This is a genomic window from Prescottella sp. GW823-FHT02E09, assembly GCF_058797375.1.
Window position 1 is genome coordinate 483,747 of the sequence record NZ_JBXAJP010000005.1, and the last position, 55,558, is coordinate 539,304.

57 protein-coding genes, 1 tRNA gene, 1 other RNA gene and 2 pseudogenes (1 of these 61 running past the window's edge) are annotated in these 55,558 nt (G+C 68.2%); 27 read left to right on the forward strand and 34 right to left on the reverse strand.

The window, feature by feature from the left end:
* Positions 1–59: 59 nt before the first annotated feature.
* The 3 genes from AC1RIF_RS15805 to ctaD form a co-directional block, all read right to left on the reverse strand.
* Positions 60–809: a peptidyl-tRNA hydrolase gene (locus AC1RIF_RS15805; protein WP_492602283.1), complete on the reverse strand. Its 750-nt coding sequence runs from the start codon at positions 807–809 to the stop codon at positions 60–62.
* On the reverse strand, positions 806–2,029 hold the full coding sequence (serB, locus tag AC1RIF_RS15810) for a phosphoserine phosphatase SerB (protein ID WP_492602284.1): 1,224 nt from the start codon (positions 2,027–2,029) through the stop codon (positions 806–808). The genes AC1RIF_RS15805 and serB overlap by 4 nt, the downstream gene beginning before the upstream one ends.
* 155 nt (positions 2,030–2,184) lie before the next feature.
* Positions 2,185–3,921, reverse strand: a complete 1,737-nt coding sequence (ctaD, locus tag AC1RIF_RS15815; protein WP_492602285.1) for an aa3-type cytochrome oxidase subunit I — start codon at positions 3,919–3,921, stop codon at positions 2,185–2,187.
* Between the two features lie 390 nt (positions 3,922–4,311).
* Between ctaD and AC1RIF_RS15820 the strand changes: the two genes are divergently transcribed.
* From AC1RIF_RS15820 to AC1RIF_RS15835, 4 genes are read left to right on the forward strand one after another with little or no spacing between them, the layout of a single operon-like run.
* Entirely contained in the window at positions 4,312–5,277 is a 966-nt protein-coding gene (locus AC1RIF_RS15820; RefSeq protein WP_492602381.1) for an ABC transporter substrate-binding protein, read from the forward strand.
* A 49-nt stretch (positions 5,278–5,326) separates the two neighbouring features.
* Positions 5,327–6,340: an ABC transporter substrate-binding protein gene (locus tag AC1RIF_RS15825; RefSeq protein WP_492602286.1), complete on the forward strand. Its 1,014-nt coding sequence runs from the start codon at positions 5,327–5,329 to the stop codon at positions 6,338–6,340.
* Positions 6,324–7,427: an HtaA domain-containing protein gene (locus AC1RIF_RS15830; RefSeq protein WP_492602287.1), complete on the forward strand. Its 1,104-nt coding sequence runs from the start codon at positions 6,324–6,326 to the stop codon at positions 7,425–7,427. The genes AC1RIF_RS15825 and AC1RIF_RS15830 overlap by 17 nt, the downstream gene beginning before the upstream one ends.
* Positions 7,427–7,903, forward strand: a complete 477-nt coding sequence (locus AC1RIF_RS15835; protein WP_492602288.1) for an NUDIX hydrolase — start codon at positions 7,427–7,429, stop codon at positions 7,901–7,903. The genes AC1RIF_RS15830 and AC1RIF_RS15835 overlap by 1 nt, the downstream gene beginning before the upstream one ends.
* A 13-nt stretch (positions 7,904–7,916) precedes the next feature.
* Here AC1RIF_RS15835 and AC1RIF_RS15840 read toward each other — a convergent pair whose 3' ends face one another.
* The 5 genes from AC1RIF_RS15840 to AC1RIF_RS15860 all read right to left on the reverse strand — a co-directional run bounded on the left by AC1RIF_RS15840 (position 7,917) and on the right by AC1RIF_RS15860 (position 12,784).
* Entirely contained in the window at positions 7,917–8,303 is a 387-nt protein-coding gene (locus AC1RIF_RS15840) for a VOC family protein (protein ID WP_492602289.1), read from the reverse strand.
* A 585-nt stretch (positions 8,304–8,888) separates the two neighbouring features.
* On the reverse strand, positions 8,889–9,863 hold the full coding sequence (gene nrdF / locus AC1RIF_RS15845) for a class 1b ribonucleoside-diphosphate reductase subunit beta (RefSeq protein WP_492602290.1): 975 nt from the start codon (positions 9,861–9,863) through the stop codon (positions 8,889–8,891).
* Positions 9,864–9,897: 34 nt separating this feature from the next.
* Positions 9,898–12,084 (reverse strand): class 1b ribonucleoside-diphosphate reductase subunit alpha, encoded by a 2,187-nt coding sequence (nrdE, locus tag AC1RIF_RS15850; protein ID WP_492602291.1) that lies wholly within the window; start codon positions 12,082–12,084, stop codon positions 9,898–9,900.
* Positions 12,042–12,500, reverse strand: a complete 459-nt coding sequence (gene nrdI / locus AC1RIF_RS15855; protein ID WP_492602292.1) for a class Ib ribonucleoside-diphosphate reductase assembly flavoprotein NrdI — start codon at positions 12,498–12,500, stop codon at positions 12,042–12,044. The genes nrdE and nrdI overlap by 43 nt, the downstream gene beginning before the upstream one ends.
* Positions 12,501–12,550: 50 nt before the next feature.
* Complete coding sequence (locus AC1RIF_RS15860; RefSeq protein WP_492602293.1) at positions 12,551–12,784, reverse strand: redoxin NrdH; 234 nt, start codon at positions 12,782–12,784, stop codon at positions 12,551–12,553.
* Positions 12,785–13,332: 548 nt separating this feature from the next.
* Here AC1RIF_RS15860 and AC1RIF_RS15865 point away from each other — a divergent pair.
* A complete protein-coding gene (locus AC1RIF_RS15865) occupies positions 13,333–14,250 on the forward strand; it encodes a siderophore-interacting protein (protein ID WP_492602294.1) in 918 nt (305 codons plus the stop codon).
* Positions 14,251–14,325: 75 nt separating this feature from the next.
* Here AC1RIF_RS15865 and AC1RIF_RS15870 read toward each other — a convergent pair whose 3' ends face one another.
* Complete coding sequence (locus AC1RIF_RS15870) at positions 14,326–14,889, reverse strand: NADPH-dependent FMN reductase (RefSeq protein WP_492602295.1); 564 nt, start codon at positions 14,887–14,889, stop codon at positions 14,326–14,328.
* Between the two features lie 102 nt (positions 14,890–14,991).
* Here AC1RIF_RS15870 and AC1RIF_RS15875 point away from each other — a divergent pair, with 102 nt between their 5' ends.
* On the forward strand, positions 14,992–15,606 hold the full coding sequence (locus AC1RIF_RS15875) for a TetR/AcrR family transcriptional regulator (RefSeq protein ID WP_492602296.1): 615 nt from the start codon (positions 14,992–14,994) through the stop codon (positions 15,604–15,606).
* A 9-nt stretch (positions 15,607–15,615) separates the two neighbouring features.
* On the forward strand, positions 15,616–16,437 hold the full coding sequence (locus tag AC1RIF_RS15880) for an META domain-containing protein (protein WP_492602297.1): 822 nt from the start codon (positions 15,616–15,618) through the stop codon (positions 16,435–16,437).
* 22 nt (positions 16,438–16,459) lie between these two features.
* Here AC1RIF_RS15880 and AC1RIF_RS15885 read toward each other — a convergent pair whose 3' ends face one another.
* Positions 16,460–17,023, reverse strand: a complete 564-nt coding sequence (locus tag AC1RIF_RS15885; protein WP_492602298.1) for a nucleosidase — start codon at positions 17,021–17,023, stop codon at positions 16,460–16,462.
* A 107-nt stretch (positions 17,024–17,130) separates the two neighbouring features.
* On the opposite strand from AC1RIF_RS15885, the gene nadE reads away from it, so the two are divergent.
* Together nadE and AC1RIF_RS15895 are read left to right on the forward strand one after the other, a co-directional pair.
* Positions 17,131–17,976, forward strand: a complete 846-nt coding sequence (nadE, locus tag AC1RIF_RS15890; protein WP_492602299.1) for an NAD(+) synthase — start codon at positions 17,131–17,133, stop codon at positions 17,974–17,976.
* Between the two features lie 21 nt (positions 17,977–17,997).
* A complete protein-coding gene (locus AC1RIF_RS15895) occupies positions 17,998–18,765 on the forward strand; it encodes an SDR family oxidoreductase (RefSeq protein WP_492602300.1) in 768 nt (255 codons plus the stop codon).
* Between the two features lie 9 nt (positions 18,766–18,774).
* On the opposite strand, the gene AC1RIF_RS15900 is transcribed toward AC1RIF_RS15895, so the two are convergent.
* Together AC1RIF_RS15900 and moaA are read right to left on the reverse strand one after the other, a co-directional pair.
* Positions 18,775–19,044, reverse strand: a complete 270-nt coding sequence (locus tag AC1RIF_RS15900) for a MoaD/ThiS family protein (RefSeq protein WP_492602301.1) — start codon at positions 19,042–19,044, stop codon at positions 18,775–18,777.
* Positions 19,037–20,110 carry a GTP 3',8-cyclase MoaA gene (moaA, locus tag AC1RIF_RS15905; RefSeq protein ID WP_492602302.1) on the reverse strand — a complete coding sequence of 358 codons (1,074 nt, stop codon included), beginning with the start codon at positions 20,108–20,110 and terminating at the stop codon, positions 19,037–19,039. The genes AC1RIF_RS15900 and moaA overlap by 8 nt, the downstream gene beginning before the upstream one ends.
* Positions 20,111–20,171: 61 nt before the next feature.
* Between moaA and AC1RIF_RS15910 the strand changes: the two genes are divergently transcribed.
* From AC1RIF_RS15910 to AC1RIF_RS15925, 4 genes are all read left to right on the forward strand, one after another.
* Positions 20,172–21,386: a molybdopterin molybdotransferase MoeA gene (locus AC1RIF_RS15910; RefSeq protein WP_492602303.1), complete on the forward strand. Its 1,215-nt coding sequence runs from the start codon at positions 20,172–20,174 to the stop codon at positions 21,384–21,386.
* Positions 21,387–21,400: 14 nt separating this feature from the next.
* Entirely contained in the window at positions 21,401–22,387 is a 987-nt protein-coding gene (moaCB, locus tag AC1RIF_RS15915) for a bifunctional molybdenum cofactor biosynthesis protein MoaC/MoaB (protein WP_492602382.1), read from the forward strand.
* Positions 22,380–22,793, forward strand: coding sequence for a molybdenum cofactor biosynthesis protein MoaE (locus tag AC1RIF_RS15920; protein WP_492602304.1), 414 nt, complete (start codon positions 22,380–22,382; stop codon positions 22,791–22,793). The genes moaCB and AC1RIF_RS15920 overlap by 8 nt, the downstream gene beginning before the upstream one ends.
* Positions 22,794–23,067: 274 nt before the next feature.
* Positions 23,068–24,597 carry a DEAD/DEAH box helicase gene (locus AC1RIF_RS15925; RefSeq protein ID WP_492602305.1) on the forward strand — a complete coding sequence of 510 codons (1,530 nt, stop codon included), beginning with the start codon at positions 23,068–23,070 and terminating at the stop codon, positions 24,595–24,597.
* 28 nt (positions 24,598–24,625) lie between these two features.
* On the opposite strand, the gene bluB is transcribed toward AC1RIF_RS15925, so the two are convergent.
* Complete coding sequence (gene bluB / locus AC1RIF_RS15930; RefSeq protein ID WP_492602383.1) at positions 24,626–25,240, reverse strand: 5,6-dimethylbenzimidazole synthase; 615 nt, start codon at positions 25,238–25,240, stop codon at positions 24,626–24,628.
* Positions 25,241–25,300: 60 nt separating this feature from the next.
* Positions 25,301–26,371 (reverse strand): CobW family GTP-binding protein, encoded by a 1,071-nt coding sequence (locus AC1RIF_RS15935; RefSeq protein ID WP_492602306.1) that lies wholly within the window; start codon positions 26,369–26,371, stop codon positions 25,301–25,303.
* A gap of 132 nt (positions 26,372–26,503) precedes the next feature.
* Here AC1RIF_RS15935 and AC1RIF_RS15940 point away from each other — a divergent pair, with 132 nt between their 5' ends.
* The 4 genes from AC1RIF_RS15940 to AC1RIF_RS15955 all read left to right on the forward strand — a co-directional run bounded on the left by AC1RIF_RS15940 (position 26,504) and on the right by AC1RIF_RS15955 (position 29,636).
* A complete protein-coding gene (locus AC1RIF_RS15940) occupies positions 26,504–27,070 on the forward strand; it encodes a TroA family protein (RefSeq protein ID WP_492602307.1) in 567 nt (188 codons plus the stop codon).
* Positions 27,067–28,842, forward strand: a complete 1,776-nt coding sequence (locus AC1RIF_RS15945; protein ID WP_492602308.1) for an ATP-binding cassette domain-containing protein — start codon at positions 27,067–27,069, stop codon at positions 28,840–28,842. Before AC1RIF_RS15940 ends, AC1RIF_RS15945 begins: the two co-directional genes overlap by 4 nt.
* Complete coding sequence (locus AC1RIF_RS15950) at positions 28,839–28,958, forward strand: DUF7676 family protein (RefSeq protein WP_492602309.1); 120 nt, start codon at positions 28,839–28,841, stop codon at positions 28,956–28,958. Before AC1RIF_RS15945 ends, AC1RIF_RS15950 begins: the two co-directional genes overlap by 4 nt.
* Before the next feature lie 381 nt (positions 28,959–29,339).
* Positions 29,340–29,636, forward strand: a complete 297-nt coding sequence (locus tag AC1RIF_RS15955; RefSeq protein WP_492602310.1) for an antibiotic biosynthesis monooxygenase family protein — start codon at positions 29,340–29,342, stop codon at positions 29,634–29,636.
* Positions 29,637–29,795: 159 nt separating this feature from the next.
* Here AC1RIF_RS15955 and AC1RIF_RS15960 read toward each other — a convergent pair.
* From AC1RIF_RS15960 to AC1RIF_RS15970, 3 genes are all read right to left on the reverse strand, one after another.
* Positions 29,796–29,868 (reverse strand) — tRNA-Ala (locus AC1RIF_RS15960).
* Between the two features lie 154 nt (positions 29,869–30,022).
* Positions 30,023–30,772: a DsbA family protein gene (locus AC1RIF_RS15965; RefSeq protein WP_492602311.1), complete on the reverse strand. Its 750-nt coding sequence runs from the start codon at positions 30,770–30,772 to the stop codon at positions 30,023–30,025.
* An 87-nt stretch (positions 30,773–30,859) separates the two neighbouring features.
* Entirely contained in the window at positions 30,860–31,348 is a 489-nt protein-coding gene (locus AC1RIF_RS15970) for a MauE/DoxX family redox-associated membrane protein (protein ID WP_492602312.1), read from the reverse strand.
* 73 nt (positions 31,349–31,421) lie between these two features.
* On the opposite strand from AC1RIF_RS15970, the gene AC1RIF_RS15975 reads away from it, so the two are divergent.
* Positions 31,422–32,177, forward strand: coding sequence for a VIT1/CCC1 transporter family protein (locus AC1RIF_RS15975; protein WP_492602313.1), 756 nt, complete (start codon positions 31,422–31,424; stop codon positions 32,175–32,177).
* 24 nt (positions 32,178–32,201) lie between these two features.
* Here the strand turns inward: AC1RIF_RS15975 and AC1RIF_RS15980 are convergent.
* The 5 genes and pseudogenes from AC1RIF_RS15980 to AC1RIF_RS16000 all read right to left on the reverse strand — a co-directional run.
* Positions 32,202–33,389: pseudogene (locus AC1RIF_RS15980) on the reverse strand (MFS transporter); the annotation flags it as partial.
* A 35-nt stretch (positions 33,390–33,424) separates the two neighbouring features.
* Positions 33,425–35,062, reverse strand: coding sequence for a phosphoglucomutase (alpha-D-glucose-1,6-bisphosphate-dependent) (pgm, locus tag AC1RIF_RS15985; protein ID WP_492602314.1), 1,638 nt, complete (start codon positions 35,060–35,062; stop codon positions 33,425–33,427).
* 68 nt (positions 35,063–35,130) lie between these two features.
* Complete coding sequence (gene crcB / locus AC1RIF_RS15990) at positions 35,131–35,475, reverse strand: fluoride efflux transporter CrcB (protein ID WP_492602315.1); 345 nt, start codon at positions 35,473–35,475, stop codon at positions 35,131–35,133.
* Positions 35,472–35,834, reverse strand: a complete 363-nt coding sequence (locus AC1RIF_RS15995; RefSeq protein ID WP_492602316.1) for a fluoride efflux transporter FluC — start codon at positions 35,832–35,834, stop codon at positions 35,472–35,474. The genes crcB and AC1RIF_RS15995 overlap by 4 nt, the downstream gene beginning before the upstream one ends.
* A gap of 22 nt (positions 35,835–35,856) precedes the next feature.
* The gene (locus AC1RIF_RS16000) at positions 35,857–36,468 is read right to left on the reverse strand and encodes a helix-turn-helix domain-containing protein (protein ID WP_492602317.1); all 612 of its coding nucleotides are present in this window, start codon (positions 36,466–36,468) and stop codon (positions 35,857–35,859) included.
* 52 nt (positions 36,469–36,520) lie between these two features.
* Between AC1RIF_RS16000 and AC1RIF_RS16005 the strand changes: the two genes are divergently transcribed.
* Positions 36,521–37,063: a GNAT family N-acetyltransferase gene (locus AC1RIF_RS16005; protein ID WP_492602318.1), complete on the forward strand. Its 543-nt coding sequence runs from the start codon at positions 36,521–36,523 to the stop codon at positions 37,061–37,063.
* Here AC1RIF_RS16005 and AC1RIF_RS16010 read toward each other — a convergent pair.
* From AC1RIF_RS16010 to AC1RIF_RS16030, 5 genes and pseudogenes are all read right to left on the reverse strand, one after another.
* Positions 37,033–37,824 carry a DUF1295 domain-containing protein gene (locus tag AC1RIF_RS16010; protein ID WP_492602319.1) on the reverse strand — a complete coding sequence of 264 codons (792 nt, stop codon included), beginning with the start codon at positions 37,822–37,824 and terminating at the stop codon, positions 37,033–37,035. The two genes, AC1RIF_RS16005 and AC1RIF_RS16010, sit on opposite strands and share 31 nt — an antisense overlap.
* A pseudogene (locus tag AC1RIF_RS16015) lies at positions 37,821–38,174 on the reverse strand (class I SAM-dependent methyltransferase); the annotation flags it as partial. The pseudogene AC1RIF_RS16015 and the gene AC1RIF_RS16010, both read right to left, overlap by 4 nt.
* Before the next feature lie 137 nt (positions 38,175–38,311).
* Positions 38,312–39,586, reverse strand: coding sequence for a class I SAM-dependent methyltransferase (locus AC1RIF_RS16020; RefSeq protein ID WP_492602320.1), 1,275 nt, complete (start codon positions 39,584–39,586; stop codon positions 38,312–38,314).
* Entirely contained in the window at positions 39,586–40,329 is a 744-nt protein-coding gene (locus AC1RIF_RS16025) for a DUF1365 domain-containing protein (protein ID WP_492602321.1), read from the reverse strand. The genes AC1RIF_RS16020 and AC1RIF_RS16025 overlap by 1 nt, the downstream gene beginning before the upstream one ends.
* Positions 40,326–41,579, reverse strand: coding sequence for an NAD(P)/FAD-dependent oxidoreductase (locus AC1RIF_RS16030; RefSeq protein WP_492602384.1), 1,254 nt, complete (start codon positions 41,577–41,579; stop codon positions 40,326–40,328). Before AC1RIF_RS16030 ends, AC1RIF_RS16025 begins: the two co-directional genes overlap by 4 nt.
* Before the next feature lie 415 nt (positions 41,580–41,994).
* On the opposite strand from AC1RIF_RS16030, the gene AC1RIF_RS16035 reads away from it, so the two are divergent.
* Entirely contained in the window at positions 41,995–42,483 is a 489-nt protein-coding gene (locus AC1RIF_RS16035; protein ID WP_492602322.1) for a DUF5994 family protein, read from the forward strand.
* Positions 42,484–42,543: 60 nt separating this feature from the next.
* Here AC1RIF_RS16035 and ssrA read toward each other — a convergent pair.
* Positions 42,544–42,915, reverse strand: a transfer-messenger RNA (tmRNA) gene (ssrA, locus tag AC1RIF_RS16040).
* Between the two features lie 226 nt (positions 42,916–43,141).
* On the opposite strand from ssrA, the gene AC1RIF_RS16045 reads away from it, so the two are divergent.
* Positions 43,142–44,350, forward strand: coding sequence for a lipase family protein (locus AC1RIF_RS16045; RefSeq protein ID WP_492602323.1), 1,209 nt, complete (start codon positions 43,142–43,144; stop codon positions 44,348–44,350).
* 205 nt (positions 44,351–44,555) lie between these two features.
* Complete coding sequence (locus AC1RIF_RS16050) at positions 44,556–46,571, forward strand: peptidase (RefSeq protein WP_492602324.1); 2,016 nt, start codon at positions 44,556–44,558, stop codon at positions 46,569–46,571.
* 73 nt (positions 46,572–46,644) lie between these two features.
* Here the strand turns inward: AC1RIF_RS16050 and smpB are convergent, their stop codons facing one another.
* The 6 genes from smpB to prfB form a co-directional block, all read right to left on the reverse strand.
* Entirely contained in the window at positions 46,645–47,118 is a 474-nt protein-coding gene (gene smpB / locus AC1RIF_RS16055) for an SsrA-binding protein SmpB (RefSeq protein ID WP_492602325.1), read from the reverse strand.
* An 83-nt stretch (positions 47,119–47,201) separates the two neighbouring features.
* The gene (gene ftsX / locus AC1RIF_RS16060) at positions 47,202–48,107 is read right to left on the reverse strand and encodes a permease-like cell division protein FtsX (RefSeq protein WP_492602326.1); all 906 of its coding nucleotides are present in this window, start codon (positions 48,105–48,107) and stop codon (positions 47,202–47,204) included.
* Between the two features lie 60 nt (positions 48,108–48,167).
* Positions 48,168–48,857, reverse strand: a complete 690-nt coding sequence (gene ftsE, locus AC1RIF_RS16065; RefSeq protein WP_492602327.1) for a cell division ATP-binding protein FtsE — start codon at positions 48,855–48,857, stop codon at positions 48,168–48,170.
* Positions 48,858–48,922: 65 nt separating this feature from the next.
* Positions 48,923–49,414, reverse strand: a complete 492-nt coding sequence (locus tag AC1RIF_RS16070; protein ID WP_492602328.1) for an Rv3103c transmembrane domain-containing protein — start codon at positions 49,412–49,414, stop codon at positions 48,923–48,925.
* Positions 49,411–50,316, reverse strand: coding sequence for a mechanosensitive ion channel family protein (locus AC1RIF_RS16075; protein ID WP_492602329.1), 906 nt, complete (start codon positions 50,314–50,316; stop codon positions 49,411–49,413). The genes AC1RIF_RS16070 and AC1RIF_RS16075 overlap by 4 nt, the downstream gene beginning before the upstream one ends.
* A gap of 5 nt (positions 50,317–50,321) precedes the next feature.
* On the reverse strand, positions 50,322–51,425 hold the full coding sequence (prfB, locus tag AC1RIF_RS16080; protein WP_492602330.1) for a peptide chain release factor 2: 1,104 nt from the start codon (positions 51,423–51,425) through the stop codon (positions 50,322–50,324).
* Between the two features lie 304 nt (positions 51,426–51,729).
* Between prfB and AC1RIF_RS16085 the strand changes: the two genes are divergently transcribed.
* From AC1RIF_RS16085 to AC1RIF_RS16105, 5 genes are all read left to right on the forward strand, one after another.
* The gene (locus tag AC1RIF_RS16085) at positions 51,730–52,779 is read left to right on the forward strand and encodes an ABC transporter substrate-binding protein (protein ID WP_492602331.1); all 1,050 of its coding nucleotides are present in this window, start codon (positions 51,730–51,732) and stop codon (positions 52,777–52,779) included.
* Positions 52,776–53,603 (forward strand): ABC transporter permease, encoded by an 828-nt coding sequence (locus AC1RIF_RS16090; RefSeq protein WP_492602332.1) that lies wholly within the window; start codon positions 52,776–52,778, stop codon positions 53,601–53,603. The genes AC1RIF_RS16085 and AC1RIF_RS16090 overlap by 4 nt, the downstream gene beginning before the upstream one ends.
* Positions 53,603–54,403, forward strand: a complete 801-nt coding sequence (locus tag AC1RIF_RS16095) for an ABC transporter permease (protein WP_492602333.1) — start codon at positions 53,603–53,605, stop codon at positions 54,401–54,403. The genes AC1RIF_RS16090 and AC1RIF_RS16095 overlap by 1 nt, the downstream gene beginning before the upstream one ends.
* The gene (locus AC1RIF_RS16100) at positions 54,403–55,443 is read left to right on the forward strand and encodes an ABC transporter ATP-binding protein (RefSeq protein ID WP_492602334.1); all 1,041 of its coding nucleotides are present in this window, start codon (positions 54,403–54,405) and stop codon (positions 55,441–55,443) included. Before AC1RIF_RS16095 ends, AC1RIF_RS16100 begins: the two co-directional genes overlap by 1 nt.
* 69 nt (positions 55,444–55,512) lie before the next feature.
* Positions 55,513–55,558, forward strand: the 5' end (the start) of a protein-coding gene (locus AC1RIF_RS16105; RefSeq protein ID WP_492602335.1) for an Lrp/AsnC family transcriptional regulator. 950 nt of this gene lie beyond the right edge of the window; only the first 46 of its 996 coding nucleotides appear in the window; it begins with the start codon at positions 55,513–55,515; the stop codon falls past the right edge of the window.

Genomic DNA, 55,558 nt, shown 5'->3' on the forward strand with positions numbered 1-55,558 from the left:
CTTCGCGCACGCGGTCGTGGCACCGCCGACTGGACCGGACCTGCGTGTCGCCCCGCGGATCAGGGAATCGGGGCGATCACCGTCATCGAACCGGGTGCCACCTCGGTGAAGCCCGCGTCGCGCACCGCCACCGCGGCGCCGCGGCCGACTTCGTCACACAGTGCGGCCCACGACTGCGGGTCGGCATCCCGGACGGCGCAACGGAATCCGTTCGCCGCCCACTGGTGCGCGAGGTCGACGGGCATGGCACCCGCCAGGATCATCGACGCGTGCCCCACCTGGGCGGCGGCCTTGCCGACCGTCATCTCGAGGGACGCGTCGATCCACAGCGTCGGCAGTGCCGGATCGACCGGCCCCGGCTCGTCGTGCTCGAGGTCGGTGCCGCCGATCTGCAGCTTCTTGATCCGCGGATCGAGGTCACCCACCCGCCCCGGGACGAGTGCGCGGGCCTGCGCACCGTCGACGTCGACGGTGATTCCGTCGACCTCCTGCGCCGCGAGCCACTGGGCCCCGCGGGCGCGTCGCGCCACCTTGCGGATGCGGGCGTCGGTCCACTCCCGGAACGCGTGCTGCCACGGCCCCGGCTCACCGTCCGCGCCCCGCCCGACCCGCCCGTCGAGGCACAACGCGACGGTCGCGGTAGCGGCGGCCGCGAGCAGCGCGCTGCGGGCGGGCGGCTCGGTCTTGGGGATGTGCAGCACGATCGGCATCGCCAGCACCTGCGCCGGATCGGCCGGATCCGGCCGACTGCCGTATCCGGCGGCCAACACGGCATGGCGTGCAGCGAAACCGTCCCCCGTCAGGGTCATGCGATCGGCACGCGCCGCACGACACCGTCCACCGCGTCGGCGGCCTCGACCTCGTCGCGGGTCACGCCGAGCACGAAGAGCACCGCATCGAGGAACGGATGCGACAGCGCGGTGTCCGCAACCTCGCGCAGCGCCGGCTTGGCATTGAACGCGACACCCAGACCGGCCGCGGTGAGCATGTCGATGTCGTTGGCGCCGTCACCGACCGCAACCGTCTGCTCCATCGGCACCCCGACCTCGGCGGCGAACTTGCGCAGCGCCACCGCCTTCGCGGCCCGGTCCACGATGTCGCCGACCACGCGACCGGTGAGCTTGCCGTCGACGATCTCGAGGGTGTTGGCCTGGACGAAGTCGAGCTCGAGCTCGTGCGCGAGGCCCTCGATCACCTGGCGGAAGCCACCGGACACGACACCGCAGTGGTAGCCGAGGCGGCGCAGCGTCCGGATCGTGGTCCGCGCACCGGGCGTCAACTGCAGGTCGGCGGCGACGTCGTCGATGACCGACGCGTCGAGCCCGGCGAGCGTCGCGACGCGCTGGTGCAGGGACTCCGTGAAGTCGATCTCGCCGCGCATCGCCGACTCGGTGACGGCCCGGACCTCGTCCTCGACGCCCGCGCGGGCCGCGAGCATCTCGATGACCTCACCCTGCACGAGCGTCGAGTCGACGTCGAACACGATGAGGCGCTTGGCGCGCCGGGCCAGTCCGCCGCGCTCGACGGCGACGTCGACGTTTTCGCCGGCCGCGACCTCGGCGAGGCCGGCACGCAGCTGCGCGTCCGCCTCGGCGCCGGTGCTCGACGCGGTGACCATCAGCTCGAGACCGGTGACCGGGTAGTCGGCGACACCGCGGATGGAGTCGATGTTGGCGCCCTGTCGCGCCAGCTCACGCGACAGCGAACGGAACGCCCGCGCGCTGACCGGGCTGCCGAGCACGACCACGGCGTGGGTGGACACCTGGCGGCCGGCCGCGTCGGCGCCGATCTCGACGTCGACGTTCATGCCGACCGTGTCCATCGCCTCCTCGAGCTCCTCCTGGAGGGCCTCCGGATCGGTGGGACACAGGACCAGCACGCCGAGCGTGAGGCGACCGCGGATCACGACCTGCTCGACGTCGAGCAGGCTCACATCGTGGCGGGACAGCGCCCCGAAGAGCACCGACGTGACGCCGGGCCTGTCCGGACCTGTAACCGTCACCAGAACAGTGGCGTCTGACGCACCCACCGAGAACTCCGTTCGTTTGGGCTCGAACTACGTACAAAAGAAATCCGGCCCCCATTCTGCCAAGCCAGGGGGACGGCACGGGAAAGGCCCCGCCAGCTCCCTCGACATCGGGGATCGGGCGGGGCCTTCCGGTAGTGCAGGGACCTTCCGGTCCGCTAGGACTTGCTGTCCTCCAGGACCGTGGTGGCGTGCTTGCCACCATGTCCGATTCCGACATGGGCCTCGTCGCGCATGCGCTCGACCATGTGCGGGTAGTGCAGCTCGAACGCCGGACGCTCCGAACGGATCCGGGGCAGCTCGGTGAAGTTGTGCCGCGGCGGCGGGCAGGTGGTGGCCCACTCGAGCGAGTTGCCGTAACCCCACGGGTCGTCGACCTTGACGACCTCGCCGTAGCGGTAGCTCTTGAAGACGTTCCACAGGAACGGCAGCGTCGAGGCACCGAGGATGAACGAGCCGATCGTGGAGATCGTGTTCAGCGTGGTGAAACCGTCGCTGGGCAGGTAGTCGGCGTAGCGACGCGGCATGCCCTCGGCACCGAGCCAGTGCTGGACGAGGAAGGTGGCGTGGAAGCCGACGAACGTGGTCCAGAAGTGCCACTTCGCGAGACGCTCGTCCATCATGCGGCCGGTCATCTTCGGGAACCAGAAGTAGATACCCGCGTAGGTCGCGAACACGATGGTGCCGAACAGCACGTAGTGGAAGTGCGCGATCACGAAGTACGAGTCGGTGACGTGGAAGTCGATCGGCGGGCTCGCGAGCAGGACGCCCGACAGACCACCGAAGAGGAAGGTCACGAGGAAGCCGACCGAGAACAGCATCGGCGACTCGAACGTCAATTGCCCCTTCCACATCGTGCCGATCCAGTTGAAGAACTTCACGCCGGTGGGGACCGCGATGAGGAACGTCATGAAGGAGAAGAACGGCAGCAGGACTGCACCGGTGGCGTACATGTGGTGCGCCCACACCGCGATGGACAGTGCGGCGATAGCCATGGTCGCGTACACCAGGCCGCTGTAGCCGAAGATCGGCTTACGTGAGAAGACCGGGAAGATCTCCGAGACGATGCCGAAGAACGGCAGCGCGATGATGTACACCTCGGGGTGGCCGAAGAACCAGAACAGATGCTGCCACAGCAGAACGCCACCGGTTGCCGGGTCGAAGATGTGGCCACCGAGGTGACGGTCGACGAACAGGCCCATGAAAGCGGCGGTGAGCAGCGGGAAGGCCAGCAGGATCAGGATCGCGGTGATGAGGATGTTCCACGTGAAGATCGGCATCCGGAACATGGTCATGCCCGGTGCACGCAGGCACACGATGGTGGTGATGAAGTTGACGCCACCGAGGATGGTGCCGAGACCAGCGACCGCGAGGCCCAGAATCCACAGGTCCGCGCCGACGCCGGGCGAGTGCAGCTCGCTCGTCAGCGGGGTGTAGGCGGTCCAACCGAAGTCGGCCGCGCCACCCGGGGTGATGAAGCCGGCGGTGGTGATGAGGGCGCCGAAGAGGTACAGCCAGTAGCTGAACGAGTTCAGACGCGGGAACGCCACGTCGGGCGCGCCGATCTGCAGCGGGACGATGTAGTTCGCGAAACCGAACACGACCGGGGTCGCGTACAGCAGCAGCATGATCGTGCCGTGCATCGTGAACAGCTGGTTGAACTGCTCGTTCGACAGGAACTGCAGGCCCGGAACAGCGAGTTCGGTTCGCATCAGCAGGGCCATGAGGCCACCGATGAGGAAGAACGCGAACGACGTCACCAGGTACATGATCCCGAGCACCTTGGGATCGGTGGTCGTGATCATCTTGTAAATGAACGAGCCCTTGGGTCCCTGCCGTGGCGGGTAAGGCCTCGCTGCTATCTCTGGGACTGGCTGGGGCGCTACGGCAGTCACTAATCCTCCTGAATGTGCCCTTGATCGCTCCGCAGGCTCCGCTCTGAGCGCCGATCCCGGGCTGGCGAGATAGGCGTTCGCTGGCTTGCGCTCATCGAATCGTAGACGGTGCCTTCGGCGGCCGCGGACCGGGTCCTACTCCCTGTCGTACTCGGGCCCTACTTCCCTCCGGCCGCAGGGCCGCGAGCAGGACTTTAGTCCCCGATCGGACGATCCGCCGGACACGTCACGGCGTGTCGATGCGGGTCGGCCGCGACCCGAGCGCCGCACCTCCGACACCGACCGCCCGGCGGTCCACATTCCGAGTTGTTAAGGTTTCGCTTACCTTACCGCCTTCTCTGGGAGTCTCGACCAGTGCACACACAGACCCGACGCCGCACCCTCACGTCCCTGGCCGCTGTCGGCGTGGCCGTCAGCCTCGCCCTCACCGGCTGCTCGTCCAGCGACAGCAATGCCGATACAACGGCGGCCGCGACCGACGAGTTCCCGCGGACCGTCCAGCACTTCCGTGGTGCGACCAACATCGACTCGCAGCCGCAGCGGATCGTCACGCTCGACAACAGCTACGCCGACGCGGTCCTCCTGCTCGAGTCCCCGCTCGTCGGCTTCGTCGACTACCGCGAGCAGGGCCTGCCCGACTACCTCGGCGACGCGCGGGACAAGTACGCCGCCGACGCCGTCTCGGTCGGCAAGGTGTCCAACGCGAGCCTCGAGAAGGTCGCGGAGCTGCAGCCGGACCTGATCCTCTCCGCCGAGGTCCGCGACGGAAAGAACTACGAGGCACTCTCCGCCCTCGCCCCGACGGTGTTCTCCCAGTCGACCGGCCCTACGTGGAAGGACAACATCCGCCTCGTCGCACAGGCCCTCGGCAAGGAGGACCTGGCCGAGCAGAAGATCGGCGAGTACGAGGCCCGCGCGAAGGCGATCGGCGACGAGATCAACACCAAGGCGAACAACCCGAAGGTCTCCGTCGTGCGCTTCGCCGGCGAGCCGACCGCCCGCCTGTACCGGACGACGTCCTTCAGCGGCATCGTCCTCGCCGACGCCGGACTGGCCCGGCCGGACAGCCAGGGACCCGATCCGGCGGACGCCGGCAGCATCATGAATTCGATCAGTCCCGAGCTGATCAACGAGGCCGACGCCGACGTCATCTTCGTCGCGACGTACGAGGATCCCGAGGGCAAGTCCCTCAAGGCTGCCGAGGCCTTCCTGCAGAACCCGCTGTGGGGAACGCTGAAGGGGCGCATCGTCGAGGTCGACGACGCGATGTGGATGACGCCGGTCAGCATCCAGGGTGCGCACAAGATCCTCGACGACCTCGCGCAGGCCTTCGGGGTCGACCCGCACAACAGCTAACCTGAGTCGGCCCGCACTCGCTGAGCTCGCCGAACAGGAAGCCGTCGCATTGTCCAGTTCCCAGCCCGTCCGCACCGTCCGCCGCACTGCCATCGCTGCGATCGCGGCGTCGGCGGTCCTCGTGGGACTCACCGGATGTGGCGATGCGACCGACGACGACGCGAGCACGATCGTGCGGACCACGACGAAGATCGCCGGTGCGGGTGTCGTGAGCGTCGAACGCGACACCCGCGCCGCGTGCGCGGACCCGACGCCGGCGGACCCGGGCGCACCGGATCCGCTGCGCATCGTCGTCCTCGACAGCGCCACACTGGATTCCGCGTGCGCGCTCGGAATGTGGCAGCGCGTCGTGGGTGCCACGACGTCCGACGGCGGCACCCCGCAACCGTCGTACCTCGGTGCCGGGATCTCGGCGCTGCCGAGCGTCGGGCCCGCCGGGTCCCCCGACGTGGATCTCATCGCGGCGGCCGCCCCCGATCTGATCCTGGGCTCCGAGCCGACCGATCCGGAACTCGCCGACCGCCTGCGCGCGGTGGCGCCCACCGTGTTCGTCGGCGCCGACCCGGTGCAGTGGAAGGACCGCGTCCTCGCCTCGGGGAAGGCGATGGGACGCGGGATCGCCGCGCAACAGGCCCTCGACGAGTACACCGCGGACGCCGCCCGGATCGGGACCGAGATCAACGCCCGCCAGACGCAGGCGTCGGTGCTCCGGTTCGGTTCGGATTCCGTGGCGATCGAGGGGCCCGGCAGCTTCTCCGGTCAGGTCCTCGCCGACGCCGGTGTCCAGCGGCCGCCGTATCAGCGCCTCGACGTGGCAGCCAAGGACCTCGACGACCTCGGCGACGCGGAGGGCGATCTGATCTACGTCAGCTTCGACGGCCCCGGCGGGCTCGAACACGGAACGGCGGTCATGGAATCCGACGACTGGTTCGAACTCGGGGCCGCCACCGACAAGCGTGTCTTCGCCGTCGACGACGCGATCTGGAACTTCGGTAACGGCATCGTCGCCGCCCACGCCGTGCTCACCGACCTGAGGAGTTCATTGAATGGATACGTCAGCTAGGACGAGAAGACTCGCACGCGGTTTCGCGGCGGTGACGGCAGTGATGCTCGCCTGCGTCGCCCCGGCGACCGCGACCGCCGCGGCACCGGCCATCCCCGCGTCCGGTCCCTCGATCGAGGTGTACACCGCCGACGGTGTCACCCCGCTGGGAGACACCCCGGTGCACGAGGGCGACCGGATCGTGGTGCGCGGCGCAGGTTTCGATCCGCACGCCAACACCGACGGCCTCCCCCTGCCGGTGCCGCCCGGTGTTCCGCACGGCACGTTCGTGACGTTCGGCGCGTTCGCCGAGCACTGGCGCCCGTCGCAGGGCGCACCGGCCGGGTCCCGCGTCGGGCAGCAGCGCTCCGCGACCGCCTGGGTGATGTCCGAGGACGCACTGAACCGAGTCCCCGACGCCCCCTTCGACTTCCGGCGCACCATCCGGCAGCAGTGGGTTCCGCTCGCCGACGACGGCTCCTTCACCGCGACCCTCACTGTCGAGAAGCCCGCGACTGTTCCGGAGGGCGCGGTGTACGGCATCTACACCTATGCCGCCGCCGACGCCGTGAATCCGTCCGAGGAACTGAACGTCCCGGTCCGGTTCGACCCCTCCCCCGGACCCAACGCTCCGGTGCCGCCGGCGCAGGATCTGGTGTGGGGCTTCGCACCCGGGTACACCGACCTGGTCAAGACCGCGCTGCAGGGCTCGGTCACCGGCACCGAAGGTGCGAGCGTGCGCCCCGACGGGCGTCTGACGTTCGAATCCGCCTCCGCCGACATCGATCCCGCGACCGGGTACGGCGTCGCGAAGTACCGCGGCACCGTCGTCTCCTTCACCCGATTCCACCTCGCCGAGATCGCGCTGGCGAACCCGTGGATCGAGTTCACCCCGGAGGGCACCTTCCTGTCCGCCGAGACGTCCGACGGCGCCATGGTCGGCACCGACGCGATGAGCCGGATCCGGTTCGCGCAACTCGACGCTGCCGCGCAGCCGGGGTCCCACGGTGGAACGGACGTACCGGCGCGGTTCGCCGTGCCGCTGCGCCCGACGGTCCTGCTGCCGTACTCCGGCCAGGTCGCCTCGCCGGTCTCGTTCCGCTACTGATGCCGGTCCCAGCCTTCGTCGCTGCGCTGCGCGAACACGTCGGACACGCCCCCCTGTGGCTGCCCGGCGTGTCCGCCGTCGTCCTCGACGATGCCGACCAGGTGCTCCTGACCCGACGCGCCGACAACGGCATGTGGGCGGTCGTGTCCGGCATCCTCGAACCCGGCGAGGAGCCGGGCCCGGCGATACTCCGGGAAATCCGCGAGGAGACGGGCCTCGACGCCGACCTGGTGCGCATCACCAGCGTCGACACCGCCGGACCGATCACCTACCCCAACGGTGACGTCGCCAGCTACCTCGACGTGTGCTTCCTGGCCCGCGCCGTGTCGGGTGCGGCGCGGGTCGCCGACGACGAGAACCTCGATGTGCGGTGGTTCTCCCCCGACGCGCTGCCTACGGACATGACCGAGTCGTCGACGGTGCGCATAGCGGCGGCCCTGCGGCGCGAGACGGAGACCTGGTTCGCACGGGACTGAACGCCTGGAACGCCTAGCTCTGCTTGGTCTCCCACAGTCCCATGACGTTGCCCTCGGTGTCTCTGAAGTAGGCGGCGAAGCCCATCTCACCGACAGGCTGCTTGGCCGCGACCGTCGCACCGCCGAGCGACTCGATCTTCGCGAGCGCGGCGTCGATGTCGGGGACGTCGATCGTGATCACCGGGCCCTTCGGATACTGTTCCTCGCGACGGAACATGCCACCACCGATGTACCCGGGTTCGCTCGGCATCCCCGAGTCCTCGACCGGCCCGGTGGCGACACCGGTGTACTCGAGTTCCGGCATCTCGGTGACGTTCCAGCCGAATGCCACCTTGTAGAAACTGCGTGCTCGATCACCGTCGTCGAACGGGACCTCGAAATGCACTACTCGACCACTCATTGCCGTCTCCTCGATCGTCGTCGGGCACCGTCGGCTCGGTCCCACCCCCTCGACACTAGGCGCGGCGCACGTCCACGACAACGGTTCCGGCGAATCCTCGCCCACACCATTGGGTTTCGCAGCAGCATCCGTCACCCTTCTCCGGTGACCACATCAGGGTTCGGTGCGAGCACTCCCCCGGGAACCGCGCCGGCCGGACTTCCCGACCACCACGGCGATTCGGACGATCCCCGGTATCGGTAATCCCGATCGGGTGGATTCTCGCGTCGCTCCTGCAGCGAGTGGTGGCTAAACGGATCTTCCACGCGACCCTCGGCAAGACACTGACCGGCTTGTGCGTCGGTCGTTCGCCCCTCCACGGACAGTGGCCGACCACCGGCTACCTGCTGAAGTGGTGGCTCATCGGGGCCGTCGACTTCGTCGGCACGATCTCGGACAATCCGTGGCTGGGCAGCTACGACGACTCACCGGCCGTCATCCCGCCGCAGCGACGTCACCCTTCCCTGAAAACGCCGACGGCCGAATGTCACATCGGTTCAGTCGGACTGAACCGATGTGACATTCGGCCGAAGTGGTACGGGAGGGCTAGAAGTCCCAGTCCTCGTCCTCGGTGTTGACGGCCTTGCCGATGACGTAGCTCGAACCGGAACCCGAGAAGAAGTCGTGGTTCTCGTCCGCGTTCGGAGACAGGGCCGACAGGATCGCCGGGTTGACGTCCGTCTCGTCCTTCGGGAACAGGCCCTCGTAGCCGAGGTTCATCAACGCCTTGTTGGCGTTGTAGCGCAGGAACTTCTTGACGTCCTCGGTGAGCCCGACCTCGTCGTACAGGTCCTGCGTGTACTCGACCTCGTTGTCGTACAGCTCGAACAGCAGCTCGAACGTGTAGTTCTTGAGCTCCTCACGCTCGGCCTCGGTGACCTGCTCGAGTCCGCGCTGGTACTTGTAGCCGATGTAGTAGCCGTGCACCGCCTCGTCACGGATGATCAGGCGGATCATGTCGGCCGTGTTGGTGAGCTTGGCCCGCGACGACCAGTACATCGGCAGGTAGAAGCCCGAGTAGAACAGGAAGCTCTCGAGCAGCGTCGAGGCCACCTTGCGCTTGAGCGGGTCGTCACCGCGGTAGTAGTCGAGGACGATCTGCGCCTTGCGCTGCAGGTTCGGGTTCTCCTCCGACCAGCGGAACGCGTCGTCGATCTCACGCGTGGTGCACAGCGTCGAGAAGATCTGCGAGTAGCTCTTCGCGTGCACCGACTCCATGAACGCGATGTTGGTGAGCACGGCCTCCTCGTGCGGGGTGACCGCATCGGGGATCAGACTCACGGCGCCGACGGTGCCCTGGATGGTGTCGAGCAGCGTCAAGCCGGTGAACACGCGCATCGTGAGCTGCTGCTCGTTCGGCGTGAGAGTGGCCCACGACTGGATGTCGTTGGACACCGGCACCTTCTCCGGCAGCCAGAAGTTGCCGGTGAGGCGATCCCACACCTCGGCGTCCTTGTCGTCGGGCACGCGATTCCAGTTGATCGCCGACACGCGACTGACCAGCTTGATCTTCTCGCTCACGATTCCCTCACTTCGTTCAAGCTCTTCACTACCGTCACAGCATGCACGAGACGCAACCCTCGACCTCGGTGCCCTCGAGTGCCATCTGACGCAGGCGGATGTAGTACAGCGTCTTGATTCCCTTGCGCCACGCGTAGATCTGCGCGCGGTTGACGTCGCGCGTGGACGCGGTGTCCTTGAAGAACAGCGTCAGCGACAGGCCCTGGTCGACGTGCTGCGTGGCCGCGGCGTACGTGTCGATGATCTTCTCGTACCCGATCTCGTACGCGTCCTGGTAGTACTCCAGGTTGTCGTTCGTCAGGTACGGCGCCGGGTAGTAGACGCGACCGATCTTGCCTTCCTTGCGGATCTCGATCTTCGCGGCCACCGGGTGGATCGAGCTGGTGGAGTTGTTGATGTACGAGATCGAGCCGGTCGGCGGAACAGCCTGCAGGTTCTGGTTGTAGATGCCGTACTTCTGCACCGACGCCTTGAGCTCACGCCAGTCGTCCTGCGTCGGGATGTGCACGCCGGCGTCGGCGAACAGCTGACGCACCCGCTCGGTGGCGGGCTCCCACACCTGGTCGGTGTACTTGTCGAAGTACTCGCCCGACGCGTACTTGGACTGCGGGAAGCCCTTGAAGTGGGTGCCGCGCTCCTTCGCGATCTCGTTCGACGCACGGACCGCGTGGAACACGACCGTGTAGAAGTAGATGTTCGTGAAGTCGACGCCCTCTTCGGAGCCGTAGTGGATCCGCTCACGAGCGAGGTAGCCGTGCAGGTTCATCTGCCCCAGGCCGATCGCGTGAGAGTCGTTGTTGCCCTGCTCGATCGACGGCACCGAGTAGATGTGCGTCTGGTCCGAGACGGCGGTGAGCGCGCGGATCGAGGTCTCGATCGTCTTCGCGAAGTCGGGCGAGTCCATCGTCAGCGCGATGTTCAGCGAGCCGAGGTTGCACGAGATGTCCTTGCCGACATGACTGTAGGACAGGTCGTCGTTGAACGTCGACGGCGTCGAGACCTGCAGGATCTCCGAGCACAGGTTCGAGTGCGTGATCTTGCCCTCGATCGGGTTCGCCCGGTTCACCGTGTCCTCGAACATGATGTACGGGTAGCCCGACTCGAACTGCAGCTCGGCGAGCGTCTGGAAGAATTCGCGCGCCTTGATCTTCGACTTGCGGATCCGCTTGTCGTCGACCATCTCGTGGTACTTCTCGCTGACGTTGACGTCCGCGAAGGGCACACCGTAGATGCGCTCGACGTCGTACGGCGAGAACAGGTACATGTCCTCGTTCTTCTTCGCGAGCTCGAACGTGATGTCCGGGATCACGACGCCCAGCGACAGCGTCTTGATGCGGATCTTCTCGTCCGCGTTCTCCCGCTTGGTGTCGAGGAAGCGGTAGATGTCCGGGTGGTGCGCGTGCAGGTAGACCGCGCCGGCACCCTGACGGGCACCGAGCTGGTTGGCGTACGAGAACGAGTCCTCGAGCAGCTTCATGATCGGGATGACGCCGGAGCTCTGGTTCTCGATCTTCTTGATCGGGGCGCCGTGCTCGCGAACGTTGCTGAGCAGCAATGCAACTCCGCCGCCGCGCTTGGACAGCTGCAGGGCCGAGTTGATCGAACGGCCGATCGACTCCATGTTGTCCTCGATGCGCAGCAGGAAGCACGACACGGGCTCGCCGCGCTGCTTCTTCCCGGAGTTGAGGAACGTCGGGGTGGCCGGCTGGAACCGTCCGGCGATGATCTCGTCGACCAGTTCGGTCGCGAGCGTCTCGTCGCCCGCGGCGAGGGTGAGCGCAACCATGCAGACGCGGTCCTCGAAACGCTCGAGGTAGCGCTTACCGTCGAACGTCTTGAGCGTGTACGAGGTGTAGTACTTGAAGGCACCCAGGAACGTCGGGAAGCGGAACTTCTTGGCGTAGGCCCGGTCGATCAGCGACTTGACGAAGTTGCGGGTGTACTGGTCGAGAACCTCACGCTCGTAGTAGTTCTCCTTGACCAGGTAGTCGAGCTTCTCGTCCTGATTGTGGAAGAAGACCGTGTTCTGGTTGACGTGCTGCAGGAAGTACTGGTTGGCGGCCTCACGGTCCTTGTCGAACTGGATCTCGCCGTTGGGACCGTACAGGTTCAGCATCGCGTTGAGCGCGTGGTAGTCCAACTCGCCCGCCGACGCGTCGGGTTGTGCCGCCGCGCGCTCTACACTCCCAGCCGGGGCTGAATCTGTGATGGTCGGTGCCACTGTTCACTCTCCATGAATTGTTCGAGGCCCTCGCGCACGGCGATGACATCCTCTGGTGTTCCCATTAGTTCGAAGCGGTACAGGTACGGCACCTGACACTTCTGCGAGATCACGTTCCCGGCGAAGCAGTACGACTCGCCGAAGTTCGTGTTGCCGGCAGCAATCACCCCGCGGATGCGCGAGCGATTGTGCTTGTTGTTCAAGAATCGGATGACCTGCTTCGGCACGTAGCTCGTGTCGCGGCCCATCGCCGTTGTGCCGCCCCCGTAGGTGGGGAGGATCAGGACGTAGGGATCGTCGACTTCGAACGCGCCTTCGCGGTCACGCAGCGGGATGCGCGCGGCGGGGACACCGAGCCGCTGGACGAATCGGTGTGTGTTCTCCGACGCGCTGGAGAAGTACACCAGCGATGCCATCGGTGTTCACCCTCTTACTCGAGCTGAGATTCGACCGGTCCCGCGACGCTTCAAGCAGCGTTTGCGGTGAGGGTCTTGATGCGGTCGGGACGGAAGCCGGACCAGTGATCGTCACCGGCCACCACGACGGGGGCCTGGAGGTATCCGAGGGCCATCACGTAGTCGCGTGCCTCGGGGTTCTCGGAGATGTCGATGATGTCGTACTCGAGACCGGCCTTGTCGAGGGCACGGTAGGTGGCATTGCACTGAACGCAGGCGGGCTTGGTGTACACGGTGATGCTCATGATGGTCCCTCTTTCCACGGCCTTGCGAGCTACGGATTGTGTGCTCTGCGTGCCGAGGAAAGAGCCTGTTTTCCGACCCGGGATCGGATTCGTTCCCGTTGTGCCCCTCGGCTGTGTAGACACTACACCTAGTGGCCGACAGAAACGCACAACCCGAGATCTTGTGAGTGACACGGTTGATATTCGCAGGTTGACCTCCTCCGAGCGGTGCGCCGAGACCCCCTTCCGGCGTGTCGTAGATCACGCTCGAGCAGGTGATTTCGGTCACCTCCGCGACGTCCTGCACGGACACCCCGCGCGACACGCCGGAGACACGCCGAGGACGCGCCGAAAATGCGGTCACAGGTGGGTCCGGAGTGTGTCTGTGGACACACCGACAGCCCCTCGTCGGCACCACTCGCGCAGATGTCGGGAGACTCGGCGCGGACGCCGACAGCGGAGCCGGGGCGGGTCGACCCGACGGCGCGCCGAGCGCCACCGCCCAGGCCACTCCGTCGGACATAGCTGAACGGTAGCTGTCCGATGGTTCGTGCCGCCGCCGCACCGAAATGTGCCAGGGTGATCGGGTGCCGCCGAACGAGAACCCCTACTTCTTCGCGACCGTGGCGCGGGTGCAGCGCGTCACCCCCAACATGCAGCGGATCACCCTCGCCGGCGGCGACCTGACCCGCTTCACCTCGAGCGGCGACCCCGACGAGCGACTCCTGGTGGTGTTCCCACCCGACGGCGCGGATCGCCCACCGGCGCCCGAGCAAGTCGGCGACGGCTGGGACTTCCCCGGAACCGGGGGCACCGGACGGCCGGAGATGCGCAGCTACACCGTCCGCCGCTGGGACGCGGCAACACACGAGATGGACATCGACTTCGCCGTGCACGACGGCGGTGCCGCAGTCCGATGGGCCCTACAGGCGCGTCCGGGGCAGATACTCGGGGTGACGGCGGCCTCCGGCTGGTACCGCCCGCCGACCGACACACGGTGGCAGCTGCTGATCGCGGACATGACCGCGCTGCCCGCCGTCGGACGCATCGTCGAGGGCCTCACACCCGGCACGCGCGTCCACGTCATCGCGGAGGTGACGACGGCCGCCGACGAACAAAGCCTCGACACCGCCGGCGGCGTCACGGTCACGTGGCTCCACGGCACCGGCAACGGCGTCGGCCCCAGCGCCCTCGCCGACGCCGCGATGCCGTGGAGCGCACCCGACGGCCCCGGCTACGTGTGGTTCGCCGGTGAGGCAGGTCTCGCGCGCGAGGTGCGCAGGTGGGTGCGACACGATCTGGGTCTGCCCACCGACCGGTACGACGTCATCGGCTACTGGCGCGCCGACAAGGCGGCCTGGACCGCGCGGTACGAGTCCGTGCGTGAGCAGATCGAGGCCGCGCAGCTGGCGGCACTGACTGCGGGCGGCGACTTCGATTCGGTCCGCGACGCCGTCGACGCGGCCATGGAGCGGGCCGGGCTGTGAGCACTCCCTGAAATGCCGAATGTCACATGCGTTCAGTCGAACTGAACGCATGTGACATTCGGCCCAGGCGGGGCGTCAGGCGTTGGCGAGTTCCTTGGACGCCTCGACCAGTGCGGCGACGACGCCGGCAACCTGCTGCGCGACCTCGGCGTTCTCGCGCGGGTGCAGCTCGCCGAACTTCTGGATGGTGCCACCGATGGAGAGCTCGACGTCGAGCACGTTGCCGCCGGCGATGCCGAGCGCCTTGCGGGCGTCGTCGTGCGCCCACTTGGCGGCGTTGGGGCTCGGGGAAGCGCTGATCACGGCGACCGGCTTGTCCTTGACGGCACCGGTGCCGTAGGGGCGCGACAGCCAGTCGATGGCGTTCTTCAGGACGGCGGGGACGGTGCCGTTGTACTCGGGGGTGACCAGGAGCAGCGCGTCGGACTCGGCCGCGGCCGCGCGGAGCTGGTCGACGCCGGCGATCGAGGCGCCGGGGACGTCGATGTCCTCGTTGTAGAAGGGGAGCTCACCGAGTCCCTCGTAGATGGTGAGCTCGACACCCTCGGGCGCGCCGGCGACGGCGGTCTCCGCGAGCTGACGGTTGACGGAGCCGGCACGGAGGCTGCCGACGAGGACGAGAACGCGGGACTGAGACATGGGAAATTCCTTCGGTGATGCGGTCGATAACGCCGTGGACATGTATAGCAGCACAAACGGACCGCGGTCCACTTGTGTTCCCGGCTGGGCTACGATGCTGACGTGAACAGCCCGCTACTTCCGCTGGTGGACGCCGAGATCCCCGAGCGATGTGATGCCGCCCGCAATCGGAAACTCCTCCTCGACGCGGCCGCTCGACTCGTCGCCGAACGAGGAGTCGACGCCGTGACGATGGAGGCCGTCGCCGCCGCTGCCGGCGTCGGCAAGGGCACCGTCTTCCGCCGGTTCGGCAGCCGCTCGGGCCTGATGAACGCGCTGCTCGACCACACCGAGCGCGAACTGCAGCACGCCTTCATGTTCGGGCCCGCACCGCTCGGACCTGGCGCCGATCCCGTCGTCCGCCTGGTCTCGTTCGGTCGCGCCCGGCTCGACATGGTCGCCGTCCAGGGCGACATCCTGCGGGCCGCCGAGGACTCCCCCGAGTTCCGGTTCTCCGGCCCGGCACGCGCCGTGAGCCTGCGGCACATCGTGACGCTGCTCACCGACGCCGGCGTCGACGGGGACCTCGAACTACTCGGAACAGCCCTACTCGCACCGCTCGAGGCGAGCCTCGTGCTGCACCAGATCCGCACCCTCGGAATGTCGGAGCGACGGATCGCCGACGCGTGGGAAGACCTGGCCCACAGGATCACCCGTTCGACGGCACCCGCCGACTAGGGTGTGGTCATGCGCACGCCGTTGGTCGTCCTCGCCCTCCTGTCTGCCGCCACGCTGACGGCGTGCGGGAACAGCAACGACGGTGCGGACGCCGAAACCACGTCCGCGGACGCTCCGTCCTCGGCCACCGCGGCACCCGAGGACGCGCTGTGGGGGCACACGTACCTGTCCACCGCCGTGACCGGCACCGCCATCCCCGGCGGCGGCCCACTCGAGGTCGCCTTCCCCGAGAAGGGAAGCATCGCGATGAGCGCGGGCTGCAACCGCGGCGTGAGCGGCGTCGACCTGTCCGGCGGAGTCGTGAAGACCGGTGCGATCGCGACCACCATGATGGCCTGCCCGGACGACGTCGCAGGCGCCGACAAGTGGATGAGCGACCTGTTCGCGACCCAGCCGGCGTGGACGCTGACCGACGACGTCCTCACCCTCTCGACCACCGGCACCACCGTCACACTCGCCGACAAGAAGACCGCGAATCCGGATCGCCCGCTCGTCGGCACCACATGGGTGGTCGACACGCTGATCAGCCCACAGGCCGTCACGACGTCGGCGGCCCTCGAGACGTCGGCACCGACGTTGACGATCGGCGAGAACGGCCAGGCCACCGGCACCACCGGATGCAATCGTTTCAACGGCCCTGCCCAGGTCGGTGACGGCACGATCACGTTCGGTCCACTCGCCACCACCAGGATGGCGTGCGCGGCGGACGTCGCAGAGGTGGAGCAGGCCGTGCAGCACGTCCTCGAGGGCGAGGTCACCTACTCGATCGACGGCGACGCCATGACGTTGATGCGCGCCGACGGCACCGGGCTGGGGCTGCGGGGACACTAGCGGGGGACACTAGCGGCAGGCGTCAGAGCCTCTCGCGCAGCCACTGGCCGAGCACCCGCGCGCTCGCGTCCACCTGCTCCGGCCAATCCATCGCGGAGTCGTCGGCCTGGTCGCTGACGTGCTTGACCAGGCGGCACCGGGCACCGAGTTGCGCGCACGCGAACGCGACGGCGAACCCCTCCATGTCGACCAGATCGGCCCGCGCGGCGAGTGCATCGCGGATCTCGGCGTCGGAGATGAACGAGTCCCCCGTCGCGAGCACCGAACCGTCACCGTCCTCGACGTCGATGACGTCCCGCACGGGATGGCCGAGCGAGCGCAGCACCTCGCTGCTGATGTCGTGGTTGAGGACCGCCGACGGCAGGTACAGGCCGCTGTGACGGGTATGCAGCGCTCCCGCGGTCCCGATGTTCACCACGAGCGGCAGCCGATCCGGATCGCACTTCGCGAGCGCGTGCGTGACCGCGACCGCCGCCGCCACCTTGCCGATGCCCGTGACGACGACGTCGAGGCCGTCCGGCACATGCGCCGCTTCGCCTGCCGTGGCGCTCACCACGAGGATGCCGGTGCTGCCGGTGCTGCTCATCAGGGTCTCCCGCGTTCTCTGTCGCCGCCGGTGGGCGCGCAGAATCACATCCTGCCGTGCCGGTTCGCGGTGCTGCACACCCGACCCGTGCTCGCTACAGTTCTGCCATGGTAATTTCGCGCGCCCGGATCATCGAGGAACTCGGCGTCGAGCCGACGATCGATCCCGCTGCCCAGATCCGCAACCGTGTGCAGTTCGTCAAGGACTATCTGCGGTCCACTCCGGCCAAGGGCTTCGTGCTCGGGATCAGCGGCGGCCAGGACAGCACCCTCGCCGGTCGCCTGACCCAGTTGGCGGTCGAGGAACTGCGCGCCGAGGGCCACACCGCGGAGTTCGTCGCCGTCCGACTGCCGTACGGATCGCAGTTCGACGAGGACGACGCGCAGGTGGCCCTGAAGTTCATCGCACCGGACCGGTCACTGACCGTCAACGTCAAGCCGGGTGCCGACGCCACCGCCGAGGAAGCGTCGCAGGCGATGCGCGAGATCCTCGGGGACGGCGGCCGGCTGCGGGACTTCGTGCGCGGCAACATCAAGGCGCGCGAGCGCATGATGATCCAGTACGCCGTCGCGGGCGAGCTCGGCTACCTGGTGGTGGGCACCGATCACGCCGCGGAGGCACTCACCGGGTTCTTCACCAAGTTCGGTGACGGCGGCGTCGATCTCACCCCGCTCACCGGGCTCACCAAGCGCCAGGGTGCGGCGCTGCTGCAGGAACTCGGCGCCCCCGACTCGACGTGGCGCAAGGTGCCGACCGCCGATCTCGAGGACGACCGGCCGTCGCTGCCGGACGAGGTGGCGCTCGGGGTCACCTACCACCAGATCGACGACTTCCTCGAGGGACGGGACGTCACCGACGAGGTGGCCGAGAAGCTCGAGCGGATGTACCGCAACACTCGCCACAAGCGGACGGTGCCGGTGACGCCGCTCGACACGTGGTGGCGCGAGGACTGACGGGTAACGAGGGGGGAATCCATGACCAGATTTCTGGTGGCGGGCGGCACGGGTGTCGCCGGGCGTTCGGTGGTCGCCGAACTGATGCGCCGCGGCGAGCCGGTGCGGGTGCTCAGCCGCCGCGGCGGGACGGTGGGCAGCGGGCTCGAACACGCCGCCGCGGATCTCGTCACCGGCGACGGGCTCGCGGCTGCCCTCGACGGCGTGGACGTCGTGATCGACACCACCGACGGCAAGACCCGCAGCACCCGGGCGGTACTCACGACGGGAGCCACGAATCTGCTCGCCGCCGCGCAGTCCGCGGGCGTCTCCCGGGCGGTGTTGCTCTCGATCGTCAATGTCGACCGCGGGACGTTCGCGTACTACCGGGCCAAGACCCGGCAGGAGCGCTCGTACGCCGACGCATCGCTGCCGACGCAGGTGGTGCGCGCGACGCAGTTCCACGAGTTCGTCCCGATGATCTGCGCGCCCGCGTCCAAAGTCGGGCTGATCCCGGCGTTCACCCACACCCGGTTCCAGTCGATCGACACCGCGGACGTCGCCCGCGCGCTGGTCGACGCCGCCGTCGCCGACCGGGTGTCCGACGACCCGACGACGATCGGCGGACCCGAGATCCTGACGATGCGCGAGATGGCGCTCGCGTGGAAGTCCGCCACCGCCGCACGCGGCCGGGTCACGAATCTCCCCATGCCCGGCAGCATGGGCACGTTCTGGAGAAACGGCTGGAACCTGGTGCCGGACAGAACGTTCGGCACAGTCACGTTCGAGGAGTGGCTGCGCAAACGGTGAGCTGCGGAGTTACCCGCCTGCGAACGGTGGCAGCACGTCGACCTGTGCGCCGACGGGCCGCGTCAGATCTCGGATGAGCTCGGAGTCCACCAGGTATGCCGCAACGCCCAGGATCTTCTCCATCCCAGCGCCGTAGCGGTCCACCAGCATCGCCTGCAGGTGCCCCAGATCGGCATCCGCGGGCACCGACAACGTCTCCGTCGTACGGTCTGCTGCCTCGGCCGCCGCCGCGAAATACCGCACCTCCACGGTGCGCGCCGCCCCGATTGTGTCAGCCACCGATTGCTCCCATACTGCGCTGCGGGGGAACGAATCCCGCCGCGTTGATGCCGTGCCCGGCCCACTTGTCCCACATTGCCGCACGCCACAGCTGCGCGAGGTCCTCGTCGCCGGCGCCGGAGCGCAGCGCGTCGCGCAGATCCACCTCGCGATCGCTGAACAGGCACGACCGGACGGTCCCCTCCGCGGTGAGCCGGGTGCGGTCGCAGTCCTCACAGAACGAGCGGGTCACCGAGGCGATGATCCCGACCGTGGCCGGGCCGCCGTTCACGAGCCATTCCTCGGCGGGCGCGGACGGATCCTCGCGGCCCACCTCGTGCAGCTCGAAACGCGACCCGAGCACGTCCAGGAGTGTCTTCGCGTCCACCATGTTCTCCCGCGCCCACTCGTGGTCGGCGTCGAGCGGCATCTGCTCGATGAACCGCAGCGCACATCCGGAGTCGAGGCACCACTGGAGCAAATCGACTGCCCCGTCGAGGGTTTCGGCCATCAGCACCGCATTGATCTTCAGCGGCGCGAGCCCCGCGTCCTGCGCGGCCCGGATCCCTGCGAGGACCGAGTCCAGCCGGTCCCGGCGGGTCAGTTCGGCGAAGTGTGCACGGTCGACCGTGTCGAGCGAGACGTTGACCCGCGTCAGCCCGGCACGAGCGAGGGCGTGGGCCCGATGCTCGAGGCCCACCGCGTTGGTGGTCATCGACAGGGGAATCCCGGGCACCGTCTCGGCGCAGCCCGCGACGATGGCCTCGAGATCGCGCCGCATCAGCGGCTCCCCTCCGGTGAACCGGACCTCGCGCACCCCCAGACGGTGCACCGCGACATCGACTAGTCGGACGATCTCGTCGGCGGTGAGCAGTTGCCGGGCCGGGACCACCGGCAGGCCCTCCGCCGGCATGCAGTACGTGCAGCGCAGCGAGCACTTCTCGGTGATGGAGACCCGCAGATCCCGCGCGATCCGCCCGAAACTGTCCACCAGTTCGGGCACGTCGGGACGTCCGGTCGTCGCGGGCGCGGTCCGGACAGCCGGAATGCCGACGTCCACCACCGTTCCCGCCCGTACCGCCGTCATGCCCCCAGTATGCCGCTGTACCGCCGACCGAGTGCGACGAAGATGCCTAGGATTGGCACTCATGGCACAGCGTCCTGGGCATCGGCACGGCGGCACGGCGCGATCCGTCGAGGACCACGCCGCGGAGGTGCGCCGGCTTCTCGAACCACTGCTGACGCGACCGGCCGAGACCGTGCGCCTCGACGACGCCCTCGGCCGGGTGCTGGCGTACGACCGCACCTCCCCCGTCGACCTGCCGCTGTTCCGGAACTCGCAGATGGACGGATTCGCGGTGGACGCCGCCTCGGTGGCCGCGGTCCCGGTGACGCTGCCGGTGGTCGGCACCGTCGCCGCCGGCCCGGCCGAGCCGGCCCCGCACGTGCCGGGCACCGCGGTCCGGATCATGACCGGGGCGGTGATCCCCGACGGTGCGGATGCCGTTGTGCCGGTGGAGGACACCGAGGTGATCGACGGCAAGGTGACAATCGAGCGGACCCGGGACCGGGGCGACTACGTCCGCGAGCGGGGCAGCGACGTGCACACCGGAACGCTGCTGCTGACGGCGGGAACGCTGCTCGAACCACGACATCTCGGGGTACTCGCCGCGGTCGGACTGAGCTCGGTGACGGTGCGGACCAGGCCGCGCGTCGCGGTGATCACGACCGGTGCGGAACTGGTGGACGCCGGCACCAGCCCCGCACCCGGGCAGATCTACGACTCCAACGGTGCCGCCCTGTCCGCGAGCCTGCGCGCCAACGGTGCCGAGGTCGCGGTGGTGGACCGCAGCAGCGACGAGCCCGACGCGTTCCGTGCCGCGCTGCGCCGGGCGGTCGCCCGCACCGAACTGGTGATCACGTCGGGCGGGGTGTCGATGGGCGACTACGAGGTGGTCAAGGACGTCCTCACCGAACTGGGGGCGCGGTTCGGTCCGGTCGCAATGCAGCCCGGCGGCCCGCAGGGCCTCGCGCTGGTCGACGAGATCCCGGTCCTGACCTTCCCCGGCAACCCGGTGAGCACGATGGTCTCGTTCGAGGTGTTCCTGCGCCCCTTGCTGCGGCGCGCGGTGGGACTGCCCGCGGTGCCCGCCGAGGAGCGCGTGCTCGATCACGCCGTCACGTCGATCGCGGGCAAGCGGCAATTCCTGCGCGGCCGTCGCACCGACTCCGGTGTCGAGGTGGTGTCGGGTCCCGGGTCGCACCTCGTGGCGGCCTTCGCGTGGGCCGATGTACTGATAGACGTTCCCACCGCCGTCACGTCCCTGGCGGCGGGCGATCGAGTGAAGGTGTGGCCCCTGTAGTGAGCGAGCAGAAGATGAGCGAGCTGAGCCATCTGGACGGCGAGGGCCGGGCCCGGATGGTGGACGTGAGCGCGAAGGCGGACACCACGCGGATCGCGGTCGCGGCCGGTGAACTGGTGACGACGCCGGACGTGGTCGCGCTGGTCCGTGCCGACGACATGCCGAAGGCCGATGTCCTGTCGACCGCACGGATTGCCGGCATCTCGGGCGCGAAGAAGACCTCCGAGCTGATCCCGCTGTGTCACCAACTGGCGCTGTCGTCGGTCAAGGTCGAGTTCGGGTTCACCGACACCTCGATCACGATCGAGGCCACCGCGAAGACGAAGGGCCCCACCGGGGTCGAGATGGAGGCTCTCACCGCGGTCGCCGTCGCGGGGCTGACGCTGCACGACATGGTCAAGGCCGTCGACCCGGCGGCGACGCTCGACGGCGTCCGGTTGCTGACGAAGGAGGGCGGCAAGCGCGGGCACTGGCGCCGCGACGACGCGACGACGGCCGCCGCTGCCCCGCGCGCCGTCGTGCGGACCGGTTCGGCGACCGTCCTCGTCGCGTCCACCGGTGGTGCCCGGGGCACGCGGCCCGACACGACGGGCCCGACGATCGTCGACTGGCTCGAGGCCCGTGGCCACACCGTGCGCGGCCCGCTGGTCTACGCCGACGCCGACATCACGACGGGGCTGGCCGACGCGCTCTCCGACTTCCCCGCGCTGGTGATCACCACCGGCGGCACCGGAGCCTCCCCCACCGACGCGACGCCCGAGGCCACGCTCGCCGTCCTCGATCGGGAACTGCCGGGCCTGACGGAGGCCATGCGCAGGCGCGGCACCGAGGTGACCCCGCACGCGTCCCTCAGCCGCGGCGTCGCCGGGCTCGTCGGGCGCACCGTCGTGGTGAACCTGCCGGGCTCGCCGGGCGGGGTGAAGGACGGGCTGTCGGTACTGGATCCGGTCCTCGAGCATCTGTTGGCGCAGGTCGCGGGCGGCGGTGCCCACGATGAGTGACGTACTGGCGCGCATCTGTGCCGAACCACTCGATCCCGCGGTCGTCGACGCCGCCGTGGCTGGGCCCGAGCACGGCGCTGTGGTGGTTTTCACAGGTGTCGTGCGCGACCACGACGGCGGCCGGTCGGTGTCCGCCCTCGAGTACCAGGCCCACCCGGACGCCGAACGGTTCCTCCGGCAGTGCTGTGAACAGGTCTCCGAGCGCACCGGGCTGCCCGTGGCCGCGCTACATCGCGTGGGACAGTTGACCGTCGGTGATCTGGCATTGGTCGCGGCGGTGGCCGCACCGCACCGCGCCGAGGCGTTCGCCGCGTGCGCCGAACTGGTGGAGCGGATCAAGGCCGAGGTGCCGATCTGGAAACGCCAGCAGTTCGTGACCGGCACGTCCGAATGGGTGGGGTTGTGACGTGGTCGGGTCGGCCCGACCGACCGCCGATACCTGAACCCGGTATGGTGGCGGGTACTGGACGTCCGCTTGCGAGGCGTCCAGCGTCGTAGAACGCTTCACTTCGCGCCGGATTCGAGCGAGTGCTGGAATGCCCCGACGGGCAGACACGCCCGCCGACGAGTGCAGACGAGTGCACCAGCACAAGCATTTCTTGCGGCGATCGATCTTGCCTCCCGGCAATGTCGCCACCTTGTGCAGGCCGTGCACCGGGAACTCCCGGCCGTAGGCGTGCATGACGAATGCCCGAAAGGCACCGACGAACTTGTCCACCAGCGTCACCACCCCGTCCGACGAATCGGCAACCCCCTCCTTCGAGTCCCTGGGTGTCCCTGCCCCGCTCGTCACCGCACTGACGAACGGCGGCATCACCGCACCGTTCCCCATCCAGGTCGACACCCTCCCCGACACTCTGGCCGGCCGGGATGTCCTGGGCCGCGGCAAGACCGGCAGCGGCAAGACCCTCGCGTTCTCGATCCCCCTCGCGGCCCGCCTCGCCGGCGGCAAGCGCCGCCCGGGCAAGCCGCGCGGCCTCGTCCTCGCTCCCACCCGTGAGCTCGCGACGCAGATCACCGCGACCCTCGAACCCCTCGCCGACGCCCACGGCCTGCGCGTGACCACCATCTTCGGTGGCGTCTCGCAGCACCGTCAGGTCAAGGCACTCGAGGCCGGCGTCGACATCGTCGTCGCGTGCCCGGGCCGCCTCGAGGATCTGATGAAGCAGGGCTTCGTCAAACTCGACGCCGTCGAGATCACGATCCTCGACGAGGCCGACCACATGGCGGATCTCGGCTTCCTGCCCGGCGTGACCCGCATCCTCGCCGCGACACCCGCCGGCGGCCAGCGCCTGCTGTTCTCGGCGACGCTCGACAACGGCGTCGACAAGCTGGTCAAGCGGTTCCTGCAGAACGAGGTCCTGCACTCCGTCGACGAGGCGAACTCGCCGGTCGCGGCGATGACCCACCACGTCTACGACGTCTCCGGCGTCGAGGCCAAGAAGGCCCTGATCCACAAGCTGGCGTCGGGCCAGGGACGGCGCATCCTGTTCATGCGCACCAAGCATCAGGCGCGCAAGCTGGCCCGTCAGCTCACCGAGTCCGGCATCCCGTCGGTGGACCTGCACGGCAATCTGTCCCAGGCGGCCCGCGACCGCAACCTGGCGGCGTTCTCGGAGGGCTCGGCACGCGTGCTGGTGGCCACCGACGTCGCGGCGCGCGGCGTCCACGTCGACGAGGTGGAGCTCGTGGTCCACGTCGATCCGCCCGCCGAGCACAAGGCGTACCTGCACCGCTCGGGCCGCACCGCGCGCGCCGGCAGCGCCGGTGACGTCGTGACCATCGTGCTGCCCGATCAGCGCAAGGATCTGTCCGCGCTGATGCGCAAGGCGTCGATCAAGGTCACTCCGGTCCAGGTGACCGCCGACTCCGAGCACGTGGTCCGCCTCGTCGGCGAACCGGCCCCACACGTGCCGCCAGCCCCCAAGACCGACAAGCCCGCCGGTGACGCCCGGCGCCAGCAGGGGCAGCGTCCGGCTCGGGGCGGTCAGGGCGGTCAGGCACGCAACAGCCGCGGTCCGCGTTCGGAAGGTGCCGCCACCGGCGGCGGCGGTCGCCGTCGTTCGGGCGGACGTTCCGGAGCAGGCAACGGATCCGGCTCGACCGGAACCGGATCCGGCTCGCAGGGCGGCGGAACCCGTCAGGCGTCGCAGGGCGGCGGAACCCGTCAGGCGTCGCAGGGCGGCGGCTCGCGCCGCCGCCGCGGCTGACACCCTCGGGGATCGTCCCGCCGACGAATCAGAAGCGTTCCCAGTGGATCGCGTCGTCCAGTGCGCGCCGCGTCCGCCAACCGAAACGCTCCAGATCGGGCACCTCCTGGAACTGGTCGACCTTGCCGACGCACAGCCACGCGATGGGTCGGACCGGAGCCGGAATGTCCAGTAGTTCGGTGAGGTACTCCTCCTCGTAGAACGACACCCACCCGACGCCGATGTTCTCGGCGGCCGCGGCCAGCCAGAGGTTCTGGATGGCCAGCACCGCCGAGAACAGGCCGGTGTCGTCGATGGTGTGCCGACCGAGGATGTTCTGGCCACCGCGCGACGGATCGTAGGTGACGACGATGCCGGTGCCGCTCTCGCGGATACCCTCAATCTTGATGGGGTCGAACGTCTTCCGGCGATCCTCGGGCAACGAGTCGGCGAAGGCACGGCGACGGTCGGCGACGTGGTCGGCGAACGTCGCGAGGGTATCGGGACTGCGGACGACGACGAAGTCCCACGGCTGCGTGTTGCCGACGCTCGGTGCCGCGTGCGCTGCGCCCAGCACCCGCTGCAGTGTCTCGTCGGGGATCAGCTCGCCGCTGAACTCGGCGCGGACGTCACGGCGTCGGCGGATGGCTTCGTACACGGAAATGGGAGATTCGGTCACCACCCCACGGTAGCCGTCCCCGGAAAGTCGCTCGCGGGGATCCGATCAGGCGTCGACGGTGTAGCGGTGCACGCCCATCATCGTGTCGGCGTCGAGACCCTCGGCCTCGGATTCGGTGCAGGCGTCCAGCATCGCGTCCACCGAGTCGGGGTCGAGGTCGGTACCGATCACGACCAGCTCGGTCCGACGGCGCTCGCCCGGGTTCCACCGCTGGGGGTGGAACGCGATGTGGTCGCCCACCACCTGCAGCAGGTACTTCTGCTGGTGACCGCGGACACCGAAGTACACGTACCCCTTGATCCGGTACACACCTGCGGGCTGCTTCTCCAGGAAGCGGACCAGCCGACGTGGGTGCATCGGCAACTCGGACGCGAACGTGACGCTGTCGTACAGCGAGTGGATGTGGGTGTCGTGGTCGCCACCGCACTCACCGCAACCGGCGGCGTCGCCCGCGTCGGCGAGCAGGTCGTCGAACGACAACTGCTGGCCGGGCCGGGGTTCAGGCCGCGGGGTCCGATCGAACAGCAGACCGGGATCCACCCGCCCCTGCACCGTGGAGACCACGGCCGCACGCGGATTGATCCGGCACACGTCGCCGAGGAGGGTGTCGTGGTCCTCGCCGTCGATGCGGTCCGTCTTGTTCAGCACGATCAGGTCGGCGATCGCGATGTGCTGATCCAGTTCCGGATGCCGCGCCCGGCTGTTCCGGTACTCGGCGCCGTCGACGAGGATGACCAGGCCGCCGTACGTGATGTACGGGTTCTCACTGCCGAGGACCAGCCGAATCATGTTGCGCGGCTCCGCGAGTCCGCTCGCCTCGACGACGATGACGTCGATCTCCGACGTCCGGTGCGCGAGCCGGTCGAGCATCGCGTCCATGTCGCTGACGTCCACTGCGCAGCACATGCAGCCGTTGCTGAGTGCCATCATCGAATCGACTTGTCCCGCAACCATCATCGAGTCGATGTTGACCGAGCCGAAGTCGTTGACGATCACCCCGATCCGGGTGCCGCCGTTGTTGCGGAGCAGATGATTGAGCAGGGTCGTCTTCCCCGAACCGAGGAAGCCGGCCACGACGACGACAGGGATCGACCGTGGACCACGTTTCTTCGCCACTCCTCGATCCTCCGCGCCCCGACGTCACCTACATCACCGACCGGCCATGCTACTCGGTCGGGGCCGGTGTGATTCCACTCGCGCGAGCGCATCGACGCCGGGAAGGTCGTCGAGTACGCGCCGGATCGGACCGTGAACACCGAGAAGGTCGGCGCGGCCGATCCGGATGTGCTGATGACCGGTGGCACCGACGAACCGTCGTACGCGAAACTCCGGGCGGCCGGAATCCCCGTCGTCGCGAACGCCGAGTACCTCGAGTCGACGGCGCTCGGCCGGGCCGAGTGGATCAAGGCGATGGCCGCACTCACCGGCTCCGAGGCACAGGCGGACGAGGTGTACTCGCAGATCCGCGCCGACTACGAGCAGGTCGCGGCGACGGCACAGGGCGCCGAGCCCACCCCCTCCTGCCCGGCACGATGTACCAGGGCACGTGGTATGTGTCGGCCGGAGGCAGCTACATCGGCGGCCTGGTCCGCGACGCGGGCGGCAGCTACCCGTGGCGGAGTGCCCCGGCCACCAAGGCGATTCGGCCCGATCGGATTCCTCGGTCTCGCCGTCGCCCTCTCATGTGGCATCGTCAGCCAGGTGCCCGACAGCGACGCGGTACTTCCCTTCAACGCCGTCACCGCGCTGATCGGTGCACCGATCGTCGTGACGATCCTCGTCCGCAGTCGGCGCGGCATCGGAGGTGCGCTGTGAACGACCCTGTGAACAGACCTGCGACAGATGTCGCCCTGGAGCTCGCCGATGTCGCCGTCGGTTATCACACCCGTAGCGCTCTGCGCCCGGTCGCGACGCGGACCGTCGTCTCGGGGATCGACGCGATCGCCCGCCGCGGCGAACTGACCGTGCTGCTCGGCCCCAACGGCAGCGGCAAGTCCACGCTGCTGCGCACGGTGTGCGGACTCCAACCCGTACTCGGCGGTTCGATCACGTTGTCCGGCAACGACCTGCACGGCTTGTCCGCGGACGACCTCGCACGCGTGATCGCCGTCGTGCTCACCGACCGGGTCGATCCGGGCATGCTGTCGGCGCGCGAACTCGCCGGACTGGGCCGCACACCGCACCTCGGCCTGGGCGGGCGGATGAGCGCCCGCGACCACGCCGTCGTCGAGTGGGCCCTCGACGCGGTGGGTGCCACGCGTCTCGCCGACCGTCCCGCTAGCGAACTGTCCGACGGGGAGCGCCATCAGGTACTCACCGCACGGGCGCTGGCGCAGGAGCCGACACTGCTGGTCCTCGACGAACCCACCGCGTTCCTCGACGTCCCGTCCCGCGTCGCGCTCGTCGAACTGATGCGGCGTGCGGCGCGCGAGCACGATCTCGCGATGCTGATGTCCACACACGACCTCGAACTGGCGCTCCGCGTCGCCGACCACGTGTGGCTGCTGGACCGGTCGGGACGGCTGTGCACCGGCACGCCCGAACGACTCGCGCTGGACGGGCGGATCGGCGGCGTGTTCGATTCGCGGTCACTGCGATTCGACGTCGGCTCGGGCGTGTTCGCGCTCGCGTCCACGCACGAGGCCCCGCTCCGGGCACGGGTGCGTGCACCGGGACCGACGGCGTCGGCGATCGCGCGGCCACTCGGCCGGGAGGGTGCGACGGTCGTCGGCGACGACGGCGCTGCCGACCTGACGATCGACGCCCACGACGACCTCGTCGTCCACCATGCCGGGCAGGTGCTGGCCGTCGACGGCCTCGATGCTCTCCCCCACGCCCTGCGCGATCTCCCGCGGTCCGGGCTGCAGCTGTCGCCGCCCGGCGCGGTCACGGCCGCATTGTCCGATCTGGCCGCTCTCGGTCCGTACTTCACCGCCACCACCGGCGATCCCGGCCGGGGCGGCCGGCGACCGGTGCGAGCCCTGTACGACGACGCCGACGCACTCGCCGACGTCGTCGGGCACGTGGGCTCACGGATCGGCACCACCGAGTTCCGGGTCGCGGCGTCCACGCTGTTCCTCGGCTACGCGGCCCGCCTGTGGTCGCTCGCGCTCGGCGGCATCGTCCGCGCCGGAATCCTGCCCGACCTCGACCAGCTGCTGTGGCGCGACGAGGACGGCAGTATCGATCTGCACGTGCGCGAGCCGATCGGCTGGGAGAGCAGGGATCTCGGGGATCTGGTCGACCTCGCGTGCGAGGTGGTCCTGGGCCGTCACCTGGAACCGATGATCGACGCCATCCGCGCCGCCGAACCGATGTCGGAGCGGCTTCTGTGGGGCAATGCGGCGTCCGCGCTGATCGGGGCGGCCCGCGTGCTCGACGGCGCGAACCGAGCCGAGGCATCGGACGTCGCCGAGACGATCCTGAGGGATCCGCGGCTGGCCGAGACCGTCGACCGCGAGGGCGCCGGCTACCGGCGTCGAAGCTGCTGTCTGTTCTATCGCACGCCCGTCTCCGGCTACTGCGGGGACTGCGTGCTCACCCGCCCGACCGAGTCCGTCCATCGAGAGAAGGAGGGGTCGGCATGACCACCACACAACCCGGCATCATCATCGAGGGCGCCGCGTGGGAGGTGGCCGCGCCCAATGCGGCGAAGCGCATCTCGTTGTTCGACGGCTACGCCACGATCGACTTCGGCCGGTGACACTTCCACCTGCGCATCGGCGAGCACAAGGACAGCGGACCCGAACTCGGCCGGATCCGGCGCTGCTCGCGCGACGAACTCGATTTCTCGCAGCTCGCGCTGTGGGATCGGTTGCGTGAGCTCCATCTCGGGCGGGGCCGGACGAACTGGACCGGCAGGGCAAGGGATACGGGCGCCACGACTGACACCTCGACAAACGGTCATTCGACCGAGTCAACGTGCTTCAGGCCACAAATTGCACTACAGTTCAAAAAGTTGCCCGACCCCCCCTGGGCAGCAACGGGCCCACCCAGAATTCCCCCCTGCCTGGGTGGGCCGTCGGGTAGTGGCGCGTGAGATCACTCCGCGCCACTACCCGACACCGTGTGCGAGGATGCGCCGATGATCCTCGAACACGCGCCCTTGCAGGTGAAACCCGGACAGGCCGCCGCATTCGAAACGGCGTTCGGCGAGGCGAAGGCGATCATCTCCGGGATGACAGGGTTCCGGCGGCTCGAACTCTCGCGCTGCCTCGAACGCCCCGACGCCTATCTCCTCCTCGTGGAGTGGGACACGCTCGAAGACCACACCGACGGATTCCGCGGGTCGGCGGAGTATCAGGAGTGGCGGCGGCTGCTGCATCACTTCTACGACCCGTTCCCCGTCGTCGAGCACTACGAGCGCGTCGACTACCTCTGACGCCTGATGCTCCGGCCCGTCGCGCTGCCGCGCCGACTTTCGTCGCACCGCTCCCCCGATCGGCGACGCGGCACCACCGGAACCCGCGCGGCACGCCCACGGGCCCGGATTCCGACACGAAAAGACTCCGGGTCACGATCGTGACCCGGAGTCTCGGAGTGGAGCTAAGGGGACTCGAACCCCTGACCCCCACACTGCCAGTGTGGTGCGCTACCAGCTGCGCCATAGCCCCGTGTCGAGTTGTTCTCTGCGCTTCAGGAGTGACTCCCTCGTGCTGAAAGAAAGTTACACCATCGCCGTCACGGGCAACAAATCGCCTGGTCAGAGAGGAGAAGCCCGCAGCAGCTGTGGTGGCCGGCCCGCTCCGGGCCGGCCACCACGCAGTCCTACTGCGACACCTGCGACACCCAGTCGGGGTTGCCGAGTGCGTCGATCACCTCGCCGTTGTGGACGACGGCCGGGGTGCCCGTCGCGCCGGACGCGGCGAGGGCCTGACGGCCGGTCTCGGCGTCGGCGGCGGCCTGCTGCACCCGCTCACCGCTGGTGATGCAGTTGACGGCGGCCTCGTTGGCGCCGGAGTCCTTCGCGAGCGTCGCCAGCTCCTCGTTGGAGAGGTCCGACTTGCCGTTCTCGGCCGGCTGGTTGGCGGGCGAGAACAGCTCGCCGTGGAACGTCGAGTACGCGATCGCGTCCCCGGTCTGAGCGACACACTGCGATGCGGCAACAGCACGCGTGGAGAAATCACCGCTGGCCGAGAGCCGGTTGAGGAAGTTGAGGATGTGGTAGCGGACCGCGATCTTGCCGTCGTCGACGGCCTGCGCCACCTCCTGGCCGTGCTTCTGCTCGAGCTGAGCGCAGTACGGGCACATCGGGTCCTCGAACACGTCGATCGTGTTCGTCACGTCAGGCAGGCCGAGGCGCACGACGCCGGCGTCCTCCATCGTCACCTGGACGGCGGAGTTCTGCACCGCGCCGTACCCCTCGTTCCGCGGCTTGTCGTTGTCCTTGGTCAACAGGATGCCGCCGATCACCAGCGCCGCGATCACGACGATCGCGAGACCGCCGACGATGTACGTCGCCTTGCTGGAGGTCGGTTGAGGGCTGTACTTTGCCGACTTCGGCTTCTTCGAACTCACTTCGCGTCCTTCGTCATAGGTGTGAGATCCGTTCGGGGAACTGACTGCGGCGCCTGCACGATCGTGTGGGCAGACGCAGCTCGACGACTACTCTGCCACCGCCGCCTGAGCGGGTACTGAGAACGGTCCGCGTGAGCGCGGACCGAGGGAGAACGGACTGCGGGGGAACACCACAAGCCACGCCGCCAGCGCCAGGAAGCCGACGTCACGGGCGATCTCCCGCGCGTAGTCCCACCCGTCGACGTCCGCGACACCACCTCCGCCGAAGCAACCGCAGTCGATCGACAGCCCGCGCGCCCACACGGACACGATCACGCCGATCAGGACGAGCAGGGCAGCCGCGGAAACGACGGCGGTCAGCCGCACGCCCAAGCCGATCACCAGGAACAGCCCGAGTGCAATCTCGAGCATCGGCATCGTGTAGGCGACGGGGCGGACGAGGTCCTCGGGCAGCAGCTGGTACGCCCGCACCGCGACCACGGTCTGGGTGGGGTCGATGAATTTGATCCATCCGGAGATCAGCCACACAGCTGCCAGACCGAGGCGTGCCAGCAGGCTCACAATGCGTATCCACACGCCCCACACGGTACCGAACAGGTATGCCTCAGCTTTCTAGATCATGAGCGTTTTCGCAGCTAGATTCGGCTGTGTGAACGACTCCGCTCCCGATCCCGACACGTCGAACACGCCGTCCCCGGCCGCCCGGCCGCACGACTTCGACCACACGCATTCGGACGTCTCCGGCGGGTGGCTGCGCGCGGCGGTGTTCGGCGCGATGGACGGCCTGGTGACCAACACCTCACTGATCGCGGGCGTCGGCGGCGCGGGAGTGGAGTCACACACGGTGATCCTCAGCGGTGTCGCCGGCCTGGTGGCGGGCGCGTTCTCGATGGCGCTCGGCGAGTACACCTCGGTGTCGACCTCCAACGAACAGATCGACGCGGAGGTGCGGGTCGAGCGCCGCGCACTGCGCAAGCATCCCGAGGCGGAGGAAGCCGAACTCGTCGAGACCTTCACTGCGATGGGCATGAGCGAGCAGACCGCGGCCGCCGCGGCCGAGGAGGTGCACGCCGACACCGAGCGTGCGGTCAACATCCACATCACCCACGAGCTGGGCGTCAACCCGCTGGAGAAGCCGTCACCGCTGGTGGCGGCCGGGTCGTCGTTCGTGATGTTCTCGATCGGTGCGATCATCCCGCTGATCCCCTACCTGCTGGGATTCGAGTCGCTGGTCGCCGGGCTCGCGGTGGGCGGCTTCGGTCTACTGCTCGCGGGCGCGCTCGCGGCGCACTTCACCGCCCAGTCCAAGATCCGTGGCGCCATCCGGCAGTTGGTGTTCGGTGCGATCGCCGTCGGCGCCACGTACGTGGTCGGCGCCCTCATCGGGATCGGTGTACCCGGCTGATCCGCTGTCGGCGTCGTACCGGCCCTTGGGCACCACGAGCCACAACACCATCGGCAGCAGCATGATGGTTCCGGTGACGGCCCAGGCGGCACCGTAGGACCAGAGCTGCGCCACGATCCCGGCGACGAGCGGCCCGGCGAATGCGCCCACGTCGTTCATCATCTGGAACAGGGCCAGCACCGGGCCACCGCGCCGCTTGGAGCCGATGACGTCGGCGACCGCCGCTTGCTGAGCCGGACCCATCACCCCCGACCCGATACCGCACACCGCGGTCGCGATCAGGAACACGACGAGATTGTCGGTGATCCCCATCGCGATCGTGGACACGCCGCAGATCGCCAGACCGACCAGCATGAACGGCCTACGACCGATGCGGTCGGTCATCCGCCCCGCCTGCATCAGGACGGCGGCGTTGCCGAGGGCGAACACCGTGAGGGCGATCGCGGCGGTGGTGCCGTCGCCGTCGAGTATCTCGACGACGAACAACGGCACCAGCGAGATCCGGACCCCGAAGATCACCCAGCCGGTGACCAGGTTCGCGCCGAGCGACGCCCGGAACATCGACGACTGCAGCCCCTCGCGGATCGTCATGATCGGCATCGTGCCGCCCACCTCCGGCGCGGCGAGTTGCGACTTGCGCAGCGCGAAGTAGACGACGGTCGCGGCCACGAGGAGCGCCACCGCGTAGATGACGAACGGGACGCGCAGACCGAACCGCACGAGTGCCCCACCGAACAGCGGGCCCGTGATCGTGCCGATCAGGAACGCCGCCGAGTACACACCGGACACGCGACCGCGGCCGCCGGGCGGGGACATCCGGATCAGCAGGCCCAGCGCCGAGACGGTGAACATCGTGGAACCGATGCCGCCGAGCCCTCGGAACACCAGCAACTGCCAGTACTCCTCCGCGAACGCACACGCGCCCGTCGAGACCGCGGTGATGATCAGCCCCGACAGATAGGTCGGCCGCTCCCCCAGCTTCTGTACCAGGGTGCCGCTCATCGGCGCGAAGATCAGGCGCATCAGGGCGAACGCGCTGATCACCGCGCTGGCCGCGGTGACCCCGACGTCGAAACTGCGGGCGAAGGCCGGCAGCGCGGGCGCCACGATCCCGAACCCGACGGCGACGATGAACGCCGACACGACGAGGACCCAGATCTCCTTGGGCAGTTTCGCGTCGACGTCCGCCGTCGTGTCAGTCGTGTTTCTCATCGCCGATGAATCTATCGGCGTGGGTGAACGGCCATTCAGCCCAGTCCCAGTGCACGGGAAACCACATCCTGTGCTGCGGCCTGTACCTCCGCGAGATGTTCGGGGCCGCGGAAGGATTCGGCGTAGATCTTGTAGACGTCCTCGGTGCCGGACGGGCGGGCGGCGAACCACGCGTTCTCGGTGGTGACCTTGAGCCCGCCGATCGCCGCGCCGTTGCCGGGTGCCGCGGTGAGCGTCGCGGTGACCGGTTCGCCGGCCAACTCGGTCGCGGTGACCTGCTGCGGTGACAGCTTCGCCAACACCGCCTTCTGGTCGCGGGTCGCGGGCGCGTCGATCCGCGCGTAAGCGGGATCACCGAACTGCCGGGTCAGTTCCCGGTATCGCGCCGACGGACTCTGTCCGGTGACCGCGGTGATCTCGGCCCCGAGCAGCGCCAGCAGGATGCCGTCCTTGTCGGTGGTCCACACGGTGCCGTCGTGGCGCAGGAACGACGCCCCGGCGCTCTCCTCACCGCCGAATCCGAGCGAACCGTCCAGCAGTCCCGGCACGAACCACTTGAATCCGACCGGCACCTCGACGACTGGCCGGCCCAGCCCGCCGGCCACCCGGTCGATCATCGACGAGCTGACCAGGGTCTTGCCGACCTTCGTGGTCGGCGACCATCCCGCGCGGTAGGTGTAGAGGTAGTCGATGGCGACCGCGAGGTAGTGGTTGGGGTTCATCAGGCCGCCGTCGGGGGTGACGATGCCGTGTCGGTCGGCGTCGGCGTCGTTGCCTGTGGCGAGGTCGAATCGGTCCCGGGCCGCGATCAGCGACGCCATCGCGTGCGGCGACGAGCAGTCCATCCGGATCTTGCCGTCACCGTCGAGGGTCATGAACCGCCACGTCGCGTCCACCAGTGGATTGACCACCGTCAGGTCCAGTCGATGTCGTTCGGCGATGGCGCCCCAGTAGTCGACCGAGGCACCGCCCAGCGGGTCGGCCCCGATCCGCAGACCTGACGCCCGGATCGCGTCGAGGTCGAGCACGGTGGGCAGATCGTCGACGTAGGTGGCGAGGAAGTCGTAGCGTCCCGCCGCCTGGAGCGCCCGCACGAGCGGTACCCGCGCGATGCCGGACAGCCCGGACCGCAGCAGGTCGTTGGCCCGGTCCGCGATCACGGTGGTGGCGTCACTGTCGGCGGGGCCGCCGTGCGGCGGGTTGTACTTGAAGCCACCGTCGCGCGGCGGATTGTGCGACGGGGTGACGACGATGCCGTCGGCGCGCGCTGCCGGGCCCGACGCGTTGTGCCGCAGGATCGCGTGGCTGACCGCGGGCGTCGGGGTGTAGCCGTCGCGCGAATCGATCACCACCGCAACACCGCCCGCGACGAGCACCTCGAGTGCCGTGGCCCACGCCGGCTCCGACAGCGCGTGGGTGTCGCGGCCGAGGAACAGTGGGCCGGTGATGCCCTGCGCTGCCCGGTACTCCACGATCGCCTGCGTCGTCGCGAGGATGTGCGCCTCGTTGAAGGCCGAGTCGAGGCTCGAGCCGCGGTGGCCGGACGTGCCGAACACCACCTGCTGCAGCGGATCGGTCGGGTCCGGGGTACGCGTGTAGTACGCAGACACCAAGTGCGCCAGATCCTCCAGATCCTCCGGCAACGCCACCTGTCCCGCTCGTTCGTGCACCATCGACCCCTCCGACTTCTCATGCTGGAAACTCGGTTCCATCGTGCCAGCGCCGGAGGCTACCGGCCGGTTCATGCGGTGATCCGAAACCCCAACCAAGCGAATCCGATGCCGACGGCGAGACTGGCCGCGACATACACGACGGACGTGACGGATCGACGGACGCGGGCGAGACCCACGGCCTCCGTCGCGAACGTCGAGTACGTGGTGAGCCCGCCACAGAAGCCGGTGCCCAGCAATGCGAACACAGCGGGCGGCAGTGTCGCGCCGGCCAGCAGGCCGAGGACCAGGCAGCCGACGACGTTCACCACGAACGTCGGAACCGGGAAACTGCCGTAGGAGTACAGGTGCCGGCCGGCGAGATAGCGCACACCCGCTCCGACGCCGCCGCCGAGCGCGACCCACAACACCGTCACGGCTCCACCGCCCGTCGGCCGTGCAGGTATTCACCGATCCCCATGCCGAGACGCGCCGCAAGCAGCGCCGGCACCAGCGTCGCGACGACGTACAGCATCGCGACGCCCGGGTTCTGCACGGCGTCCACCGCGAAGGTCGAGAACGTCGTGAACCCGCCCAGCACGCCGACACCGAGGAACAGCCGCCACAGCCGGTCGGGTCCGAGCATCGCGGCGAGAACGCCGAGCATCAGCGAGCCGACGATGTTGATCGCCATGACCGTCCAGATACCGGGGAACTGCTGGGCCAGCAGGTAGCGCGCGCTCGCACCGATCGCGCCGCCCGCCGCGACCACGGCCAGCGTCCGCGCCTCGGTCATCGCCCGCTCTCCCTCCTGTGCGTCACCGCGCCGTGGAGTCGGTCCGGCCCGCACGGGACGGTCCGCGCGAACCCGGCGTCCGCGCCCTCATGATCATCGCCGCCACGAAGTAGCGGCACGGCGATTGTCCGTCATTGGCGAACCGGTGCGGGGCGTCCGCCTCGAAGTACAGCGTGTCCCCCGCTCCGAGCACCCATTCGCTGTCGCCGACGCCGACCGTGAGCCGGCCGTCGAGCACGTGCACGAACTCGTGCGAGTTGGGGGCGTACGCAGGGAAGTGCCCGGCGTCGCAACCGGCGGGCAGCACGATGTCCATCCACTCGACGTTGACGCCCGGCACGACCGGGGTGACGACGGTCCGGGTCCACCCGCCTTCCTCGTGTGCGACGTCGTGCTCACCGGAGCGGCGGACGACGGCGCGGTCCCGTTCGTCGCCCGTGACGAGCGCCGCGAGGTCGGCGCCCAACCCTCGCGCGATCCGGTCGAGGACCACCACCGTCGGCGCCTTCTCACCCCGTTCGATCGCCGAGATCATGCTCACGCTCACGTCAGATCGCGCGGCCGCCTCCGCCAGGGTGAGGTCCGCCGATCGACGGGCCCGCTGAACTCGACTCCCGAGTGCCTCCAGATCCATGTGCTCTATAGTAGTGGCACATTCACCTCTATAGAAGAATCGAGAGGCAGTCGTGTCGGAAACCGCAGTACGCCCGGCCTGGCCCGCCGACCTGGCCGCCGTCGCGTCCATCTACAGCCACTACGTCGCCACCACCACCGTCACGCTCGACGAGACGCCGCCCGACCGGTCGGCGTGGAGCAGCAAGTACTGGACACTGGCCGAACGGGGCCTGCCGTTCCTCGTCGCCGAGGTGGACGGCCGTGTCGCCGGCTACGCGTACTGCGCACCGTGGAAGACGCGCTCGGCGTACCGGTACTGCGTCGAGGAATCGATCTACCTGGCGCCGTGGGCCACCGGCCGACGTGTCGGCGGCGCGCTGCTCGACCGGACGCTCGCCGAATGCGCCCACCTCGGCGTGCGCGAGGTGATCGCGGTACTGACGTCGGAAACCGATGCACCCGAGTCGAGTTCGTTCCATCTGCATCGCAGCCGCGAGTTCGAGGTCGCGGGACGGCTACTGGGCGTGGGGTTCAAACACGAGACGTCCCTCGACACGATCATCATGCAGCGAGCGCTGCCCGGTCACCCCCGCGGGGGCAGCGGCACGAAATAGCTGGTGCGCTGCCGGTACTCGCGGTAGCCGGGGCGCTGCGCCATGTGCTGCTCGAGCAGGCGCGCACCCGTGGCGAAGACGAGGAAGTACGTCATCGCGAGCGGCGAGAGGATCGTGAGCACGCCGGGCCACGTCTGCGCGGCGACGAGGAAGATCCCCCACCAGACGCACGCGTCACCGAAGTAGTTCGGATGACGCGTCCAGCCCCACAGACCACGGTCCATGATCCTGCCGCGATTCGACGGGTCCGCCTTGAACGCCGACATCTGTGCATCGCCCACGGATTCGAACACGAAGCCCACCACCCACAGCACGACGCCCAGCACCGTGAGCACGCCGAGGCCGCCGTACGTGACGGCCGCGACCTGCACGGGCAGCGAGACGAACCACAGCGCGAGGCCCTGAGTCAGGTAGATCTTGCGGATCGCGGCCACGGTTCGGTTCCCGCCGGCGTCGTCGAGGAGCTTCTCGTAGCGAGGATCCTCGCCGTGCCCGCTCGTCCTGCGCGCCATGTGGATGGCCAGTCGCAGCCCCCACACCGCGACGAGCGTGGCGATCAGCCACCGCCGCCACTCGGCGCCGTCACCGAATGCGGCCGCGACAAGCGCGATGACGACGAACCCTGCACCCCACGAGACGTCGACCACGTTGTGCCGACCCCGCGTGAATCCGAATGCCGCCGTGACGATCATGAGGATCACCACGGCCACCAGGCTCGCGATCGTGACGAACGCGAAACCGCCCCAATCGAATCCGTTCATCGCGTCGTCCACTCCGTTCGTTCGGGCAGGTCCACGTCGCCGCCGGGCCGGCCCGCGAGAATCTGGTCGACACCCATCCGCCGGCCCCGGAATGCCCAGCCCCCGCCTGTCGGATACAGCCGCCACACCCGGGCCACCTCCTCGCCCACCATCGTGACCGCGTCGTCCCATCGGGATTCGAACGTGCGGTACCACTCGACGACGGTACGGACGGAGTGCTCACGCAGGGCCTTCGCGTACACCGGATAGTTCCGTCGCCCCCCGTGCACACCCATCTCGAGCGACACGACGGCGTCGAACGCCCGATCGGGGATCTCGTGGTCGCCCTGCACCCTGATCTCGACACGGTCGCCCGGGGCATCCTCGGGGCCGGCCGCGCCGCCGTCCCACGCGGTGAGCCGAACCGGGATCTCGCCATCGGCGACCACCTGCAGAATCTCGGCGATGTCGTGGGCGATGCCGGTGCCCGCGTTCGTCGTGGCGGCCATCACGCCTCCCTCCGGTCGAGGACGATCTGCTGGACGTCGAGGTACCCCGACCGGAACCCGGCCTCCGAGTAGCACAGGTAGAAGTGCCACATCCGCCGGAAGACGTCGTCGAAACCGAGCGCGGCGACCTCGTCGGCGTGCGCTGCGAACCGCTCGTCCCACAACCGCAGCGTCCGCGCGTAGTGGTCACCCATCGACAGTCGCTGTCGCACGCGCAGACTCGTCCGCCGTTCGGTGATCTCCTCGATCGCGCGTACCGACGGCAGGAACCCGCCGGGGAAGATGTACTTGTGTACCCAGGTGTAGGTGTTGCGGGTGGCGAGCATCCGGTCGTGAGGCATCGTGATCGCCTGGACCGCGACGCGCCCGCCCGGCGCGAGCACCCGATCCAGTGTCCGGAAGTAGGTGCCCCAGAAGCGGTGGCCGACGGCCTCGATCATCTCCACCGACACCACCGCGTCGTACTCTCCGTCCACCTCGCGGTAGTCCAGCAGTTCGACCTGCACCCGGTCGGCAGAGCCGGCCTCCGCGATCCGCTTGCACGCCAGGTCCTGTTGTTCGGTGGACAGCGTCACCGACCGCACCGTCGCGCCGCGCGCGGCGGCACGGATTGCGAGTTCACCCCACCCGGTGCCGATCTCGAGCACCCTGCTGCCCTCGCGGACACCGGCGCCGTCCAGCAGGCGATCGATCTTGCGGTGCTGCGCGGCGGCCAGGTGGTCCCACCCGGACGCGGACTCGTCGTCCGTGAACAACGCGCTCGAGTATGTGAGCGTGTCGTCGAGGAACAGGCCGAACAGCTCGTTCGACAGGTCGTAGTGGCGCGAGACGTTCGTCCGCGTGTTGCGGGTGGTGCCCCGCTCGCTGCCCGGGGGTTTCGGGATCACCGCTCCCCGCAGTCGTTGCAGCGGACGGGGAACGAGCGTCGCGGCGCGGGCCGCGAACACCTCGAGAACCGCGGTCAGGTCGGGTGCCGACCAGTCCCCCGCCATGTACGACTCACCGAATCCGATCAGTCCGCTCTCGCCCACCCGGGCGACGAAGTCGCGGGGCCGATGCAGCACCATCACCGGCGGCTCGACCGCGGACGGGTCACCCACCACCGCACCGTCCGGGAACTGCACCCGAACCGGCAGTCGCGACACGGCGTGACGGAACAGAGCGTCGGCCACCCGGCCGGCGGCGCGGGCGCGGACCCCGGTCGGCGCGCGGTGCAGGTCTCCCCACGAGCACATCACGGCGGCCCGCTCGGTCGGGAACACGCTCGTCGTCATCACACTGCCTCCTGTCGTCGATGCACCGGCCGCGGCCGGATGGGCAGACCTCTCGCCCACAAACGGATTCCCTGCCAGCGGATCTGCGCGGCCACCCGCAGCGGCGCGATCGGCACCGCAAGTGCCGCCCGCACGACCTCCCACGGCGTCGCGGGGCGGCGCTCACCGACGACGGTCGCCACGAACGGCGACTGTCCGGGCCGTTCGAGCGTGATCCCGATCCGGAGCGAGTCGTCCGGTCTCGGCAGCCTCATCCGGTACTCGCCGTCGACGTCGTTGAACGGGGAGACGTAGAACTCCTTCGCCGCCCGCGCGTTCCCACGGCCGTCGGGCCGCAACAGATAGCAGTGCCGCTCGCCGTACGTGTTGTGTACCTCGGCGATCGCACACACCGGGCGTCCGCCGGCGTCGTGGCACCAGAACACGCTGAGCGGGTTGAACACGTACCCGAACACGCGGGCGTTGGTGAGCAGCAGTACCTTTCCACCCTCGAGGTCGATGCCGTGCGCGGCGAGGAACGCATCGACGTTCTGCCGCAGACTCCACGACAGCTCGCCGAGGTGGTCGGAGGAGGCGAATCCCGCCAGTGGTGCCAGTAGTCGCGGCAGGCCCGGCAGATCGTCGATGTCGACCAGCCAGCTGTAGCTCCGGTAGCGGAAGGCGTTGCGCAGCGGCGCGGTCCGCACGTGCCGGATCGTGGTGCGGTAGATCGCCGGTGTCCGAGGCAACGATGGTGTGGTCACGTCCACTGCCCTCCTACCCGCTGCGCGGCGCGCATACCCGACAGCGCACCGTCCTCGTGGAATCCCCACCCGTGGTAGGCCCCCGCGAATGCGAGGACGTCGTCGCTCAGTTCCGGCAGCCGGCGTTGCGCCGCGAGCGAGGCCGGGGTGTACTGCGGGTGCTCGTACGTCATGGAGTCGAGCACCCGGCTCGGGTCGACGATGTCCCCGCCACCCAGCGTCACGATGTAGCGCGCACCGGTGTCGGGCAGGCGCTGCAGCCGCGTCATGTCGTAGCTCACCAGAACCTGCGCGGGCCGCGCCGCGCAGAACGGGATGCGGTAGTTCCACGACGCCCGCGCCCGCGTCGACCGCGGCAGCACGGAGTCGTCGGTGTGCAGTCGGGTGTGGTTGACCGAGTACGGCATCGCGCCGAGCACCTCGTGCTGCAGCGGCGTCGGCGCCGCGAGCATCTTCAGGGCCTGCTGCGGATGCGTCGCGATCACCAGCGCGTCGAATCGTCGCAGGTCGTCGCCGTCGTCGCGGATCTCCACGTGATCGGCGTGGCGGTGGATCGCCCGCACGGGAGTCGACACCCGCACCTCGCCGACGCGCTCGGCCACCCGGCGCACGTACTCGATGCTGCCGCCACGCACCGTGCGCCACGTGGGAGAGCCACCGACACCGAGCATCCCGTGATGGTCGAGGAACGTGAAGAGGTACCGGGCCGGGTAGCGCAGCGCGGTCCCGGGGTCGCACGACCACACCGCCGAGACGAGCGGGGTCATGAAGTGCGCGGTGAAGTACGGCGAGAAGCGGCCGTCGGCGAGGAACTCGCCGAGGGTGCGGTCGTCGGCGTCGCCGTCGGCGAGCAACGCCGCCGCCCGGCCGTGGAAACGCTTGATCTCGAGCAACATCCGCACGTACTCGCCCCGCAGCGCCGTAGACACCGTGGGGATCAGCCCGCGCAGGCCCTGGCCGCCCGAGTATTCGAGTCCGCAGCCGTCGCAGCGCACCGACATGCTCATGTCCGACGGCTGCGTCGAGACGCCGAGTTCGGCGAACAGGCGCAGCAGCGTCGGGTAGGTGCGATCGTTGTGGACGATGAAGCCGGTGTCCACGGCCAGGTCGTCGCCCGCCGGTGTCCGCACCCGATGTGTATCCGCATGACCACCGAGTCGTCCGTCCGCCTCGTACAGCGTGACATCCGCCGTCCTCGACAGCACCCACGACGCGGTCAGCCCGGCCACGCCTGCACCGACCACCGCGATCCGACGTCCCTCACCGCTACCTGTCACGTCCACCCGCTCCCTCCGCACCGTCCTGCTGTCACGAGGCATTCGGAGACGACAGGTGCCGCGATTGGTCCAGAACGAAATCGACTGCGATCCGGTGCCACAGGCCCGGCCGGTCCGTCATCGTGTGCCCCGCACCGGGGATACCCGTCCACCGGGCAGCCGCGCCTCCGGCGGCCCGATGATCCCCATACACCGCATTCGGGACCGGGCGCGCGGCGGATGGGCCGCCACTTCGTTACCGGTATCCACTCGCTCCGAGCAGGCGGCACTGGCCGATCGCCCCAGCGTGTAGCGTTGAGGTATCGCCGCACTTCACGTCGAGTGTTCTGCTCACACGGGCCGCGATTGGAAATTATCGGCCGATTCGCGGCCACGCTAGGAGCGTCCGATGACGCACACTCCTGCCCACTCGGACCTGAAGCGACACGCAGCCTCCCCCGCCGACGTGCAGCCGTTCCCGACACCGACCCGAACCCCGCGACTGCTTCTGCGGACGGGCACAGCGAGCGGCGTCGACGGGGTCTGGTGGCCGCGCACGCACAACCTCACAGCCGAGCTGCACGACCTCATCACGAAACTCACCCCTGGTCTCGGATCGGTGGCAAGCGTCCGGTTCGGCTGGAACGCCGTCAGCATGATGCAGCGCCGTATCGACATCGACGACGGTGTCGAGATCACCGGCCCCGAGCCGGGCCAGCCGGGCAACGTTCTACGCGTGTACGGGCGAGGCGGCCGCCACATCGATCTCGCCGTCGTGCGTCCGGGTCTCGACACCCACTACGGCTACCAGCTCATGCGCCGTGTCGTCGATCCGTCCTGGGCCCGGCGGCCGGCACACGCATCCACGGCAGTCCCGGGCGAACAGCCCCACGTATGACGCCCCCTGAACAGCAAAAAGGGCCCGGCGGGAAGGCAATTACCTTCCGGCCGGGCCCTCTGGTGGAGCTGCCGGGAATCGAACCCGGGTCCTCCGCCGCTTTGCCAGGGCTTCTCCGTGTGCAGTTCGCTATGTCTCTACTTGGATCTCCCGGTCTCGCGAACAAGCCGTGATGACGATCCCAGTCGCTGTTGGATGTCCCGACCCACTCCGCGACCGAGTGGAACGGTAGAGCCCTCTAGCTGATGCCAGGGTCCGGGGCGAGGGCACACCCGGTCTGACAGACACGCAGTCGCTACTTAGGCAGCGAGGGCGTAGTCGCGCTGATTGGAATCGGCGCTTATTGGTTTGCAGCGACGCTTACGGTGGTCTCTTGCCTGCACCGACACGCTTCCCCTGACTCAACGTACGCAGTCGAAACCGTTCAGCCCCGTACGTCCCCGCGTCTCTCGCGGGGCTACTTACTTTAACCCGCGCGGGCGCGGGAATCATCCCCATTATCGGCCACAGGTTCGCCCACCCTCGCCGTGACCCCGCGCCGGACCACCCCATCTGCGCGTTTCCCCGTACCGGGCCGACCGGTTCGATTAGTGTCGTGCCCCGACACGACCTGCAGGGTGACGTTCGTCACTCGCTACTCGTACGGGGGAAACTGGGTATGAGTTCGTTCGCACGTCGATTGATGGTTACTGCCGCACTCGCAATCGCGACCGTCGCGGCGGGCACGCTCACCGCACCCGCCGCGGCGGGTGCAGCCCCCGCCTACCCCACTCCGTACACCGATCCGTTCTATGCGGCGCCACCGGACATCGCGTCGAAAGCACCGGGCGACGTTCTCGAGAGCCGGCGCGCGGACACGTGGATCCTGCCCGGCACCGAGGTGTGGCAGATCAAGTACCGGTCGACCAACTCGGCCGGTCAACCCATTCCGGCGGTCACCACGGTGATCAAACCGGTGGGCGCGCCCGCCGACACGCCGGTGCTGTCCTACCAGGCGATCGTCAACTCCCTGGGGTTGCGATGCGCGCCGTCCGCAGCGCTGTTCACCGGCGAGATCAAGGATGCGTTCGGCATTCCGCTGGCGCTGGCGATGGGATGGGCCCTCGCGATTCCGGATCATCTGGGCCCTGACAGCGCGTACGGCGCGGCCAAGCTCGGCGGCATGATCACGCTCGACGGGGTACGCGCCGTCAAGCGCCTGCCGGAACTGCGTCTGGGAGGCAGCCCGGTCGCGCTCGCCGGATACTCCGGTGGCGGCATGGCCACGGCCTGGGCGGCGGCACTGAACCCGACGTACGCACCGGACGTGAAGCTTGCGGGTGTCGCGCAGGGCGGGGTCCCGGCGAGCATCGAGGAGATGGCCGTGGGCCTGGGGCTGGCCGACCGGCATCCCGGATTCGGTCTGGGCTTCGCCGCAGCGATGGGGCTCGAACGCGAGTATCCGGACCGCCTCCCGCTCAGTGACCAACTCAGCCCCGCCGGGATCGCGCTGCGTGACGAACTCCGGGACGAGTGCCGCACCCTGATCATCGCGAAGGGCCTGCTGCACAGCGTCAGCGAGGTCGCGAAGTCCACGAGCCTGATCCGGGACGAGGGCGTGCGTGCGGTGATGCGGGAGAACAGTCTCGTCGACTACCCGGGGGTGCCGACCGCCCCGGTCTTCATGTGGCACGGCGCGTCCGACGAGCTCACGCCGTTCCGGTCCGTGGCCGCGACCGCCGACCGGTACTGCAAGGCCGGTGTGACGCTCGAGTTCCACGCCTACCCCATCGCCGAGCACATGACGAACGCCGCCGTCGGCCTGCCCGCAGCCTTCAACTATCTGAAGGATCGCTTCGCCGGGCTGCCCGCGCCGAGCAACTGCTGACACCCGCCGGAACCGTTTACGCCAGGTCGCACATCGTATATGTCCACCTCTCGAGATTCGTCTGCCAAAACAGCTGGACGGTCGTTCAGGTTGCCCTAGCCTGCTCGCCAGACAGCCGACGCCTGCGCTCGTGAGGGGACCTCCGCCGATGAAAACCCGAATCAGATTCGTTCGACGGAGGGCCGTACCGCTGCTCGCTGCCGCCGTGGCACTCACCGTGGCCGGCGCCGCGGTGGCGATCTCCGTGCCCCTGTCGCCGAACCCGACGGAGCCCGGACCGCCCACCGATCCCGTCTACGGGCTCGCGGGTGGCTGCTACACACTCGCCTCCGACGTCTCCCCCGGATTCGTCACACGCGACGGTGACGGGTTCCGGACCGGCGCCGACGCCGGGGCCGCCGCACGCTTCCGGATGCAGGCCGCGCAGCTGGGCCGCTACCTGTTCTTCGGCGCCGACACCGCGATGATCGCCGGCGAATCCGGGCGGGCGTTCGCGTCGCCGCAGGCCACTCCCGCCGCAGACTGGTCACTGACCTTCACCGACGGCGCCTACACCGCGACAGCGGTCACGACCGGCAAGCAGTTGAGTGTGGGCCGTAGCGACGGTCGCCTGACCGTCACCGATCCCGGCGTCGACCCCGAGGCCGGACGCTTCCGTCTCGCCGCCACCGACGGCTGCGCCGACTTCCCCGAGGCGGAGGTCAACACCACCGGTGTGCCCGTCGGCGCGACCTCGGACGGCGAGGTACGGGGATTCATCGACGCACACGTCCATATGAACGCCAACGAGTTCATCGGCGGCAGCATCCGCTGCGGCGAGCCGTACTCCCCGCTGGGTGTCACCGTCGCGCTGCAGGACTGCGAGGACCACAAGCCGGACGGGCTGCCCGCGCTGCTCGAGAACGTGCTGTCCCACGGCAACCCGTTCGAGTCGCACGACACCACGATGTGGCCGAGCTTCGCCGACGTCCCGTCGTTCGATTCGATGACGCACGAGCAGATGTACTACCGCTGGGTCGAGCGCGCGTGGCGTGGAGGTCTGCGGATCTTCACGAACCTGCTCGTCTCCAATCGTGTGCTGTGCGAGCTGTATCCGCTGCGCAGCAACCCGTGCGACGAGATGGAGACCGTCCGGATCGAGGCCCGGCAGGCCCGCGAGATCCAGGACTACGTCGACGCACAGTACGGCGGGCCGGGTCGCGGCTGGTTCCGGATCGTCGACTCCCCGCAGCAGGCTCGCGAGGTGGCGGCGTCGGGCAAGCTGGCCGTCACGCTCGGCATGGAGATCTCCGAGCCGTTCGGGTGCGGCCTGTCGGCCGGCGTTCCGCAGTGCACCGAGCAGGACATCGACGCCGGACTCGACGAGCTGTACGCGATGGGTGTGCGGCAGGTGATCCTGACCCACAAGTTCGACAACGCTTTCGGCGGTGTGCGTTTCGACCAAGGACTGACCGGCACCGCGGTCAACATCGGCAACTTCATCGGCACCGGGGAGTTCTGGAAGGCCGAGCAGTGCACCGGCGTCGCCACCGACAACCCGATCGGCAACGTCGGCGACGACGTCGTCGAGCTGGCGAAGTCACTGCCGCCGGGTGTCACGGTGCCCGTGTATCCGGAGGGTGACGTCTGCAACGTCCGGGACCTGACGCCGCTGGGCGAGTATGCGATCCGGGCCATGATGCAGCGCGGCATGATCGTCGACATCGACCACATGAGCGTCAAGACCGCCGATTCGGCGCTGCGGATCCTCGAGGACGCCGGGTACTCGGGCGTGGTCTCGAGCCACGGCTGGACCGACCCGTCGAACTACCCGCGGATCTACAAGCTCGGCGGGTTCGTGGCGTCGTATGCGGGTCCGTCGGAGAACTTCGTGAAGGAGTGGCGTGAGGCCCGGCAGGGTCGCGACGACGACTACTACTTCGGCTACGGCTACGGCGCCGACACGAACGGCTTCGGGTCGCAGCCGTCGCCGCACAAGGACGGCGTGCGTGGCGTCGAGTACCCGTACACGACGTTCGACGGCGGCACGGTGATGGATCAGCAGCGGGCCGGCACCCGCACGTTCGACTTCAACACCGACGGCATGGCGCAGTACGGCCTGATCCCCGACTGGATCGAGGACATGCGGGTGTACGCCGGCGACGACGGAGCGCAGTTCATGGACGACATGTCCCGCGGCGCCGAGGCGTACCTGCAGATGTGGGAGCGGGTCGCGAAGTAGAGCCGACGCAGAACGACGGTGGCCGCCTTCCCTGAGGGAGGCGGCCACCGTCGTCAGTTCACGGACCAGTCGGTCAGCGCATGCCCTTGACGCGACGCCCCAGCTCGCGGGTCACCTCGCGCTCGGCGGTGCGGCGGGCCAGATCCTGACGCTTGTCGTAGTCCTGCTTGCCCTTCGCGAGCGCGAGCTCGACCTTCACCTTGCCGTCGGAGAAGTACATCGACAACGGCACCAGCGTCTGGTTGCCCTCGCGGGTCTTGCCCACCAGGTGCTCGATCTCGCGCTTGTGCAGCAGCAGCTTGCGGGTGCGCCGCGGCGAGTGGTTGGTCCACGTGCCCTGCGTGTACTCGGGGATGTGCAGTGCGCGCAGCCACACCTCGCCGTCGTCGACGGTGGCGAACGCGTCCACCAGCGACGCCTTGCCCTCACGCAGGCTCTTCACCTCGGTGCCGACCAGTGCCACGCCGGCCTCGTAGGTGTCGATGATGGTGTAGTTGTGTCGCGCCTTGCGGTTGGTCGCGATGACCTTGCGGCCCTTCTCTTTCACGTGCGGGCCCTCACAGTCCTCGTTCCGCCGAAACTCTTCGTACCGCTCCAGCATAGGAGCTTGCGCAAGCCGATAACGCCGCACTACTCCCGGACGTACAGGCGCAGTGCGATGTACGCGGTGATCGCGGCCATTCCGGCGCCGACGATGACGACGAACGGCGACACCAGCAACACGTCGCTGTTGGAGATCCGGGCGACGATGTTGGCGTCGTAGATGTCGCCGAGGACGTCGTCGATGAACATGTTCTTGGCGGTGAACAGCCCGACGATCGCCAGTGCCGAGCCGATCAGGGAGGCGACCACGGCCTCGAGCAGGAACGGCAGCTGCGTGTACCAGCGGGTGGCGCCGACCAGGCGCATGATGCCGACCTCGGTGCGGCGGGTGAGCGCGGCCACCTGAACCATGTTGGCGATCAGGAAGATCGCGGCGATGGCCTGCACGACGGCGATCGCGAACGCCGCGTTGCGGACACCACCGAGGACACTGAACAGGCGGTCGACCAGCTCACGCTGATTGAGGATGCTCTCGATGCCGGGCCGCGCCGAGAACTCGTCGTTGATGACGCCGAAACGCTCCGGATCGCTGAGCTTGACCTTGAACGAGGCCGGGAAGCTCTCCGGGCTCACGAGGGACGCCAGTTCCGGGTTGTCCTTGAACACCCGGTCGGTGGCGTCGGCGACAGCGTCGTCGCGGTTGAGGTACTGCACCGAGACCACCGAGTCGGTGTTCTCGAGATCACTGCGGATACCGCGGCAGATGTCCGCCGCACAGTCCGGGTCGGACGCGGAGATGTCGTCGGTGAGGAACAACTGCACCTCGACACGGTCCAGGAAGATCTGCTGGGTCTTGTCGGCCATCTGCACGACCAGCAGACCGCCACCGAACAGGCCCAGCGAGATCGCGGTCGTCAGGATCATCGCGACGGTCATCGTGATGTTGCGGCGCAGGCCGGTCAGGACCTCGCTGAAAATGAAACTGGCACGCATCGGAGAATCGCAGTCCTTGAGTCGTCTGATCGAGAGGGGCGGCGGGTGTGTCGGCGCGGCCTAGCGGCCCACGGCGTACACGCCTCTCGCTTCGTCGCGCACCACCTTGCCGAGGTCGAGTTCGACGACGCGCCGGCGCATCGAGTCGACGATGTGGTGGTCGTGCGTCGCCATGAGCACAGTGGTGCCGGTGCGATTGATCCGCTCGAGCAGCAGCATGATGTCGGCGCTGGTGTCCGGGTCGAGGTTGCCGGTGGGCTCGTCGGCGAGCAGGACCAGCGGCCGGTTCACGAACGCGCGGGCGATCGCGACGCGCTGCTGCTCACCGCCCGACAGTTCGTTCGGCAGCCGGTCGGCCTTGCCGGACAGCCCGACCAGGTCGAGGACCTCGGGGACGGTGCGCTCGATCATCGAACGCGACTTGCCGATCACCTCGAGCGCGAACGCGACGTTCTGCGACACCGTCTTGTTCTGCAGCAGCCGGAAGTCCTGGAAGACGTATCCGACGCTCTGGCGCAGCTTCGGCACCCGGCGACCCGACAGCTTGTTGACGTGGAAGTCGGCGACGTAGATGTCCCCGGAGCTGGGAGTCTCCTCCTTGAGCAGGAGCTGCATGAACGTGCTTTTGCCCGAGCCCGACGGCCCGATCAGGAACACGAACTCGCCCTTGTCGATCTCGACGCTCACCTTGTCCAGGGCGGGCCTGGTGGAGGCCTTGTAGAACTTGGAGACATCCTTGACGCTGATCACGGGAAGTCAGTCTAGCCGTTATCGAACAGTGACCTTGGGTAACGACGCGCACCGATCGGAGCGGATCAGCCCTGCGGCGTGGGCGCCGTGGTCGTCACCTCGTCGGACGGGGCCGACTCGGGCTCCTGAGACTGCTGAGGGGCCGGGGGCTGCGTGGTCGTCGTCTGTTGCGGCGTCCTGGACGTGGTCGTGCCACGGTCGACGCCCGGTGTCGTGGTCGACGTTCCCGATTGCTCACCCGGACGCGGACTTCCACTCGGAGTGCTCGTCGAGGTGGAGGTGGAGGTCTCCGACGGCGGCGTCGTGGTGGTGGTGGACGTCTCGGTCTGTGAGGAGGATTTCTCAGCGGGCACCGGTGCGACGTACGGCAGCTGATCGCCGACCGTGGGGACCGGGCCGGTGGAGGCGCTGTCGGGCTCCGGGTTCAGATAGGCGTTGAGCACTGCCAGACCCAGCCACAGCAGACACATGACGACCGTCGTCGTGCGCATCCGGCCGCCGAAGAGTTTGCGGGGAATCCGCTTCCACAGCAGCGACATCTTCTCCTGCGGGCTCATTCGTCGTCACCTCCACCCACGGAATCGGTTTCGAGTTCGGCCGCGACCGTGATCCCGGCGCGGCGCAGCGCCGTCACGACCCGCACACGCAGCGCTCGACCCACCTGGAACTGCTTGCCCGGCAGGGTGCGGGCCACCATGCGGACGCTCACCTGATCCACCGCGAGGCTCTCGACGCCCATCACCGACGGGGTGTCGAGCAGCAGTGGCCGCAGTCCCGCGTCCTCGTACGCATCGACGCCGACGCGGTGCAGGATGTCGTTGACGCGATTGATGTCGGCGGCCGCCGGGATCGGCACGTCCACCACGGCGCGCGCCCAGTCCTTCGACAGGTTGACCGCCTTGACGATCTGCCCGTTGGGAACGGTGATGACCTCGCCGTCGGCATTGCGCATCCGGGTCACCCGCAGTGTCACGTCCTCGATGACACCCTCGGCGTCCGTGGCCGAACCGGTGATGGCGATCTGCACGGTGTCACCGAACCCGTACTGCCGCTCGGTGATGATGAAGAATCCGGCGAGGATGTCCTGCACCACACGCTGTGCACCGAAGCCGAGCGCGGCGCCGAGCACCGTCGCCGGCGCGACGAGGCTACCGAGCGGCATGTCCAGCAGGCCGAGGACCTTCACCGTCGCGATCACGTAAATGATCGTGATCACCACCCATGTGATGACCTGCGCCACCGAGTGCCGGTGCTTGGTGGCCTCGGAGCGGACCAGCGCGTCGCCCTGCTGGTAGTTGTCGTCGATCCGCTGCGTGATCCGGCCGCCCGCCCAGTTCACGAAGCGGGCAAGGATCAGCGCGCCGAGCACCGTCAGGGCAATCGAGAGGCCGGTCGATCCCAGCCAGGTGCCCAGACGATTCAGCGGTTCGAATTTCAGAGCGAGGGTGGTGGTCTGCATACGTCCTAGGCTTGGGTTTCGCTCATCCGCCAGCGGATGCCGGCCTCGATGAATCCGTCGATTTCACCGTCGAGCACTGCCGACGGGTTGTTGACCTCGTACTCGGTACGTAGGTCCTTGACCATCTGGTACGGGTGCAGCACGTACGAGCGCATCTGGTTGCCCCACGAGCTGCCGCCGTCGCCCTTGAGCGCATCCATCTCGGCGCGCTCTTCCTGACGCTTGCGCTCGAGCAGCTTGGCCTGCAGCACCCGCATCGCGGACACCTTGTTCTGCAGCTGCGACTTCTCGTTCTGACACGTCACGACGATGCCGGTGGGCACGTGCGTCAGGCGCACCGCGGAGTCGGTGGTGTTCACCGACTGACCACCCGGGCCGGACGAGCGGTACACGTCGACACGGACGTCGTTCTCGTCGATGTCGATGTGGTCGGTGGTCTCGACGACGGGCAGCACCTCGACCTCGGCGAACGAGGTCTGGCGGCGGCCCTGGTTGTCGAACGGGCTGATGCGGACGAGACGGTGCGTGCCCATCTCGATCGACATGGTGCCGTAGCTGTAGGGCGCCTTGACCGCGAAGGTGGCGCTCTTGATGCCGGCCTCTTCGGCGTAGGAGGTGTCGTAGACCTCGACGCCGTAGCCGCGCTTCTCGGCCCAGCGGATGTACATGCGCATGAGCATCTCGGCCCAGTCCGCCGCGTCGACGCCGCCGGCGCCGGCGCGGATGTTGACGAGCGCGTCACGCTGGTCGTACTCGCCCGACAGCATGGTCTTGACTTCCATCGCCTCGATGTCGGTGCGCAGCTGCGCACGCTCGGTGTGGGCGTCGGCGATCGCGTCGGCGCCCTCCTCCTCGGCGAGCTCGTACAGCACGGCCATGTCGTCGAGGCGCGAACGCAACTCCTCGACGCGGCGCAGCTCCGCCTGGGCGTGGGACAGCTGGCTGGTGACCTGCTGCGCATGCTCCTGGTCGTTCCACAGCTCGGGATCGGACGCCTGGTGCTCGAGTTCGTCGATGCGGCGGCGCAGCTCCTCGACGTCGAGAACCTTCTCGACCGTGGTCAGAGTGGTGTCGAGCTCGTGGAGGTCAGCGGAAACGTCAGGATGCACAGTTATCCAGGCTACCGGGTCGATCACGGTGACATCTCTGCGACCGCAATCACACGAGCCTCCGCGCCGGACCCCGCGTCGCCGATTCGGCGAGCCGGAGGCCCCCATGATCATCTCGAGGTCGTTTGTCGGCGAATTTGAGTGACTATCCGTCAGACGATTGTCTAGATTCTCCACTCTATTGCGCATATCTGGCGAATATGCGACACTCAACCGAATCGTGGCCTGGGTCACAGGCCCGAAGGGCCTCACCATCGGCCGCGTCGACTTGCTCCGACGCCCCAACCCACATTCAGGAAGTCAGATGAAACGTCGTCTTGCCCTCGCCGCAATCGCCCTCGCAGTGGGCGCCTCCGCCTCCTTGACCGCCTGCACGCCCGGAACGTCGTCGGCATCCGAACTCGTCGTCACCACCTTCGGCGGCGAGTGGCAGAAGAACTTCACCGACGCCGTCGTGAAGCCGTTCGAGAAGGAACACAACGTCACGATCAAGCAGGTGACGTTGTACAGCTCGGACGCGCTCGCTCAACTCCAGGCCCAGAAGTCGAGTCCGCAGATGGACGTCGTCTTCTTCTCCGGTGGTCAGGAGACGGTGGCCGCGAAGGACGGACTGCTCGCGCCGATCGACCCGTCCGCCCTCACCAACGTTCCCGATCTGATCTCCCAGGCGGCCACCGGCCTGGCCGACGGACAGGGTCCGGTGGTTCAGATCACACCGATGGGGCTGCTGTACCGCACGGACAAGATCGACGAGCCCACCTCGTGGAACGACGCCTTCAACCCGGATTACCGGCAGCATGTGGCGTTCACCGACCTGTCCAACAGCTACGGCACCCTCGGGATGTTGATGGTCAACGGCACCCGCGGCGGGACGATCGAGAACGTCAGCCCCGGTATCGACGCGATCGGCCAGTCGGCCCGTGCCGGCGACGCCATCATCACCAAGACGTCGTCCGACCTGCAGCAGGCCTTCGCGGCCCGCGACATCTGGCTGGCCCCGTACTCGCAGGACTACGCGGAGACGCTGCGCAAGGCCGGACAGCCCGTCGGCTTCACGATGCCCAAGGAGGGCACGACCGGATCGTTCATCACCGCCAACGTCGTTGCCGGGCGCCCCAACACCGATCTCGCCACGAAGTTCATCGACTACGCACTCAGCGCGGGCGCTCAGGAGAAGTTCGTCACCGGCATGGCCTACTCGCCCGTGAACACCAAGGCCGTCGTGCCGGCAGAGATGCAGTCCAAGGTCCTCTCGGGTCCGACGCTGGAGAAGCTGGTCCGGTTCGATCCCGCGCAGATCACCGGGAACGCGGCGGCGTGGCAGAACCAGTGGCAGGAGCAGATCACACGATGAGGAAGCGCTCCGCGGAACCCTGGCTGTTGGTGCTGCCGCTGATTGCGTTGCTTCTCATCGCATTCGTGATCCCCGTCGCCAGAACGCTTCTGGCCAGTTTCACCACAGACTCCGCCGGGTTCACCCTCAGCAACTTCACCAGGTTCTTCGGGTCGTCGGTCTCCCTCGGCGCATCGGAGCGGTCGCTCCGGATGGCATTCATCCAGACGATCGTCTCGGTCGTGATCGCTGTACCGCTGGCGTACATCATGGCCGGGCTCTCCGCGAGAGCGCGGGCCTTCATGATGATCGCGACGATTCTTCCGCTGATGACCAGCGTCGTCATCCGGACGTTCGGCTGGGTCATCCTCATGGGCCCGTCGGGTCCGCTGGCGAAGATCCCGGGTTTCCTGGAGCTGAGCCAGGCTCGGCAAGGTCTGCTGGGAACCGAACTCGGCGTGAACATCGCCATGATCCAGGTGCTGGTGCCGTTCGCGGTCCTCTCCGTCCTCGGTGTCATCAACGGGATCGACGGACGGCTCCGCGAAGCGTCCCGAACCATGGGTGCGGGCTTCGTCGGAACCTTCCGACACGTGATACTGCCGCTCGCGCTACCGGGCATCGTCTCCGGCGCCACACTGTGCTTCGCGCTGTCGATCAGTTCGTTCATCACACCGAACCTCATTGGTGGAGCGCAGCTTCCGGTCATCGCCGGATTCATCTACCACGACGCGACGGTCAGCAATGACATTCCCTTCGCCGCGACGCAGGCAGTGCTGATCCTGGCGGTCGTCGTCATCACGATCGCCGCGACCAATCGAATTGCGAACGCGAGGATGAAATAGTGGTTCGATCAACTCCGCTTCCGTTGAGGATCGCCGGCAAGGTGTTCCTCATCCTCATCGCGCTGTTCATGCTGGCCCCGCTCGCGGTGGTGGTAGGAGCTGCGTTCAACTCGGACCAGTTCCTCGCTTTCCCACCCGAGGGCCTCAGCTTCGAGTGGTTCACGGCCGCGTTGGCCGACACCACGTACACGTATCCGTTCCTCTTCAGCCTCCAGGTCGCCCTGATCGCTGCGGTGGGTGCGGGTGCGGTGGGGACGGCGTTCGCCATCGGGATTGCACGACACAAGGTTCCCGGTGCAGGTGCACTGCAGTCGTTCGCCCTGTCCCCCCTGACGATGCCGAGCATCATCTTCGCGATCGGCATCCTCCAGACCGTGTCCCAACTACTGGGTGGATCCTCCCCCTGGGTCCTGATGCTCGCGCACGTCGTCATCACCGTCCCGTACGTCGTCCGGACGGTCCTCGGCGTGATCGCCCGGTCCGACGGGTTCACGGAAGAGGCCGTTCGGGTGATGGGCGCCAGTTGGTGGCAACGCTATTGGCACGTACTGCTGCCGATGTGCCGCCCCGGAATCATCGCCGGCGCCTTCCTGGCCTTCATCGTCTCCTTCGACGACGCGGTCATCGCGCTGTTCCTCCGGACGCCGCAGCTCCAAACCCTCCCCCTCGCCATCTACGGGCAGCTCGAGTTCAGCGCGTCGCCGACGGTTGCAGCCGTCTCGACCCTCTCGATGGCCCTCACCGCGGTTTCAATCCTGGCGATCGAGAAGATCGTCGGTCTCGGAAAGGTCTTCAGCTAATGGCCGATCTCACCATCGCCGACGTTCACAAGACATTCGGGGACGTAAAGGTACTGAAGGGCATCGACATCCACGCGAAGTCGGGCAGCTTCGTGTCCCTGCTCGGTTCCAGTGGCTGCGGCAAGTCGACACTACTGCGCTGCATCGCGGGTCTGGAGACCGTCGACTCCGGATCCATCTCGGTGGGTGGAGAGGACGTCACCGACCTCCCGCCGGAGGATCGCCTGCTCAGCATGATGTTCCAGAGCTACGCCCTGCTTCCGCACATGAGCGTGCTCGAGAATGTGCGCTTCCCGCTCCGGATGCGTGGAAAGCAGTACGGGTCCCGCGCCGCACAGCGTGACCTCGCCGTGCGGGCACTCGAGCAGGTCCAGATGGATCACCTGGCGTCACGCATGCCCCGGCAACTGTCCGGTGGCCAGCAGCAGCGCGTGGCACTGGCACGGGCCATCGTCGGAGGCCCGCGACTGATCCTGCTCGACGAGCCGCTGTCGAATCTCGATGCACGTCTTCGTGAGGACATGCAGGTGGAACTGGTGTCACTGCAACGGAGCCTGGGCGTGACCACCATCTTCGTCACGCACGACCAGGACGAAGCGCTCAGCATGTCCGACCAGGTCATCCTGATGCAGGGTGGCGTCGTCGAGCAGGCCGGCACGCCCGAGGATCTCTACGCGAATCCGGGGACGCGCTTCGCCGCCGACTTCCTGGGTGCAGCGAATCTCCTCGAGGTCGTCGGGGCCCCGAACCAGCGCGCATCGGTGGGAGACGCCATGGTGCCGGCCCCGGAGAGTTTCGGTGGTGAAGCGCTGCTGATGGTCCGGCAGGAGGACGTTCGGATCGACGCACCGGACGGCTGCGACGCCCATCTGACCGCGGTGGTCAAGTCCCGCGTCTTCCGTGGAAGCGAACTGCTGCTCGTCCTGGACGCAGCGGGACAGGAACTTCGGGCCGTCGCCCCGACGTCGACGGTCGCGTACCCGGACGGTGAGGTGACGGTTTCCTGGCAGAGCGCCCAGAGCCGGATCCTGGCGAAATAGCGGCGGCGACATGGTTACACTGTGTAATTCTCTTCCCGCACAGAAATTCTCACGCGAAGGCTGCAGACCATGAGTCAGAAGGGCAATGACACGGGCGACACCGATCGGCTCATTG

What these genes read in the sequence shown, in the direction of transcription:
- AC1RIF_RS15805 (WP_492602283.1), bottom strand. Translation starts at nt 809, where the DNA reads ATGACCCTGACGGGGGACGGTTTCGCTGCACGCCATGCCGTGTTGGCC.
- AC1RIF_RS15830 (WP_492602287.1), top strand. Translation starts at nt 6,324, where the DNA reads ATGGATACGTCAGCTAGGACGAGAAGACTCGCACGCGGTTTCGCGGCG.
- AC1RIF_RS15835 (WP_492602288.1), top strand. Translation starts at nt 7,427, where the DNA reads ATGCCGGTCCCAGCCTTCGTCGCTGCGCTGCGCGAACACGTCGGACAC.
- AC1RIF_RS15840 (WP_492602289.1), bottom strand. Translation starts at nt 8,303, where the DNA reads ATGAGTGGTCGAGTAGTGCATTTCGAGGTCCCGTTCGACGACGGTGAT.
- nrdI (WP_492602292.1), bottom strand. Translation starts at nt 12,500, where the DNA reads ATGGCATCGCTGGTGTACTTCTCCAGCGCGTCGGAGAACACACACCGA.
- AC1RIF_RS15860 (WP_492602293.1), bottom strand. Translation starts at nt 12,784, where the DNA reads ATGAGCATCACCGTGTACACCAAGCCCGCCTGCGTTCAGTGCAATGCC.
- AC1RIF_RS15865 (WP_492602294.1), top strand. Translation starts at nt 13,333, where the DNA reads ATGTGCCAGGGTGATCGGGTGCCGCCGAACGAGAACCCCTACTTCTTC.
- AC1RIF_RS15870 (WP_492602295.1), bottom strand. Translation starts at nt 14,889, where the DNA reads ATGTCTCAGTCCCGCGTTCTCGTCCTCGTCGGCAGCCTCCGTGCCGGC.
- AC1RIF_RS15880 (WP_492602297.1), top strand. Translation starts at nt 15,616, where the DNA reads ATGCGCACGCCGTTGGTCGTCCTCGCCCTCCTGTCTGCCGCCACGCTG.
- AC1RIF_RS15885 (WP_492602298.1), bottom strand. Translation starts at nt 17,023, where the DNA reads ATGAGCAGCACCGGCAGCACCGGCATCCTCGTGGTGAGCGCCACGGCA.
- nadE (WP_492602299.1), top strand. Translation starts at nt 17,131, where the DNA reads ATGGTAATTTCGCGCGCCCGGATCATCGAGGAACTCGGCGTCGAGCCG.
- AC1RIF_RS15895 (WP_492602300.1), top strand. Translation starts at nt 17,998, where the DNA reads ATGACCAGATTTCTGGTGGCGGGCGGCACGGGTGTCGCCGGGCGTTCG.
- moaA (WP_492602302.1), bottom strand. Translation starts at nt 20,110, where the DNA reads ATGACGGCGGTACGGGCGGGAACGGTGGTGGACGTCGGCATTCCGGCT.
- AC1RIF_RS15910 (WP_492602303.1), top strand. Translation starts at nt 20,172, where the DNA reads ATGGCACAGCGTCCTGGGCATCGGCACGGCGGCACGGCGCGATCCGTC.
- moaCB (WP_492602382.1), top strand. Translation starts at nt 21,401, where the DNA reads ATGAGCGAGCTGAGCCATCTGGACGGCGAGGGCCGGGCCCGGATGGTG.
- AC1RIF_RS15920 (WP_492602304.1), top strand. Translation starts at nt 22,380, where the DNA reads ATGAGTGACGTACTGGCGCGCATCTGTGCCGAACCACTCGATCCCGCG.
- AC1RIF_RS15925 (WP_492602305.1), top strand. Translation starts at nt 23,068, where the DNA reads ATGACGAATGCCCGAAAGGCACCGACGAACTTGTCCACCAGCGTCACC.
- AC1RIF_RS15950 (WP_492602309.1), top strand. Translation starts at nt 28,839, where the DNA reads ATGACCACCACACAACCCGGCATCATCATCGAGGGCGCCGCGTGGGAG.
- AC1RIF_RS15955 (WP_492602310.1), top strand. Translation starts at nt 29,340, where the DNA reads ATGATCCTCGAACACGCGCCCTTGCAGGTGAAACCCGGACAGGCCGCC.
- pgm (WP_492602314.1), bottom strand. Translation starts at nt 35,062, where the DNA reads ATGGTGCACGAACGAGCGGGACAGGTGGCGTTGCCGGAGGATCTGGAG.
- AC1RIF_RS15995 (WP_492602316.1), bottom strand. Translation starts at nt 35,834, where the DNA reads ATGACCGAGGCGCGGACGCTGGCCGTGGTCGCGGCGGGCGGCGCGATC.
- AC1RIF_RS16000 (WP_492602317.1), bottom strand. Translation starts at nt 36,468, where the DNA reads ATGGATCTGGAGGCACTCGGGAGTCGAGTTCAGCGGGCCCGTCGATCG.
- AC1RIF_RS16010 (WP_492602319.1), bottom strand. Translation starts at nt 37,824, where the DNA reads ATGAACGGATTCGATTGGGGCGGTTTCGCGTTCGTCACGATCGCGAGC.
- AC1RIF_RS16020 (WP_492602320.1), bottom strand. Translation starts at nt 39,586, where the DNA reads ATGACGACGAGCGTGTTCCCGACCGAGCGGGCCGCCGTGATGTGCTCG.
- AC1RIF_RS16035 (WP_492602322.1), top strand. Translation starts at nt 41,995, where the DNA reads ATGACGCACACTCCTGCCCACTCGGACCTGAAGCGACACGCAGCCTCC.
- AC1RIF_RS16045 (WP_492602323.1), top strand. Translation starts at nt 43,142, where the DNA reads ATGAGTTCGTTCGCACGTCGATTGATGGTTACTGCCGCACTCGCAATC.
- ftsX (WP_492602326.1), bottom strand. Translation starts at nt 48,107, where the DNA reads ATGCGTGCCAGTTTCATTTTCAGCGAGGTCCTGACCGGCCTGCGCCGC.
- AC1RIF_RS16070 (WP_492602328.1), bottom strand. Translation starts at nt 49,414, where the DNA reads ATGAGCCCGCAGGAGAAGATGTCGCTGCTGTGGAAGCGGATTCCCCGC.
- AC1RIF_RS16075 (WP_492602329.1), bottom strand. Translation starts at nt 50,316, where the DNA reads ATGCAGACCACCACCCTCGCTCTGAAATTCGAACCGCTGAATCGTCTG.
- AC1RIF_RS16085 (WP_492602331.1), top strand. Translation starts at nt 51,730, where the DNA reads ATGAAACGTCGTCTTGCCCTCGCCGCAATCGCCCTCGCAGTGGGCGCC.
- AC1RIF_RS16090 (WP_492602332.1), top strand. Translation starts at nt 52,776, where the DNA reads ATGAGGAAGCGCTCCGCGGAACCCTGGCTGTTGGTGCTGCCGCTGATT.
- AC1RIF_RS16100 (WP_492602334.1), top strand. Translation starts at nt 54,403, where the DNA reads ATGGCCGATCTCACCATCGCCGACGTTCACAAGACATTCGGGGACGTA.